Source organism: Streptomyces sp. NPDC048639 (genome assembly GCF_043199075.1).
Classification (GTDB): Bacteria; Actinomycetota; Actinomycetes; order Streptomycetales; family Streptomycetaceae; genus Streptomyces.
Genome location: NZ_JBICVP010000015.1, coordinates 1 through 57,671, shown reverse-complemented (window position 1 = coordinate 57,671; position 57,671 = coordinate 1). Strand labels below are relative to the sequence as shown.

The following is a 57,671-nucleotide window of genomic DNA, read 5'->3' as shown; positions in this document are numbered from 1 at the left end:
AAGGGCCGTATGGGCTTCTCCGCGTCCGACGCCGCGCGTTGGGCGCCCGAGGCCCGTACCCCGCAGCGTCTGCCCTGGATCGCCGTCCACCGCGACGCGGCCCGCTACCGGGGTGTCCCCGCGCTCGCCACCCCGGACCGGCTCTATGCCGAGGAGCTCTCACCCGGCATCCGCCAAGCCTTCGACCGCACGGTCGCGGAGCGCCGTCGCGATCCCGCCGACTACCTGTACCTGCCCGTGCACCCCTGGCAGTGGGACGAATGCGTCGCCACTCTCTTCGCCCCCCAGATCGCCGAAGGAACGATCATCCTGCTCCCGGAGGACGAGGATCTCCGGCTGCCGCAGCAGTCCATCCGTACGTTCCTCAACACCACTCGGCCACGCGCTCGTACCGTCAAGCTGCCGCTCTCCGTCCTCAACACCCTGGTGTGGAGGGGGCTGCCCACCGAACGCACACGGGTCGCGCCGGCCGTCACCGGATGGGTGCACGGCCTGCGGGACGCCGACCCGTTCCTGAGGGACGAGGCCCGCGTCGTACTGCTCGGCGAGACTGCCTCCGTCACGGTCGAGCACCCGCTGTACGACCGCCTGCCCGGCGTCCCGTACCAGTACCGTGAACTCCTCGGCTGCATCTGGCGCGAGCCTCTGGCCGCCCACCTCGACGCGGGCGAGCGGGCGCGCACCCTCGCCTCCCTCCTCCTGACGGACCCGCAGGGCCACTCGTTCACGGCCGAACTCGTCCGCCGTTCCGGGCTCGCACCCACCGTCTGGCTGCGCCGCCTCTTCGCCGCCCTCCTGCCGGCGCTGCTGCGCTTCCTCTACCGGTACGGCACCGTCTTCTCGCCGCACGGGGAGAACGCCATCGTCGTCTTCGACGAGCACGACGTCCCCGTCCGCCTGGCGATGAAGGACTTCGTCGACGACGTGAACATCAGCGCCGAGCCGCTTCCCGAGCTGGAGGACATGCCCGAGGACGTACGGTCGGTGCTGCTCACCGAGCCGCCCGGATTCCTCACCCAGTTCATCCACTCCGGCCTGTTCGTCGGCGTCTTCCGGTACCTCGCGCCGGTCTGCGCCGAGCACCTGGGCGTCCCCGAGACCGCGTTCTGGTCACTCGTACGGGCCGAGATCCTCGCCCATCACGCGCGCTTCCCCGAGCTGAAGGACCGCTTCGAGACCTTCGACCTCCTCACCCCCCGTATCGAGCGGCTCTGTCTCAACCGCAACCGTCTGCATCTCGACGGCTACCGCGACCGGCCCGAGCGGCCTCACGCCGCCGTCCACGGCACCGTTCCGAACCCCCTCCACCAGCCGTGACGGACGCGTTGTCAGTGCCGCCCCGTAGGGTGGTCGGGCTATGACGAAGCCCTCCCTCTCCGACCTTCTCCACGCCGCCGTCACCGCCGTCGGCGGCACCGAGCGCCCTGGTCAGGTCACCATGGCCGAAGCCGTCGCCGAGGCGATCGACGACGGGTCCCACCTGCTGGTCCAGGCCGGCACCGGCACCGGCAAGTCCCTCGGCTATCTGGTGCCCTCGCTGGCGCACGGCGAGCGCGTCATCGTGGCCACGGCCACGCTGGCGCTGCAACGCCAGCTCGTGGAGCGCGATCTGCCGCGTACTGTCGAGGCGTTGCACCCGCAGCTGCGCCGGCGACCCCAGTTCGCCATGCTCAAGGGCCGCTCCAACTACCTGTGCCTGCACCGGCTCCATGAGGGAGCGCCGCAGGACGAGGAGGAGGGCCTCTTCGACGTCTTCGAGTCCGCCGCCCCCACCAGCAAGCTCGGCCAGGACCTGCTGCGGATGCGGGACTGGGCGGACGAGACCGAGACCGGCGACCGGGACGCCCTGACCCCCGGTGTCTCGGACCGGGCCTGGGCTCAGGTGTCGGTCACGTCCCGTGAATGCCTGGGTGCGTCCAAGTGCGCCTACGGCGCGGAGTGCTTCGCCGAGGCCGCGCGTGAGCGGGCGAAGCTCGCCGACGTCGTCGTCACCAATCACGCGCTGCTCGCGATCGACGCGATCGAGGGTGCCCCCGTGCTGCCCAGCCATGAGGTTCTGGTGGTCGACGAAGCGCATGAGCTGGTCTCCCGGGTGACGGGAGCCGCCACGGGTGAGCTCACCCCGGGCGGCGTGAACCGTGCGGTCCGCCGCGCGGCGAAGCTGGTCAACGAGAAGGCGGGGGACGCCCTCCAGACCGCGGCCGAGAGCTTCGAGCGGATCATGGAACTGGCGCTCCCCGGCCGGCTCGAGGAGATCCCGGAAGACCTCGCCTACGCCCTCATGTCCCTGAGGGACGCGGCCCGCACGGTGATCACGGCGCTGGGGAACACGCGTGACAAGTCGGTGCAGGACGAGGACGCGGTGCGCAAACAGGCGCTCGCGTCCATCGAGAACGTCCACGCCGTGGCGGAGCGTGTCGCGGCCGCGTCGGAGTACGACGTCGTCTGGTACGAGCGGCACGACCGGTTCGGGGCATCGCTGCGGGTCGCCCCGCTCTCGGTGTCCGGGCTGCTGCGCGAGAAGCTCTTCGCCGATCGCAGCGTCGTCCTGACCTCGGCCACCCTGAAGCTGGGCGGCGACTTCAACGGCGTGGCGGCCTCCCTCGGACTGCCCCCGGAGTCCGCCGTGACGAACGGACTCCCGAGCCCGAGGAACCGCGCCGCACGGACCGGCGATGCATCGTCCGAGGATGCCCGGACCGACGGCGACGAGCCGACGGCCGACGATTCCAGCGCGAAGACGAGCCCGCCGTGGAAGGGCCTAGACGTCGGGTCGCCGTTCGAGTACCGCAAGCAGGGCATCCTCTACGTCGCCCGGCACCTCGCGCAGCCCGGCCGCGAGGGAAGCCGTACGGACATGCTGGACGAGCTCGCGGAGCTCGTGGAGGCCGCGGGCGGGCGCACGCTCGGCCTCTTCTCGTCCATGCGCGGCGCCCAGGCCGCGGCCGAGGCGTTGCGCGGACGCCTGGACATGCCGATTCTGCTGCAGGGCGAGGAGACCCTGGGCGAGCTGATCCGCTCGTTCTCCGACGACGCCCGGACGTGCCTGTTCGGCACGTTGTCCCTGTGGCAGGGCGTCGATGTGCCCGGTGCGAACTGCCAGTTGGTGGTCATGGACCGCATCCCCTTCCCGCGTCCCGACGACCCGCTGATGAGCGCCCGGCAGAAGGCCGTTGAGGAGGCGGGGGGCAACGGCTTCATGGCGGTCGCGGCGACGCATGCAGCCCTGTTGATGGCACAGGGCGCGGGCCGGCTCGTGCGGGCGTCGGAGGATCGCGGCGTGGTGGCGGTCCTCGACCCTCGTCTGGCCACCGCGCGCTACGGCGGGTTCCTCAAGGCGTCCATGCCCGACTTCTGGTTCACGACCGACCGCAATCAGGTACGCCGTTCCCTGGCGGCGATCGATGCCGCTGCGCCGGCGACGGGGTAGCCCGGAGTTCATGGGTTCGCGCTGATGCGTCCGCGTGGCTCGCATCGGCCGGGCTCCATGGGGGGGGGCAGGCGCCGAGGGGCCTCTTGGCCGTGCCGACGGACCAGCCTCCCGGACCGCCGTGCGGCGGGCATGCAGCGGGCCCCGGAACCGGCGCAGGGATTCCGGGGCCCGGTCGTGAGAGCGGCGTCAGACCCGCCGCAGCACCGCCACCACCTTGCCGAGGATCGTGGCCTCGTCGCCGGGGATCGGCTGGTACGCGGAGTTGTGCGGGATCAGCCAGACGTGGCCGTCCTCCCGCTTGAAGCGCTTCACGGTGGCCTCGCCGTCGAGCATCGCGGCCACGATGTCTCCGTTCTCCGCGACCGGCTGGCGGCGGACGGTGACCCAGTCGCCGTCGCAGATCGCCGCTTCGATCATCGAGTCGCCGACCACCTTCAGCACGAACAGCTCGCCGTCACCGACCAGTTGACGGGGAAGGGGGAAGACGTCCTCGACCGACTCCTCGGCGAGGATCGGACCGCCTGCCGCGATGCGGCCGACCAGCGGCACATACGACGCGGCGGGCTTGCCGGTGGTGTCCGCCGGCTGGCTCGTCGGCCCGTCGGATCCGCGGACCTCGTAAGCGCGCGGGCGGTGCGGGTCGCGGCGCAGGAAGCCCTTGCGCTCCAGGGCCATGAGCTGGTGCGCGACGGACGAGGTGCTCGAGAGGCCCACTGCCTGGCCGATCTCCCGCATCGACGGAGGGTAGCCGCGTCGCTGCACGGAGTCCCGGATGACCTCGATGACCCGGCGCTGGCGGTCCGTGAGGCCGGAGCTGTCGGCCCGGATGCCTGGAGGTCGACCGGGAAGCGAGCGTACGGGCTTCTGTCCCTCGGGGTTCGTCGTCGCGTCGTTCATCGGGTGGCTCTGCTCGTATCGGTGCTGGGAGCGGTCCTGGGCAGTGATGGTGGCGCTGTCTGCAGTGGTGGTCACGTCGGCCCCTCTCGAGATGGTTCTCCCCAGTGACACAACGGTAGTTGGTTTCGAAAGGTTGCGCCAAACACACGTTCGAGTGAAATTTCCCAGATGACCTGACGAGATCAAGCGCTGAGGTGTATATGCGGTGGCTGGATGCGCGGGGCGGGTTCCGCCCAGGCCGGGCTCGCGGGTCCGGCTGGAGTGTCGCCGGGGCCGTGATCAGTGTGACACCTGTGACCCGCGTGACGGTATACGTACGCGCTCCCGTAGTCTCCTGTTGCCGCCCCTTCGTGCGACACGCGGTCGACGCGCTTGACGGGGAACCACCAGATCTAGTGGTTAGATAAGCGGCGGTCGCCCACAAGTTGTGGTTCGCGGTCCTCAACGGCCGCAGTTATGGCCTATGATTGAGGTTGTTCCCAGGCCCCTTCGTGGGGGTCTGCGGAGCCGTGCAGCTGTGCTGTGCAGTTCGACGTTCACAGGGTTTCAGGGAGGGTGAGGATCGTTGCACTGCCCCTTCTGCAGACATCCCGACAGCCGCGTCGTGGACAGCCGCACCACCGACGACGGGACGTCGATCCGCCGGCGCCGCCAGTGCCCCGACTGCTCTCGCCGCTTCACGACAGTGGAGACGGCGTCACTCATGGTGATCAAGCGGAGCGGGGTCACCGAACCGTTCAGCCGTGACAAGGTCATCGCGGGCGTGCGCAAGGCATGCCAGGGGCGGCCCGTCACCGAGGACGCCCTCGCCAAACTCGGCCAGCGGGTCGAAGAGGCGGTGCGTGCCACCGGCAGCGCCGAGCTGTCCACCCATGACGTCGGGCTCGCGATACTCGGCCCGCTCCAGGAGCTCGACCTCGTCGCGTACCTGCGGTTCGCGTCCGTCTACCGGGCGTTCGACTCGCTGGAGGACTTCGAGGCCGCGGTCGCGGAGCTGCGCGAGCAGCGTGAGCCGGCCGACGAGGACGAGGACGGGTCCGCGGAGGAAACCGAAGCCCCCGCCCCGACCACCACCGCCGCCGGATAGCCGGCGGCGCCATCAGATCCGCTCCGGGCGCGCAGATGCGCCGGGGCACAGAACAGAAACAGTGCCTGGGGGAAGAAACAGGCACGTCAGGGCGTTATGCCCGTACAGGGAGGCGGCATGACAGAGACGACGAGCGGCCCGGCACGAAGCTCCCGTGCCAAGGGCAGCAAGGCGAGCAAGGGGCTGCGTGTGGAGCGCATTCACACCACCCCCGGCGTGCACCCGTACGACGAGGTGGTCTGGGAGCGCCGCGACGTCGTCATGACCAACTGGCGCGACGGTTCGGTCAACTTCGAGCAGCGCGGTGTCGAGTTCCCCGACTTCTGGTCGGTGAACGCGGTCAACATCGTCACGAGCAAGTACTTCCGCGGTGCCGTCGGGTCGCCCGGCCGTGAGTCCAGCCTGAAGCAGCTCATCGACCGCGTGGTCAGGACCTACCGCAAGGCCGGCGAGGACCACGGCTACTTCGCCTCGCCGGCGGACGCCGAGATCTTCGACCACGAGCTCACCTACGCCCTGCTGCACCAGGTGTTCAGCTTCAACTCCCCGGTCTGGTTCAACGTCGGCACCCAGCAGCCGCAGCAGGTCTCCGCCTGCTTCATCCTCTCCGTCGACGACTCCATGGAGTCGATCCTCGACTGGTACAAGGAAGAGGGGATGATCTTCAAGGGCGGCTCCGGCGCCGGTCTGAACCTCTCCCGCATCCGGTCGTCGAAGGAGCTGCTGTCCTCCGGTGGCAACGCCTCCGGTCCCGTCTCCTTCATGCGCGGTGCGGACGCCTCCGCCGGCACGATCAAGTCCGGTGGTGCCACCCGCCGCGCCGCCAAGATGGTCGTCCTCGACGTCGACCACCCGGACGTCGAGGCCTTCATCGAGACCAAGGTGAAGGAGGAGGAGAAGATCCGTGCCCTGCGCGACGCGGGCTTCGACATGGACCTGGGCGGCGACGACATCACCTCCGTCCAGTACCAGAACGCCAACAACTCGGTCCGGGTGAACGCGGAGTTCATGACGGCCGTCGAGTCCGGCTCGAAGTTCGGGCTGCGCGGGCGGATGACCGGTGAGGTCCTGGAGGAGGTCGATGCCAAGGGCCTCTTCAGGAAGCTGGCCGAGGCCGCCTGGGCCTGCGCCGACCCCGGCATCCAGTACGACGACACCATCAACCACTGGCACACCTCGCCGGAGACGGGCCGGATCACCGCCTCCAACCCGTGCAGCGAGTACATGCACCTGGACAACTCCTCGTGCAACCTGGCCTCGCTGAACCTCATGAAGTTCCTGCGCGACGACGACCTGGGCAACCAGACCTTCGACGCCGAGACCTTCGCGAAGGTTGTCGAGCTGGTCATCACGGCGATGGACATCTCCATCACCTTCGCCGACTTCCCGACCGAGAAGATCGGCGAGACGACGCGCGCCTTCCGCCAGTTGGGCATCGGCTATGCCAACCTCGGCGCCCTGCTGATGGCCACCGGCCACGCGTACGACTCCGACGGCGGCCGGGCGCTCGCCGGTGCCATCACCTCGCTGATGACCGGCACCTCGTACAAGCGCTCCGCCGAAATGGCCGCGGTCGTCGGCCCGTACGACGGCTACGCCCGCAACGCCGACGCTCACCAGCGCGTCATGCGCCAGCACTCCGACGCCAACGGTGCCGCCCATCGCGTGGACGACCTGGACACCCCGGTCTGGGCCGCGGCCACCGAGGCCTGGCAGGACGTCATCCGCCTCGGCGGGAAGCACGGATTCCGCAACGCCCAGGCCTCCGTGCTGGCCCCGACCGGCACCATCGGCCTGATGATGGACTGCGACACCACGGGCGTCGAGCCGGACCTGGCCCTGGTCAAGTTCAAGAAGCTCGTCGGCGGCGGCTCGATGCAGATCGTGAACAACACGGTTCCCAAGGCGCTGAAGCGTCTCGGCTACCAGCCGGAGCAGGTCGAGGCGATCGTCGCCCACATCGCCGACCACGGCAACGTGATCGACGCACCGGGACTGCGCCTCGAGCACTACGAGGTCTTCGACTGCGCCATGGGCGACCGGTCGATTTCGCCGAGGGGTCACGTCCGGATGATGGCGGCGGCCCAGCCGTTCCTGTCCGGCGCGATCTCCAAGACCGTGAACATGCCGGAGTCGGCCACCGTCGAGGAGATCGAGGAGATCTACTTCGAGGGCTGGAAGCTCGGTCTGAAGGCGCTGGCGATCTACCGCGACAACTGCAAGGTCGGCCAGCCGCTCTCCGCCAAGAAGAAGGAGGAGAAGGCCGAGGTCGCCGCGGTGCCGGAGAAGGTGGTCGAGTACCGCCCGGTCCGCAGGCGTCTGCCGAAGGGACGCCCCGGCATCACGACCTCCTTCACGGTGGGCGGCGCCGAGGGCTACATGACGGCCAACTCCTACCCGGACGACGGCCTCGGCGAGGTCTTCCTGAAGATGTCCAAGCAGGGCTCGACCCTCGCGGGCATGATGGACGCCTTCTCCATCGCCGTCTCGGTCGGTCTGCAGTACGGCGTTCCGTTGGAGACGTACGTCTCGAAGTTCACCAACATGCGGTTCGAGCCGGCCGGTATGACGGACGACCCGGACCTGCGGATGGCGCAGTCGATCGTCGACTACATCTTCCGCCGCCTGGCGCTGGACTTCCTGCCGTTCGAGACGCGGTCGGCGCTCGGCATCCACTCGGCCGAGGAGCGTCAGCGTCACCTGGAGACCGGTTCGTACGAGCCGACCGATGACGATGTCGATGTGGAGGGGCTCGCCCAGTCCGCGCCGCGCCACATCGAGATCCCGGCGAAGACCTCGCCGGAGTCGCCGAAGCCCGAGGTGACGGCTGTCGTGCCCGCCCCGAAGGAGGCGCACAGCTCCACGGAACTCGTCGAGATGCAGCTCGGCCTGAACGCGGACGCCCCGCTCTGCTTCTCGTGCGGCACCAAGATGCGCCGGGCCGGGAGCTGCTACCTGTGCGAGGGGTGCGGCTCGACCAGCGGTTGCAGTTGACCGCTGAGGCCGCGGGCCTTGAACGGGCGAGTCTCACCCCCTGACGGCACGGAGTCCCGGGAGGGGGTGACGACCTGACGGTCGTCACCCCCTCCGTCGTTGTGCGGTTCGCGCTGGATCGGCAAGTGGGATCCGGCCACCGCCACCGCCCACTACGATGGCGCGGTGCTGGTCAAGTGGATTAGCTGCACTGTGGTTGACCGCCGAGGCTTCGCGCGGGGGCAGCGTAAATGGGCGGGGCTGCTCGGTGAACCCGGGTTCCGGGGGCAGGGCGGCGGATGGAGCCGGGCGCGGCCCGATGTCGCGCATCTCTTCGCCTTCTGGGAGAGCCGGGCCTTGTACGACTCCTTCATGGCGCGCTCGCACGACCGGCTCGCCGCCGCCCAGTCCGGCACGTTCAAGGACAGCAGGGTCCGGCTCTTCGAGCACCGCTTCGATGTCAAGGTCGGATTTCGGCCGGTCTTCTCCGATGCGGATGTGGTGCGCGTGGCCCACTGCCGGGTGCGTGAGGAGCGGGTGGAGCACTTCACCTTGATGCAGGAGAAGGTGTGGAACCCGGCGATGGCAGGATCGCCAGGCATGCTGCGCGGGGTGTTCGGGGAGGCGCCCGGCAACGAGTTCCTGGTGCTCTCGCTCTGGGACTCGGCGGCCGAGCACGGGAAGTACCGCCAGGAGCGCGTGGAGCGGCTGGCCCTGCGGACCCAGATCGATGCCGATGTGTCCGGGCTGGCGGGAGATGTCGTTGCTCTTGAGCCCACCTGGTCCGTGTGAGCCGGTCCGATTCGGGTGAGTCCCTGTGATGACGCGGCGGGTTCCGCACCGCCGAACTAGGGTGGCGTCATGGCACGGCCTCGCCGCATCGTCCTCCTCCGGCACGGAGAGTCGGAGGGCAACGCCGATGACACGGTCTACGAACGCGTTCCCGATCATGCCCTGTACCTGACCGAGAAGGGCCGGCGGCAGGCGAAGGAAGCCGGGGGCCAGTTGCGGGCCATGTTCGGTGAGGAGCAGGTCAGCGCATACGTCTCCCCGTACCGGCGGACGCACCAGACCTTCAAAGCCCTGGACCTCGATCCCGGGCGCGTGCGGATGCGCGAGGAGCCGCGGCTGCGCGAGCAGGACTGGGGCAACTGGCAGGATGCCCAGGATGTGCGGAAGCAGAAGGTCAACCGCGACGCGTACGGGCACTTCTTCTACCGGCTGGCACAGGGGGAGTCCGGCGCGGACGTCTACGACCGGGTCGGCGCGTTCCTGGAGAGCCTTTACCGGAGCTTCGAGGACCCGGACCACCCGCGCAATGTGCTGCTGGTCACGCACGGCCTGACCATGCGGCTCTTCTGCATGAGGTGGTTCCACTGGTCGGTGGCCGAATTCGAGTCCCTCTCGAATCCAGGGAACGGGGAGTTCCGGACCCTGCTCCTGGAACCCGGGGGCAAGTACCGCCTGGACAGGCCATTCGAGCGCTGGTGCACCCCGGAGTCGTACGACGCCACCGGCTAGAGTGTCCGTGCGATGACCGCTGATCCCCCTCTTACGCAACGCCGCGACCGTGCCCTCGCGAGCTTGCGCGGGCTTGCCGTGGGCGATGCCCTGGGCTCCCAGTTCTTCGTTCCCTCGAACTATCCGGCGCTGAAGCGGCACGAGCTGCCGCCGGGCGTCTGGCAGTGGACCGACGACACCGAGATGGCTTGTTCCGTACTGGCCGTCCTCGTCGAGCACGGCCGGATCGACCAGGATGCGCTGGCCCGGGCCTTTGCCGACCACCACGACGTCGACCGTGGCTACGGCCCCGCCGTCAACCGGATGCTGCGGCTGATCCGCGAGGGCGGGGACTGGCGCGAACTGGCCTCCGAGCTCTTCAACGGACAGGGGTCGTGGGGCAACGGCGCCGCCATGCGGATCGCGCCACTCGGCGCCTGGTACGGGGGTGACGCGGAGCAGGCCACGCACCAGGCGGAGATCTCCTCCTACACCACGCACCAGCATCGCGAGGCCGTCGCGGGGACCATGGCTGTGGCCGCGGCCGCGGCGCTGGTCGCGGATCCGGCGGGTACCCCCACTCCGGAGGCGCTGCTCGACGGTGTGATCGAACTCGTACCGCGCAGCGCGGTGCAGGCGGGTCTGCGGCGCGCCCGCGACATGCTCGACTACGGCGACGCCGGTACGGTCGCGGCCGTCCTGGGCTCCGGGCGGCGCACGAGCGCGCATGACACGGTGCCCTTCACGCTGTGGGCCGCGGCCCGTCACCTCGGCGACTTCGACGGGGCCTTCTGGACCACGGTCCAGGTGGGCGGCGACATGGACACCACGTGCGCGATCGTGGGCGGCATCCTCGCGTCCGCGGAGGCCGGGGCGCCGCCGGCCGACTGGCAGGAACGCACCGAGCCGCTCCCGGTCTGGGCGCCGGTGGTCTCCGCCTGACGCGCTCGCACGACGGCCGAAGCGTTGCCTTCGACGGCTGCGGTGCCGCTTTCCGAACGAAGCCCTCCGTCGGTCGCTCCGCCGCCCGTCCGCCCTTCATGGGTCGGAAGATGCCCGCCTGCCGTACCGCTGCCCGGGCGGCGTAATCTAAGGGACGCCATGCCGTACGAACCGCCTACTCACCGCGTCGAGCGTTCACTCCGCGCCACCACCGACGCCCGTGTCGTCGCCGGCATCGACGAGGTCGGGCGGGGCGCCTGGGCCGGACCGGTCACGGTATGCGCCGCCATCACCGGTCTGCGGCGCGCGCCCGAGGGGCTGACGGACTCCAAGCTGCTCACCCCGAAGCGGCGCACCGCGCTGGCCGGCGTGCTGGAGAAGTGGGTGACGGCGCATGCGCTGGGCCACGCCTCGCCGCACGAGATCGACGAGTTGGGGATGACGGCGGCGCTGCGCCTCGCAGCCGTACGGGCCCTCTCCGCCCTGCCGGTCCAGCCCGACGCCGTGATCCTCGACGGCAAGCACAACTACCTCGGCGAGCCCTGGCGGGTTCGTACGGTCATCAAGGGCGACCAGTCGTGCGTCTCCGTCGCAGCCGCATCGGTGATCGCGAAGGTGCGGCGGGACGCGATGATGGCCGAACTGGGCCAGGAATGCCCGGACTTCGCCTTCACGGCGAACGCCGGATATCCCTCTCCGGTGCACCGTGCGGCACTGGAGGAGCTGGGGCCCACAGCCCACCACCGGATGTCCTGGGCCTACTGGGACGCGCTGCCCCGCTGGCAGCATCTCCGCCTCAAGCGGAGCTTGGCGGGGGATCCGGAGCTCGAGTCCGGAGGGCAGCTCGGCTCCGACTTCTGAGCGGCCGCCCCATTTCTACCCCGCCCCGCCGATGCGAACCGCACCGGTGTTTGATAGACATCAGATCATGCCTCTCATCCCCGAGGAGCCTCAGATTCACGAGAGCGTCCCGGGTCCCCGCGTCTCTCCGGCCGCCGGCCGGACCGCGCCGACCCCCCGTCCTGTCCCCGCTCCCGGACCCCGGCCTGCTCCCAAGCGGCCAGGCCCGCCCGGTCCGCAGCGTGGCCCCGCCGCACCACCGGCCCAGTGTGGCCCGCGTGACGCGGCCAATTCCCCGGCGCCTGCCGCGGTTCCGCAGATCCAGCTCATTTCGGCCTCCGCGGACGGAGCCCTGGATGCGGCCGAGGAGGCCGTGGACCTTCTGCTGGACTCCGGTCGCGCGCCGCAGGAGATCCTCGTACTGACCACGGGCGAACAGCACCCGTGGGCGGCCCACGAGTTGTCCTTCGGTGAAGCTTCCTACTGGGCGCAGCACGACGCCGGCGAGGACGTCTTCTACGCGGACGCCTCCGTCGCCGAGCGGGCGGGGAGCCGCCCCGTGGTGGTCGTGGCGGTGAACGGCGGTGCGGACGACGCGGCTGCCCGTGCGCTGCCCACGGCCATGGCCAGGGCGGGAGTGCTGCTGATCGTCTGCGGTGACCCGCAGCGGATCAACTCCCTCATCGGCGCCGGAGTCTGAGCTCCCGGGTGCTTCCGCACCCGGAGCAGTAGTGCCCCGGGCGCGGTGCGGGCGTGACGACCTGCGCGGGTATGCCACGCGCTACGAGCACCGACGCCGTGCGCGAAACCAGGTCGTACGGCGTCGTAACACCATGCCGTACGACCCCGGGGCGTGCGTCACGCGGCAGCGGTGCGTCGTATGCCGATGATGTTCGGGCCGTCGCGCCGTACGCCATGCTGCACACCGGTCGGTGCTCCGGGGCCGGGCGGTCACCGTCGGACGGTGCCCGTCCCCGGCTCCACGGTCCTCCCTGTCCTCCGTTACGTCAGCGCGCGGCCGTGCGCCGCGGCTTCTCCGGATCGTTCTCCTGCGGGGGCTGCCCGGGTGAGCGGAGTACCGGGAGTGCGGGGGAGTTCACGGGGCGCGGGCCCATGGCAGGGGACGTCTCCCACGGCTCATCGGCCTTGTGGTCCTCCGCCGGTTTGGAGAACGCGTGGGGGCGGCGGCCTCCCCGTCCTTCGCCGAACACCTGCCATCCCTCCCGCGTCAGCGTGACGTACGCGCCACAGCGCAGGCCGTGCAGTGTGCAGGCGTCACGCAGTCCCCACATCCAAGCTCCGTCCTCCTCGGTCCACTGCCCGTCGCCCTCCCGGCAGTAGAGAAGCACCGCCGTGCGCACGGGCACACGGCGTCGCAGGTCGTGCGGAATGATCCGGCGTAGTTGAGTCAGCAGGGCGTTCCGGAACACCCAGCCGTCGGCCACGCTCCCCAGGTGGCCGAACGACGCGCTGGCGGCGACTCTCTCGTCCGCGTCGAGCACAGCGACCACGGTGGTGGCCGGCGTCGGCTGGTGGCGGCTGTGCAGACCGGTGACGATCTCACGGGGATTGCGCAGCAGAGGAATTCCGGCGTCGGCCCATTCCGAGGGCTGCAGCATCCTGCCGAGCTGGGACGGGGAACCGGTTGCGGCGGAGAAGGACATTGCGGACGACGGAGGAAAGCCGGGGGTCACGGTCCTCCTTCGGTCTGCTCACCCGTGAGCCGGGCAGGCGCTGGTCGGGCACGCCGCGACGCACCCTGCCGGGAATCAGCAGCCGGCGCGGGGACACCTCCAATTCTCGCCGTCACCACCGCGGGCGGCAATGAGACGTTTGCGCAAGCGACCGGTATCAGCCGAAGCGCGGCCTATTTTCTTCCGATTCGCCGCCCTCCCTGCCTCCCGCTTCAGCCCTGCACAGCGAGGACCAGTGGAAACACAGCCTGCGCACCGGCTTTGATGAGCAGACGCGCCGCCACAGCGAGCGTCCATCCGGTGTCGGCCAGGTCATCCACCAACAGCACCGGGCCGGGGGTGGCGCGCAGCTGCTCGGAGAGATCGGAGGGCACGGTCAACGCACCGTCCAGCGCCCGGAGCCGCTGTGCGCTGTTGGTGCGGGGCACCCGGGTGTCCGTCGTCTCGTCGGCATACGCGACCGATCCGAGAAGAGGCATCTTGCCGACCGCCGCGATGTGTTCGCCGAGGGAGTGGATGAGCTGTGGACGGGTGCGGGACGCCAGGGTGACCACGCCCACCGGTCTGCTGGGGGCATCAGGAGCACCCGATGCCCAACCTCCGGGTCCCTTGGCCCAGTCGGCGAGCACGGTCACGACCGCGTCGGCCGCATCGCGCGGAACCGGGCCGTCTTCGCTCTGCGCGGACAGCATCGGCCGCAACCGGTTTCCCCATCCGATGTCGGAGAGACGTCCCAGTGCCCGGCCGGGGGAGGCCTGTTCGCTCGCGGGGATGCGTCCCTTGAGGTTCATGCCCACCGCCGCCAGCCCGGTCGGCCACATCCGGCGTGGCTCCACCTCGACACCTGGTCGGCCGAGCTCGCCGCGGGCGGCCTCCAGCGTGTCCGTGGAGAGGTCGGTGGTGAAGCGCGTCCCGGCGCAGTTGTCGCAGCGTCCGCACGAGGAGGCGCCCTCGTCGTCCAACTGCCGCCGCAGGAACTCCATCCGGCACGCGCTCGCGGCGGCGTAGTCGCGCATCGCCTGCTGCTCGGCCTCGCGCTGCCGGGCCACCCACGCATAGCGGTCCGCGTCGTACACCCATGGTTCGCCCGTCGAGGTCCAGCCGCCGCGCACACGGCGCACGGCACCGTCCACGTCGAGCACCTTGAGCATTGTCTCCAGCCGTGAGCGCCGCAGGTCGACCTGGGGCTCGAGGGCCGGCAGGGACACGGGTCGGCCCGCCTGGGCGAGGACGTCCAGTGTTCGCCGGACCTGCTCCTCGGCCGGAAAGGCCAGGGAGGCGAAGTACCGCCAGATCGCCTCGTCCTCCTGGCCAGGGAGCAGGAGGACCTCGGCGTGCTTCACGCCGCGTCCCGCCCGCCCCACCTGCTGGTAGTACGCGATGGGCGACGAGGGCGAACCCAGGTGCACGACGAAGCCTAGGTCCGGCTTGTCGAAGCCCATACCGAGCGCCGAGGTGGCGACCAGGGCCTTCACCCGGTTCCCCAGGAGATCGGCCTCCGCCGTCCTCCGGTCGGCGTCCTCGGTCTTCCCTGAGTACGAGGCAACCGCATGGCCGCGGTGCCGGAGGAATGCCGTCACCTCTTCCGCCGCCGCCACGGTCAGGGTGTAGATGATCCCCGAGCCCGGGAGATCGTCGAGATGGTCGGCGAGCCAGGCCAGCCGGTGGGCGGCGTCCGGCAGCCGCAGGACGCCGAGACTGAGGCTCTCCCTGTCCAGCGGGCCGCGCAGAACCAGGGCTTCGGCGGTCGTCCCGCCGGTGCCGAGCTGTTCGGCGACGTCGGCAGTGACTCGCGCATTGGCCGTGGCCGTGGTGGCCAGGACGGGAACGCCGGGTGGCAGGTCGGTGAGCATGGTGCGCAGTCGCCGGTAGTCCGGCCGGAAGTCATGCCCCCAGTCCGAGATGCAATGCGCCTCGTCGACGACGAGCAGCCCCGTGCTCGCGGCGAGCTTCGGCAGCACCTGGTCACGGAAGTCGGGGTTGTTCAGCCGCTCCGGGCTCACCAGGAGCACGTCGACTTCGCCGGCCGCCACTTCCGCCTGGACGGTGTCCCACTCATCGGTGTTCGCGGAGTTGATGGTGCGCGCGCGGATGCCGGCTCGCTCGGCGGCTTCGATCTGGTTCCGCATGAGCGCGAGAAGAGGGGAGACGATCACCGTGGGGCCGCTGCCGCGAGCCCGCAGCAGCGCGGTGGCGACGAAGTACACCGCCGACTTGCCCCAGCCCGTGCGCTGGACGACGAGGGCTCGGCGGCGATCGGCGACCAGCGCCTCGATCGCGCGCCACTGGTCCTCGCGCAGCCGGGCGGTTCCGCCCGGGTCGCCGACGAGGCGGGCGAGTACGGCATCGGCCGACGAACGCAGGTCTTCGTTGCTCATGCCCCCATGCAACCGGATGGCACGGACATTGCGCGAACGAGGCCGCTGACCTGTGGACAACCTCCGTCCACAAGTTTCGTAGGACAATATTCGAGAGTTATCCACAGGGCTTTCGGCGCAGAGCGGTGGGACGGCACGGTCTCCGCATGACGCGACACATCGACCCCTCGCAACCGTCCGCCCTCGACCAGATCACCCTGCGCAGCCCCGCGGAACTCGCCGATGCCCTCCCATATCTCATGGGGTTCCATCCCGACGACAGCATCGTCCTGGCCGCCCTGCACGGCGATCACGGCAGGTTCGGCGGCCGCCTGCGGCTCGGCATTCCGGTCAGCCCGGGGGAGTGGCCGTATGTGGCGGACCAGCTCGCCGACTGTCTCGTGTCGGGCAGCGAGAAGCGGGCGTCACGGCCCGACGGCATCATCGTCTTCCTCTGCCAGGATCCGACGGCTGGAGAGAAGGCGCGGGACGTGATGGAGCGGTTGCGGCCGTTGGCGCAGCGCCTGCGCACGGCGTGCGGCGAGCTGGATGTGCCGGTGCTGGAGGCCCTCTGCATCTCGGACGGCCGCTTCTGGTCGTACTGCTGTCCCGACACGCGCTGCTGCCCCATGGACGGCACCCCGCTCGCCCTGCCCGGGACATCCGTCATGGCGGCGGCCGCCACGTTCGCCGGAATCCAGGTCCGTGGCTCACTGCGGGAGATGGAGGCGAGGCTCGCGCCGCTGACGGCACCTGCGTCCGCCGTCAGGGCACAGGAGGAGGCGCTGGATGCCGCAACCGCGGAGCTGGTTCCCAGGATCCTCGGGGGAGTGGACCGCGGAACGGTCCGCACGGAGACGCTTGTGCTCGTCCAGGGACTGGTGGAGAGGTTCGGAGGTGCCCAGGCGGCAGGAAGTCCCACTGAAGCCGACGCTGCCGACGACGGGCTCGTCTCCGACGAGGAAGCGGCCGCGATCATCCTCGGGCTGCAGGACCGTACGACACGTGATCGGGCCGCCGAGTGGATGGAAGGCCCGGAGACCGAAGCGGCGCTCCGGGTGTGGCGGGCGATTGCGCGGCGCTGCGTCGGGGTGTTCGGCGATCATGCCGCCGCGCCGCTCACTCTCGCCGGCTGGGTGGCCATGTCCACCGGCGACGAGCCGGCCGCCAGGGTCGCGCTCGGTATGGCACTGCGCGTCGACCCGGACTATCTCTTCGCGAAGCTCCTGCACCAAGGCGCCAACGAGGGCCTCGATCCTGAGCTGTTGCGCGAGTGCCTGAGGCAGGAGCGGGACACCCGCGCGACCCGAAGGCCGGCGCGGATGACCGCACACCCGCCCTCCGGGCGTCCGCGCGGCCGTACCCGGCCGGGCGGCCACGCGAGCCGTGGACGGGTGCGTGTACGGCGCCGCGCCGGGCAGCGCCGTGCCTGATGGCTGTCGTCGGCCGCGTTGCGAGTTCAGCTTGGTGGGGCCCTCGGACCGCGACGTGCGTGCGGGCATCGACGGTGTGATGTGACGCGCGTGGACCGATCCGCCGCGTGCGAGGGACCTGGCCCCGGAACCACCTGTTTATCGTCAAGGAGACGACTATGATCGCCGCATGTCGCCCTACGACCCGTCGGCCTTTCCTCCTTTCGCTGTCACTGTCGACCTGGTCGTGCTCACGGTGCGCAGGCACGCGCTGTGTGCGCTGGCCGTACGCCGCGGTGAGCCGCCGTATCAAGGGCGGTGGGCGCTGCCCGGTGGATTCGTCAGGTCCGACGAGGACCTCGCCGCAGCGGCGGCGCGCGAGCTCGCCGAGGAGACGGGTCTGCTGGCTCACGACCCCACGGGGCCGTCCGCGGTCAACGGAGCGCACCTGGAACAGCTCGCCACGTACGGCGACCCCAAGCGAGACCCTCGGATGCGGGTCGTTAGCGTGGCTCATCTCGTCCTTGCTCCCGACCTTCCCGCTCCTCGCCCGGGCGGGGACGCGCACAGCGCGCGCTGGGCGCCCGTGGAGGACCTGCTGGGCCAGGACGGGGGCTTCGGCCGGGAAGGCGAGCAGAGCGCCCCGCTCGCCTTCGATCATGCGCAGATCCTTGCGGACGGCGTGGAGCGCGCTCGGTCGAAGATCGAATACTCCTCTCTGGCCACGGCGTTCTGCCCGCAGGAGTTCACCGTCGGCGAGCTGCGCAGGGTCTACGAGGCGGTGTGGGGAGTCGTGCTGGATCCACGCAACTTCCATCGCAAGGTCACTGGTACGCCAGGCTTCCTGGTGCCCACGGGCGGTACGACGACCCGTCAGGGCGGGCGGCCTGCCCAGCTGTTCCGTGCCGGCGGGGCGACGTTGCTCAACCCCCCGATGCTGCGCCCCGAGGTCTGAGACCGGCGCTCCGAGCCGACTTCGGTCCCGTGGGCGTCAACTGGAGTCCCGTGAACTTGCGCCTGGAGGCGCCCGGCCACACGCTCCACACCGCGCGGCGATCCAAAAAGTAGGACAAATCGCGTTATCTTGCTCCGGTGCCTGCGGCGCTCCCGCAGGTGCCGAGCAACCTCCTGCCTCCGCGAGGGAAGCGATGATCCAAGCCCTTGGACTGACCGGCACCCTCCGCCGCGCCCCCCGGCCTGCCGTCGACGAGCCGACCTTCAGCGCTCGTCCGAGACGCGGCACCGTCCTCCTCGGTACCCCTGGGGCTGGCACGTCGACGGCTTGGCGTCTTGGGTTGGTCTGCGAGGCTGGGCGCGGTGCGGGCCTGTTCCGAGGCTGTCCACTGGACCGCCCTCTGCGTCCGTTCCATGGGGTCGGATCGGGGTGCGGAGGCGTCCCCGGACGCCCTGCTCGCACAGCCTTCGGTCATCAGCGCATGCCGGCGGCCGTGCTCAGGGTTGCCGCTCAACGCGCCCACGCCGTGCTGGATCTCGCCGGGCCGAGTGACATCGCCGACCGGCGGCTCGGATCGTTCTCACGCGGCTTGAACCGCGGGCTCGGACTGGTCGCGGCCCCGACCGCCGGCCCGCACGCGTTCCTGCTCGACCAACCAGCACACGGATTACCGCCGGAGGAGGCGGCGTGGATGCGTTCCATGCTGCGCGAACGCACGGCGAAGGGCGACGCGTCTCCGTCATCGGCCAGAACCTCCGGGGAGGTGGCCTTGTCGCCGGCAGGTCCTTTCCGTCCGCCGCGGCCGGATCGGCGCTGATCGGGAAGCGGCTGCCTTCGCACGCGCCAGGCCTCGCCCCTGTGTTGCGGTGGGGTTTCCGCACGCCGCCGGGCCGAGCGCCTTCGTCGCCGGCCAGGCACGGGCCGACGGACCCTTGGAGGGTGTGTCAGAGGGTGGGACCCACTGCTGCGTCCACGCCAGCGCCATCGTCGGCGATGTTTGCTGTCAGCCGCGGCGTCCTTGTGCATCAACTCGCGCACGAGAGTGGCGACATGAAGCCGGCGCGCGGGCCGCCCTTGGATCCTGCCGACCTTCTCCGCCGGCCGCGGTGTGCCCGACGGTCGGCTGTCCGGAGTGCTGCGTCTCGGTGCCCAACCCGCCGGTCAGGCGCTGGCGTTGTCGCTCTCCGCGCCCCTCGGCGCTTACCTGATCGCGGTGTTGCGTGGCAAGGCAGGTTGGTGGCCGCTGTTGAGGCGGGTTCCGAGCGAACTGCCCACAACCCAACGGAGATAGCCCATTTCCGTCCGATTAGGCGTCAATTATGAGGTGATGGGCGATCACCCTTTCGTGTGCTTTTCACCAAAGACCTCAAGGCGGCCCGGAGCGCCGCCGACAAAGGATGCGTGAGTACCCTTGCGCACACCATGATGACCGCGGCTCGTCCCGTCGACTCCGGACTCTCCGGCCCGGGCGAGCTTGACCGCTACCCCTACGGCGAAGCTCACGGCGCCGAGCCTGCCGGAGGCCCCACCTGGGGCGCGCCCGACACGGAGATGGGCCGAGTCGGCCGCCGGGCCGCCGGCAGCCGTGGCCGAGGGCTGCACGGCCAACTCGTCCAGCAGCTCGGCCAGATGATCGTCTCCGGCGACCTCGGCGCCGACCGCCCGCTCGTCCCCGAGGAGATCGGCCAGCGCTTCGAGGTCTCCCGGACCGTTGTACGGGAGTCGTTGCGCGTCCTCGAGGCCAAGGGCCTCGTCAGCGCCCGGCCCAACGTCGGCACCCGTGTCCGTCCGGTCAGCGACTGGAACCTCCTGGACCCGGACATCATCGAGTGGAGGGCATTCGGACCGCAGCGCGAGGATCAGCGCCGGGAACTGTGCGAACTCCGCTGGACCATCGAGCCGCTCGCGGCGCGCCTCGCGGCGGGCCACGGCCGGGAGGACGTCCAGCAGCGTCTCACCGACATGGTCGAGATCATGGGGCACGCCCTCGCGCAGGGCGACGCCCTGACGTTCTCGCGCGCCGACACCGAGTACCACGCCCTGCTGCTCCAGCTCAGCGGCAACCGCATGCTGGAGCACCTCTCAGGAATCGTTTCCTCGGCGCTTCACGTCTCCGGCGGTCCGGCGACCGGCTGCGACCGGCCGACCGAGGCCAGCATCGGTCTCCACGCACGCATCGTGGAGGCCATCGGCTCGGCGGACGCCCCCGATGCGGAGGCGGCCATGCGCCAGCTTCTGACCGCCCAGCCGGAGGTGGAGCGTGTCGTGCCCGCCCCGCGCGAGCACTGACGCTCACGCGAGAACGGGCATCCGCCGCGACATCGGCTCCTGCCCCGCCCGGGCGGAGTAGGAGCCGATAGGCGAGCCAATCGTCACGATGTGCCCGATTACGTTCGGTTCATACCTGCTGCGAGGTGTGACTCGGGCCACGTGAATTGGGCGTAACACTCTTCGGGAGAGCGCGATGACTTAAGAGGTGACAGTCGCTGAGGGAATACGGATGTCGTTCGCGACGCTGTGTTGCTCTGTGATTGCGCCCGCGCCGTCGGTCCATCCCCGCCGGCGGTCGGCGGCTCCGGTCCATCATGGACGGGGTCGGAAGCCATTTCCATCGTTCCGAGAGGTTGTTCGTGTCGGCCAGCACATCCCGTACGCTCCCGCCGGAGATCGCCGAGTCCGAGTCTGTCATGGCGCTCATCGAGCGGGGAAAGGCTGATGGGCAGATCGCCGGCGACGACGTGCGTCGGGCCTTCGAGGCTGACCAGATTCCGCCAACCCAGTGGAAGAATGTTCTGCGCAGCCTCAACCAGGTCCTCGACGAGGAGGGTGTGACGCTGATGGTCAGTGCGGCAGAGGCGCCCAAACGCACCCGCAAGAGCGTCGCAGCGAAGAGCCCGGCGAAGCGCACCGCCACCAAGACCGTCGCCGCCAAGGCGCCCGCGGCCAAGAAGGCGACCGCCCCCGCCGAGCCCGCCCCCGTCGCAGAAGAGTCGGCCGAGGGTGTCGCCGACGAAGCGGTGGCAGCGCCTGCCAAGAAGACCGCGAAGAAGACCGCGGCCAAGAAGACGGCGAAGAAGGCCCCGGCCAAGAAGGCGGCGGCGAAGAAGACGGCCGCCACCAAGGGCGAAGCCGACGAGCCGCTCGAGGGCGACGAGATCGCCGAGGAGCCCGCCGCCGCCGGCAAGCCCGGTGCGGAAGGCACCGAGGGCACCGGTCCTGAGAACGAGGGCTTCGTCCTGTCCGACGAGGACGAGGACGACGCTCCCGCGCAGCAGGTCGCCGCGGCCGGCGCCACCGCCGACCCGGTCAAGGACTACCTGAAGCAGATCGGAAAGGTCCCCCTCCTCAACGCCGAGCAGGAGGTGGAACTCGCCAAGCGCATCGAGGCCGGCCTCTTCGCCGAGGACAAGCTGTCGAACGCCGATAAGCTTGCCCCCAAGCTCAAGCGCGAGCTGGAGATCATCGCCGAGGACGGCCGCCGGGCCAAGAACCACCTGCTGGAGGCCAACCTCCGTCTCGTGGTCTCCCTGGCCAAGCGCTACACCGGTCGCGGCATGCTCTTCCTGGACCTCATCCAGGAGGGCAACCTCGGTCTGATCCGTGCGGTCGAGAAGTTCGACTACACCAAGGGCTACAAGTTCTCGACCTATGCCACGTGGTGGATCCGTCAGGCGATCACCCGCGCCATGGCCGACCAGGCCCGCACCATCCGTATCCCGGTGCACATGGTCGAGGTCATCAACAAGCTCGCGCGCGTCCAGCGCCAGATGCTCCAGGACCTGGGCCGCGAGCCCACCCCGGAGGAGCTGGCCAAGGAGCTCGACATGACCCCCGAGAAGGTCATCGAGGTCCAGAAGTACGGCCGGGAGCCGATCTCGCTGCACACTCCGCTGGGTGAAGACGGCGACAGCGAGTTCGGTGACCTCATCGAGGACTCCGAGGCGGTCGTTCCGGCCGACGCGGTCAGCTTCACGCTCCTGCAGGAGCAGCTGCACTCGGTTCTCGACACGCTCTCCGAGCGTGAAGCGGGCGTGGTGTCCATGCGCTTCGGTCTGACCGACGGCCAGCCGAAGACGCTCGACGAGATCGGCAAGGTCTACGGCGTGACGCGTGAGCGCATCCGGCAGATCGAGTCGAAGACGATGTCGAAGCTGCGTCACCCGTCCCGCTCGCAGGTGCTGCGCGACTACCTCGACTGAGGTCGGCCGCCGCGTCGCTTCTCGGCCCGGAATCCCCTTGGGGGTTCCGGGCCGACTGCTGTTCGGATGCGTCAGCCGTCCGTGTGCGTTCTCCGCCCGTTTGGGTCACTCTGGGTGTGCAGATAGCACCAGAGAGTCAGGAGACAGCATGCGTTCCATCTCCCGTGCACTCATCGGCGCGCTGGCGCTGACGTCCGCCGGTGTGGCCCTGCCGCTCGCGGCGCCCGCACCCGCCGCCGCGGACGGCGTGATCATAGGTGGCCGCCCGGTTCCGGTCTCGGAGAGCCCGTGGGCCGTGGCGCTGGGCAGCCGCCAGCAGTTCGGCAGCGGCAGATCGGGCCAGTTCTGCGGCGCGGTCGTCGTCGCGCCGACGAAGGTCCTGACGGCGGCGCACTGCATGAGCCGGGATGTGCTGGGGACGGACCGGAGCGCTGTGCGTGACCTCAGGGTCATCGCCGACCGCGACAACCTCGCGGACCAGAACGGCCGGGAGGTCGCTGTGAACGACATCTGGGTCAACCCGCAGTACGACGCCGTCACCAACGCCGGTGACGTCGCGGTGCTCACCCTGTCGCAGCCCCTCTCGAAGAACCATGTCATCCCCATGGCGCAGGCCGGTGACTCCGCGTACAAGGCGGAGACCAGCGCCACGGTCTACGGCTGGGGCGATACGACGGGCCGGGCCACGTACACCACCAGGCTGCACGCGGCTCAGGTGCGGGTGCTGGAGGACTCCGTCTGCGAGCGGGCCTATCCCGGGACGCTGGACGGCCGCTACGAGGCGAACACGATGGTCTGCGCCGGGCAGTCCGGCGGCGGGCGGGACGCCTGCCAGGGCGACAGCGGAGGGCCTCTGGTGGCCCGTGGGCGGCTGATCGGCCTGGTCTCGTGGGGCAGCGGCTGCGGTGAGGCCGAGAGCCCCGGGGTCTACACGCGGGTCTCGGCGGTGTCCGGGCTGCGCGCGCTGGAGGGCTGACGCCTCCGAGGCGTGGTATTCACGACGAATGTGGCGCCGGGCGACAGGGCGGACACGTGCGCCGACACGAAAGCGGGCGGCCACCCTGAGTCACAAGGTGACCGCCCACCGGCCGGCCCACGGCCGACACTGGCTCGTCGGTTGTACCGCGTCAGCGTTCGTCTTCGGACGATGACGCAGGAATCGTGGTGAGGCGCTCCGTCTCGTCCTGTATCTCCGCGGCGATCTTCTTGAGTTCAGGCTCGAACTTGCGACCGTGGTGGGCGCAGAAGAGCAGTTCACCGCCGCTCATCAGGACGACGCGAAGGTACGCCTGGGCGCCGCAGCGGTCGCACCTGTCGGCGGCCGTCAACGGAGTCGCGGGTGTCAGAACAGTAGTCACGTCGCCTCTTCTCTAGCTCGACGAGCTGTCGTACCAGGGTCAACATCCAACCAGCCCCAAAACGTTCCCGCTCGGGCCTTTCCTCGAAAGTTTCCTTCCGCTGAGGCTGAATGCTGCCGGTTGGCGGCGAATGAGCCGATTCCTCGGCTCACGTATGCATCGCGCTGGTCAAGGTTGCTTTACGTTGTCCCCCCGGCTGGATTGCCGGTTGTGATTGAGGACGTGCCCGGAGCCTAAATGGTTCATGCCTCGAAGGGAACGTGATGTTCGCGTCACCCCCACGGGATATCGAACGTACGAGCGACGCTGGACTAGCATGGGCCTCCTCACGGGTGGCGGCACAAAGGCTCTATCAAGCCTCGGTACCCTCTGACGGGCGACCCAGTCATCACTGTGGCCGCACCCGGCCCATACAGAAATTCAGCGAGGAGCGAACCGCGTGACCGCCGAGACGTCCGTGCCGTCCACTGCGCTGCTGACGGGAGCAGACCGAGACGGCTCCAATTACACAGCGCGGCACCTGCTCGTACTCGAAGGTCTGGAGGCGGTCCGCAAGCGCCCCGGCATGTACATCGGCTCGACCGACAGCCGCGGCCTCATGCACTGCCTCTGGGAGATCATCGACAACTCCGTGGACGAAGCCCTCGGCGGGCACTGCACGAAGATCGATGTCGTGCTCCACGAGGACGGCTCGGTCGAGGTCCGCGACGACGGCCGCGGCATCCCCGTCGACGTCGAGCCGAAGACCGGGCTGTCCGGTGTCGAGGTCGTGATGACCAAGCTGCACGCGGGCGGCAAGTTCGGCGGCGGCTCGTACGCGGCCTCCGGCGGTCTGCACGGCGTCGGCGCGTCCGTCGTCAACGCCCTGTCCTCGCGGCTGGACGTCGAGGTCGACCGCGGTGCCCGCACCCACGCGATCAGCTTCCGGCGCGGGGTTCCGGGGATCTTCACCGAATCCGGTCCGGACGCGCCGTTCGACCCCTCCAGTGGCCTGCTCAAGGGCAAGAAGGTGCCCAAGGCCCGTACGGGCACCCGGGTGCGCTTCTGGGCGGACCGCCAGATCTTCCTGAAGGACGCCAAGCTCAACCTGGAGACGCTGCACGCGCGTGCCCGGCAGACGGCCTTCCTCGTGCCGGGCCTGACGATCGTCGTCAGGGACGAGCGGTTGATCGAGTCGGAGGCGCCGGTCGAGGACGTCTTCCGGTACGACGGCGGCATCAGCGAGTTCTGCGAGTACCTGGCGCAGGACAAGGGCGTGTGCGACGTGCTGCGGCTGACCGGGCAGGGCACCTTCAAGGAGACCGTCCCGGTCCTGGACAACCGCGGACACATGACGCCGACCGAGGTCACCCGTGAGCTCGGCGTCGACGTCGCGTTGCGCTGGGGCGCCGGCTACGACACGACGGCCAAGTCCTTCGTCAACATCATCGCCACCCCCAAGGGCGGTACCCACGTCACGGGCTTCGAGCGGGCGATCACCCGCACGGTCAACGAGGTGCTGCGCTCCACCAAGGTCCTCCGCGTCGCCGAGGACGATGTCGTCAAGGACGACGCCATGGAGGGGCTCACGGCGGTCGTGACGGTGCGGCTGGCCGAGCCGCAGTTCGAGGGCCAGACCAAGGAGGTGCTGGGCACCTCGGCCGCATCGCGGATCGTCTCGGCCGTGGTGGCGAAGGAGCTGAAGGCCTTCCTGACCTCCTCCAAGCGCGACGCCAAGGCGCAGGCCAGGGCCGTGCTGGAGAAGGTCGCCGCGGCGGCCCGTACGCGGATCGCGGCGCGGCAGCACAAGGAGGCCCAGCGCCGGAAGACCGCGCTGGAGTCCTCCTCGCTGCCCGCGAAGCTCGCGGACTGCCGCAGTGACGACGTCGACCGCAGCGAACTGTTCATCGTCGAGGGCGACTCGGCGCTCGGCACGGCCAAGCTCGCGCGGAACTCCGAGTTCCAGGCGCTGCTGCCGATCCGCGGCAAGATCCTCAACGTTCAGAAGTCGTCGGTCTCGGACATGCTCAAGAATGTCGAGTGCGGTGCGATCATCCAGGTCATAGGAGCCGGGTCCGGCCGGACCTTCGACATCGACCAGGCCCGCTACGGCAAGGTGATCTTCCTCGCCGACGCCGATGTCGACGGCGCGCACATCCGCTGCCTGCTGCTCACGCTGTTCCAGCGCTACATGCGCCCGATGGTCGAGCAGGGCCGGGTCTTCTCGGCCGTACCGCCGCTGCACCGGATCGAGCTGATCAACCCCAAGAAGGGCCAGGACAAGTACATCTACACGTACTCGGACAACGAGTTGCGCGAGAAGCTCCTGGAACTCCAGGCCAAGAACGTCCGGTTCAAGGACAGCATCCAGCGCTACAAGGGCCTCGGCGAGATGGACGCGGACCAGCTCGCGGAGACCACGATGGACCCGCGGCACCGCACGCTGCGCCGGGTCAACATCAGCGATCTGGAGACGGCGGAGGCGGCGTTCGACCTGCTCATGGGCAATGAGGTGGCGCCGCGCAAGGAGTTCATCACCAACTCCGCGGCCACGCTCGATCGTTCGCGCATCGACACCTGACGGCGTGGGCGCCGCGTATGCGCGGTGCCCGCGTTCTTCACTTGATGGGGTGAATGTCCGGGGCTGAAGAGTCCCGGATCTTCCCGCTCTGTCCATTCTTGCTCCGCGGCCATGCCGCTGTCCGCGAGCAAGGAGAGTCCGGATGGAGAAGCACGACGGGACCGATGCCGGTTCGATCCGGCTCGACGACCCCTGGTACGACGCGATCGCCTCGGGCTGGTGCGAGCCCGCCCATGAGTTCCCGCCGGGGGGAGCGGAAGCCGCGCCCGCCCGCCCCCCACGGCCCGAGTCCGCCGCCGACGTCTATCTGGCCGTGCAGCACAGTCCGGCCTTCCGCGAAGTGCGCAGCCGTTACCGCCGCTTCGTCATCCCTGCCTCCGTCGCCTTTCTGACCTGGTACTTCGCGTATGTGATCGCGGCGACCACCGCGCCCGGCCTCATGGCCCGCCCGGTCGCGGGAGGGCCGCTGAACGTGGCCATGGTCGCGGGGCTCGCCCAGTTCGCCACGACGTTCCTGCTGACCTTCGCCTACGCCCGCCACGCGCGGCTGCGCCGGGACCGGGCGGCGCTCGACCTGCGCTGGGAGACGCAGGAGATGACGCGGGACCGGATGCGGGAGCAGGAGCATTGAACGGCTCCACCGCGACCGTGCAGCACCAGACCCTCACACTCGTGCTGTTCGGCGTCTTCGTCGCCGCGACGCTGGCGATCACGACCTGGGTGAGCCGCAGACGACGCGCCTCGGCCGTGGAGTTCTACGCGGGCGGGCGCCTGTACTCGCCCATGGAGAACGGCTTCGCGCTCTCCGGGGACTACATGTCGGCCGCGTCCTTCCTCGGCATCTCCGGACTGATCGCGCTCTACGGCTACGACGGCATGCTCTACTCCGTCGGCTTCCTCGTCGCCTGGCTGGTGGTCCTGCTGCTGGTGGCCGAACTGGTCCGCAACTGCGGCCGGTTCACCCTCGGCGATGTCGTCGCCGCCCGGATGCGGGAGCGTCCCGTACGCATCGCCGCCGGTGTCTCCTGCGTCACGGTGTCCCTGCTCTACCTCGTGGCCCAGATGGTCGGCGCCGGCAGCCTGGTCACCGTGCTGCTCGGAGATGCACGGACCTTGTCCTCCGGCCCCTGGGCTCTGGCCGACCCCGGCACCTGGACCGTGGTCGGGGTCGGCGCGCTGATGGTGGTCTACGTCGCCTTCGGCGGTATGCGGGCCACCACCTGGATCCAGATCGTGAAGGCCGTGCTGCTGATGGGGGGAGCCGTCGCCCTGACGGTCTTCGTCCTGGTGCGCTTCCGCGGCGACCTGGCCGCGCTGCTGACCACCGCGTCCGAACGAAGCGGCCACGGAAGGGATTTCCTCGCCCCCGGGCTGGCATACGGCGAGGACTGGACCGCCCGGCTGGACTTCATCAGCCTCGGCCTCGCTCTCGTCCTCGGCACCGCCGGGCTGCCGCACATCCTGTCGCGCTTCTGCACCGTGCCCACCGCCCGCGCCGCCCGCCGCTCCGCGGTCTGGGCCATCGGCCTCATCGGCGGCTTCTACCTCATGACCATCGTGCTGGGATTCGGTGCGGCCGCCGTCGTCGGCACCGACGCCGTACGGGCCTCGAGTCCCGCCGGGAACACGGCCGTTCCGCTGCTCGCCCTCGACCTCGGCGGAGGCGCGGGCACCACGGGCGGTGCGGTGCTCTTCGCGGTGGTCGCCGCCGTCGCGTTCGCCACCATCCTCGCCGTCGTCGCGGGCGTCACCCTCGCTTCGTCCGCGTCCGCCGCCCACGATCTCTACGCCTCGCTGCGCCGCCGCGGAACGACGCAGCGCGGGGAGGTCCGGGTGGCGCGGGCGTCCGCCGTGGTGATCGGGGCGGTGGCCATCGGACTCGGGCTGCTGGCGCGGGAGATGAACGTCGCGTTCCTGGTCGGCCTGGCCTTCGCCGTCGCCGCCTCGGCCAACCTCCCCGTGCTGCTCTACGCCCTGTTCTGGCGCCGCTTCACCACCCGCGGAGCGCTCTGGGCGGTCTACGGTGGGCTGGTTCCGGCCGTCGTGCTGGTGGCGCTGTCGCCTGTGGTGTCCGGAAACCCTCAATCGCTCGTGCCCGGCGCGGACTTCGCGCTCTTCCCGCTTCAGAACCCGGGGATCGTCTCCGTTCCCCTCGGCTTCCTGGCGGGGTGGCTGGGCACCGTGACCTCCCGCGAGAGCGCGGACCCGGCGACGTACGCGGAGACGGAGGTCAGGGCGCTGACGGGCGCGGGGGCGGCCTGAGCGGACGGCCGGGCGGACGACTGGGGTGTTCGGCGGGGTGGTTCGGTGCCCTGCGGACAGGGGACTACGCCCGGTCCCACACGTAGCGGTGCTCCGGGCGGCCCGTCTCGCCGTAGCGCAGGCTCATCCGGACCCGGCCCGCGCGCTCCAGGAGCTTCAGATAGCGCTGGGCGGTCTGCCGGCTGAGCCCGGAGCGGTCCGCGACCTCCTGGGCGGACAGCGGGCCCTCCGCGCTCCTGAGGACCTCCCGTACGAGGTCGGCGGTGAGCGCCGAGTGGCCCTTGGGCAGGTCGGGCCGGCCGGGCGCGACGGTGCCGAAGGCCCCGAAGATCCGGTCCACCTGGGCCTGTTCGGCCTCGCCGCCGGTGCCGAGGGCGCGGCGCAGGGCGGCGTAGCCTTCGAGCTTGGTCCGCAGCCCGGCGAAGGTGAAGGGCTTGACCAGGTACTGGAGTGCGCCGTGGCGCATGGCGGCCTGCACGGTGGCGATGTCCCGGGCGGCGGTGACCATGATGACGTCGGTGTGTTGGCCGAGCTGCCGCAGCCGGGCGACGAGTTCGAGCCCGGTCTCGTCGGGCAGGTAGTGATCGAGCAGCACCAGGTCGACCGCGGTGGCCCGCAGGAAGTCCAGGGCCTCGGTGGCGGTGTGCGCCGTGCCCGCGAGGGCGAAGCCGGGGACCTTGGCGACGTATGCCGCGTTGATGCCGGCGACCCGTACGTCGTCGTCCACGACCAGGACCTGGATCATCGGGTCTCGCTCGTCTCCGCCGGGGCCGCCTGCCCCGGGAGTTCGGGGCGCGGTGTCGTCTCGGCCGACACCACCGTGCCCGCCCCGGCCGGGGGCCGCTCCGCGGCCAGTTCCTCGGACAGTGCCTCCGGCAGGACGACCGTGAACTCCGCGCCGCCGTTCGGCCCCGCCCCCACCCGGGCGCTCCCGCCCTGGCGCTCGGCCAGCCGCCGCACCAGGGCCAGACCGATACCGCGCTGCCCGTGCGACGGGGCCTTCTTGGTGGACCAGCCCTCGGTGAAGATCAGGTCGCGCTGTTCGGGCGGGACGCCGGGCCCGGAGTCGCCGACCCGCACCAGGGCCGTACGGCCTTCCGCCCGCAGAGTGACCTCGACCCGTGGATCGGTCGTACCCGTGGCCGCGTCGAGTGCGTTGTCGACCAGGTTGCCCAGGACGGTCACCAGGCCGCGCGGGTCGACCACCCGGTCCGGCAGCAGGGTGTCCTCGGAGATCCGCAGGCCCACCCCCCGCTCCGCGGCGACCGCGGCCTTGCCGACGAGCAGGGCGGCCAGCAGCGGGTCGTGCACCCGCTCGGCGACCTGCTCGGCCGTCGCCCGGTGGACGCCGATGACCTCGGTCACGAACTCCACGGCCTCCTCGTAGAGCCCGAGCTCGAGCAGGCCGAGGAGGGTGTGCATCCGGTTGGCGTGCTCGTGGTCCTGGGCGCGGAGGGCGTCGATGAGACCGCGGGTGCCGTCCAGCTCGCGCCCGAGGCGTTCCAGCTCGGTCCGGTCGCGCACCGTGGCCACGGCGCCACCGTCGTCGGTCGGCATCCGGTTGGCGACGAGCACGCGGTTGCCGCTCACCGTCAGCAGATCCTGGCCGGTCGCACGGCCCGCGAGCACGTCGGTCGTACGGCCGGGGCCCAGCACGTCGTCCAGCGGGCGCCCCGTGTCCGCGGGGCCGATGCCGAGCAGCCGCTGCGCCTCGTCGTTCACCAGCCGCACCCTGCCGCGCGCGTCGAGTGCGACCACGCCCTCGCGGATGCCGTGCAGCATCGCTTCGCGCTCGGCGAGCAGGGCGGAGATGTCGGAGAAGGCCAGGTCGTGGGTGCGGCGCTGGAGCCTGCGGGAGACGATGTACGCGGCGAGTGCGCCGACGGCCAGGGCGCCGCCCGCGTACGCCAGCAGCCCCGGTACGGCGGAGACGAGCCGGTCGCGCACGCTCTCGTAGGCGATGCCCACCGACACCGCGCCGACGATGTCGCCCGCCGCGTCCCGCAGGGGGACCTTGCCGCGGGCCGACCGCCCCAGTGTGCCGTTGTCGATCTGCATCACCTCGCGGCCGGCGAGAGCGGCGCTGGGGTCGGTCGAGACATGGCGGCCGATCCGCTCCGGGGAGGTGTGGGACCAGCGGACGCCGCGCTCGTCCATGATCACGACGTATTCGGCGCCGGTGGAGAGCCGGATGCGTTCGGCCTCGGCCTGCAGGGGGCCGTCGGGGGAGGGCGGGGTCCGCCGGAGGTCCTCGGCGAGGCCGGGGCGCGCGGCGGTCGTCTGTGCGATCGACAGTGCCCGGCGCATGGCCTGGTCGTCGAGCTGGTCGCCGAGCGGCTGGAGGAACAGCCCGGTGGCCAGCGCGGTGACGCCGGTGGCGATCGCGAGCTGCATGAGCAGCACCTGTGCGAAGACGCGGCGGGGCCATCCGATACGCATGCGTCCGCCTCCGTCTCGCCGCTCACCGCTCCCATCCGGAGCGCCCTCTTCCGCTTCGGTCATGGGAACGAAGCGTAGAGGGCGAGCCCGGCGAACGTGGTCCGGCGATTGTTGTAGCGCGAGCACAACGCGCACAACAGGGGCGTGACCGAATTGCGCCCTACTTCAGGGCACCGGCCTGCATACCGGAGACGAAGTGACGCTGCCCGAGGAGGTAGATCACCAGGACCGGGACCAGGGACAGCACGGACGCGGCGAACACCAGACCCCAGCTGCTGGCGTGCTGGCCCTGGAACTGCGCGATGGCCAGCGGCAGGGTCTGCTTCGCCGGGTCGTTGATGATCGTCAGAGCCCAGGGGTACTCGTCCCAGGTGGCGAGGAAGGCCAGTACCGCGGACGTGGCGAGGGCGGGCCGGGCCAGCGGCAGATACAGCATCGTGAACCGGCGCACGGTGCCCGCACCGTCGATCATCATCGCCTCGTCCAGCTCGTGCGGCACCTGCTCGAAGAACCCCCTCAGGAGGAACGTGTTGAACGCCATGCCGGTGCCGATGTAGAAGACGACCAGCCCCGAGAGGGTGTCGGTGAGCTGCAGCGTGCGGGCCACCGTGAACTGCGGGATCAGCAGCATTACGCCGGGCACCATCAGCCCCAGCATCATCGTCCAGAACAGCAGGGCGCGCCCGGGGAAGCGGAAGCGGGCGAAGGCGTACGCGGCCAGCGCGGCCAGGATCGTCGTGCAGAAGGTGCTGACCGTCGCCACGATGAGGGAGTTGGAGAAGAACCGGGCGAAGTCGTTCGCCGTCCAGGCGGTCGCGTAGTTGTCCACCGTCGGATCGGAGGGGACGAACTCGGGCGGGAGGTCGAAGACCGCGGTGTCGTGCTTGAACGACGTCGAGAGCATGTAGAGGAACGGCGCGGTCACGACGAGCGCGCCCAGCGTCAGCAGCACGAAGCGGATGTGGCGCGTCATTTCTCCACCTGGTTCACGAACAGGGTCTGCACGATCGACAGCATCAGCACGAGCACGGTCATGATCAGGGCGAGTGCCGAGCCGTAGCCGAAGTCCAGGAACTCGAAGGCCTGTTGGTAGACATAGGTCAGCGGCACCTCGGTCTGCCCCGCGGGACCGCGAGAGGTCATCAGCAGCACCGAGATGAAGACCTGGAAGCTGCCGATGACCAGCAGCACGGTCACGAACAGCAGATTGCGTCGCAGCCCGGGCAGGGTGATGTGCCACAGGCGGCGCAGCCGGCCGGCGCCGTCCAGGGAGGCCGCTTCGTGCAGGTCCTCGCTGATGCCCTGCAGGCCGGCGAGCAGGATGACGGCGGTCCAGCCGATGCCCTTCCAGATGCCGAGCGCGCAGAGGGACGCCAGGGCGGTCCAGCGGTTGTCCAGCCAGGCGACGTCGGTGCCCAGTGCCCAGTTGACCAGCCCGCCGTCGGTGGTGAACAGATACCGGAACAGCAGGGACACCACGACCCAGCTCGTCACCACGGGCAGATAGAACAGCACGCGGAAGACGGCGCGACCGGGCAGCTTGCGGTTGAGCAGGAGCGCGACGAACAGGCCGATGACGACCTGGCCGGGCACGGTGACCAGCAGGTAGACGGCGACGTTCACCATGCTCAGCCAGAAGTGCCCGTCGTGCAGGGCCCGGGTGTAGTTGTCGAGCCCGACAAAGGTCTGCACGGCGCCCGGCAGCGGACTCCACTTGTAGAGGCTGATCTGGGCGGTGATGAGGATGGGGTAGAGCACCGCCAGGGCGAAGAGGGCGTACGCCGGGAGCAGGAAGGCGTACGGGACGAGGCGGCCGGCGCCCCCGGTCCGCCTCACGGAGCGCGAGGCGGCCGGGGTGGGGGAGGCCGCCTCGGGGGCGGGGGCGGCCGGGGTGGGGGTGCGGGTTTTCACGGTGCGGGCCGCCTCAGCCCTCGGCCAGCAGCGCGTCGATCTCCGCCGCAGCCTCGTCGAGGGCCTTCTTGACGTTCCCGTGGTTGGTGAAGGTGGTCTGCAGCTTCTTCTTCAACAGGTCGTCGATCTTGGGCCAGTTGGGCACGGGCGTACGCGGGCGGGCCGTCTTGAGCTGGGCGGCGTAGCTCTTGTAGACCGGGTCGATCGCGGCCATGTCGACGTCCTTCAGCACGGACATCTGGCCGACCTCGGCCATCGCCTTCTGGGCCTTCGGGCTGAGCAGGTAGCGGGTGAACTCGGCCGCGAGCTGCTTGTTCTCGGAGGACTTGGTGACGACGACGTTCTCGCCGCCGACGACGCTGACGCTGCCGCCGGGACCCGCGGGCACCTGCGCGGCCTTCATCGCGAAGTCGGGGTACTGCTTCTTGATCACCGGGTAGAGCCACGGGCCGTCCATCAGGCTCGCGTAGTGGCCCTTGGCCAGGCCCTGGGGGAGGGCCTTGCTGCCGCGGCTGCCGACGATCAGCTGCGGTATCTGCTTCTTGTCGTAGAGGTCCTGGAGCAGTTCGACGCCCCTGACGGAGGCGGGGCTGTTGAGGTACCCGGTGGCCTTCTTGTAGTCCTTGTCGGTGAGCTCACCGCCGGCCGACCAGATCCACGGCGCGACGTTCCAGCCGGTCAGGTCGTTGTCGGCGAAGAGCTTGACGCCCTTGGCGGAGAGCTTGTCGGCGTAGGAGCGCATGTCCTTGAAGGTCTTGGGCGGCGTCTTCAGGCCCGCCGTCGCCAGCGCGTCGCTGTTGTAGAGCAGCACCCGGGTGTTGGTGTCCAGCGGAACGCCCCAGTACGTGTCCCGGAACTTGTTCGTCTCCAGGGGGCCCGGGTACGTCTTCGCGGCGATCTTGTCGAAGTCGGGAAGCAGCGCCTTCATGTCCTCGAGCAGGCCCAGCTTGGCGAATTCGGGCACCCACACGATGTCCGAGCGCAGCACGTCCGGCAGGGTGCCGCCGGCCGCGGAGGTGATCACCTTCTGGTGGAGCTGCTCGTAGGGGATCGAGACGTCCTTGACCGTCGCGCGCGGGTGCTGCGCCTCGAAGCCCGGTATGACCTTCTCGCGGAGCGTCTTCACCTCGGGGGAGTCGGCGCTGTAGGAGTGCCAGAACGTGATGGTGCCCTCGGCCTTGCCGGTCGACCCGGAGCTGTCGGGGCTGGTGACGCAGCCGGCCGCGAGCACCGCGCACGTGGCCACCAGGGCGAGCGGGAGCGCTCTGCGCATCGGAGTTCCCTTCTCTGGATGGGCGGCACGCGCCGTCGCGCACCGCCGTCGCACCCGGCAGGCCTCGGCCGCCGACAGATGTCGGGCGGCCCTCTTCTGGGAGGGAGGAACGTGTGCTGCGGAGAGCGGCATCCGCGCCAGGGGCGAGCCGTGGACGGGATCGTGGCACGCCGACTTTTCTTCGTCAAGAAACTCTGCCTGCTCAAATTTGGCGCATGTGCGCCCATGTCTGGCGCCTCAGTGGTGATCTATAGAACATTTGACGGATGGAGGCTTCCGTCGTAGAACTAAGCGGCGCCTGTCCGCTCCGCCAGCCCCGCGGGCAGGCGCCCCGCATCCCAGGAGAGGTTCCACCTGTGACCAGCAGCGCACACGTCCGCACCGGCGACGCCGATCCGAACCCGAACGCGCTGCCTCACGCCCGGGACCACCGGACCAGGTGGTGGGAGGACGCGGTGGTCTACCAGATCTATCCGCGCAGCTTCGCCGACTCGGACGGCGACGGCATCGGAGATCTGCGCGGCATCATCGGCCGGCTCGACTACCTCGCCGGCCTGGGCATCGACGTGCTGTGGCTCTCCCCGGTCTACCCCTCGCCGCAGGACGACAACGGCTACGACATCAGCGACTACCAGGACATCGACCCCGTCTTCGGCACCCTCGCCGACTTCGACGACCTGCTCGCCGGCGTCCACGCACGCGGCATGAAGCTCGTCATGGACCTGGTGGTCAACCACACCTCCGACGAGCACCCCTGGTTCACCGAGTCGCGGAGCTCGCCGGACAGTCCCAAGCGCGACTGGTACTGGTGGCGCCCCGCCCGCCCCGGCTCGGTCCCCGGCGAGCCCGGCGCCGAGCCCACCAACTGGGGCTCGTTCTTCAGCGGTCCGGCCTGGACCCACGACCCGGCGAGCGACGCGTACTACCTCCATCTGTTCTCGCCGAAGCAGCCCGACCTCAACTGGGAGAACCCCGAGGTCAGGCAGGCGGTCTACGCGATGATGCGGTGGTGGCTCGACCGCGGCGTGGACGGCTTCCGGATGGACGTGATCAACCTCGTCTCCAAGGACCCGGCGCTGCCCGACGGCCCCGTGAGCGACGGCAGTCCGTACGGGGACGGGTCGGCGGCCTACATCTGCGGCCCGCGGATCCACGAGTTCCTGCAGGAGATGCACCGTCAGGTGTTCGCCGGACGCTCGGACCGGCTGCTCACGGTCGGCGAGATGCCCGGGGTCACCATCGAGGACGCCAGGCGCTTCACCGACCCCGCACGCGCCGAACTCGACATGGTCTTCCAGTTCGAGCACGTCGGACTCGACCACGGCGACGGCAAGTTCGACGTCCGGCCGCTGCGGCTCACCGACCTCAAGGCGACGCTGGGGCGCTGGCAGAAGGGGCTCAACTCCACCGGCTGGAACAGCCTCTACTGGAACAACCACGACCAGCCGCGCGTCGTCTCCCGCTTCGGCGACGACAGCGAGGAGTACCGGGTCCGGTCGGCGACCATGCTCGCCACCGTCCTGCATCTGCACCGCGGCACGCCGTACGTCTACCAGGGCGAGGAACTCGGCATGACCAATGCGCCGTTCTCCTCGCTCGAGGACTTCCGCGACATCGAGTCCCTCAACCACCACGCCCAGGCCGTCGCCGCGGGCGGCGACGGGGAGGCGGTGCTCGACGCCCTGCGCGCCATGAGCCGGGACAACGCCCGTACGCCCATGCAGTGGGAGGCCGGTGAGCACGCCGGTTTCACCACCGGCACGCCCTGGATCCCGGTGAACCCCAACCACCGGGACATCAACGCCGAGGCCGCTGTGCTCGACCCGCGCTCGGTCTACCACCACTACCGGCGGCTGATCGCCCTCCGGCACATCGAACCGGCCGTCTCCCACGGCGACTTCACCATGCTGCTCGGCGACGACGAGCGGATCTACGCCTTCACGCGCCGCTTCCGGTCCACCGAGCTGCTCGTCGTCGGAAACTTCAGCGCCGAGACCCTGCCCGTACCGGTGCCCGGCGCCTCCGCCTGGGCGCGGGCGGACCTGCTCGTCGCCAACTACGCCTATCCGTCGCCCGACGTCGCGGGCATCCCGGACGAGTCGCTCGTGGTGCGTCCCTGGGAGGCGTACGTGCTGCGGCGCACCGTCGGCTGACCGCATCCGCCCCGTGGCCTGCTCACTCCGCGGCTGTGCTCTCCTCGGCGGCGCCGCTGAGCACGTAGTCCTGGACCGCCGTCGCGGCCGCTCCCCGCGCCCACTGCGAGAAGTCGACGGCCTGTACTTCGAGTGACAGCGGTACCGCCCGCGGGCTGCGGTCCTGGCGCAGTGCCTCGTCGAGGGCGGGCCGGGCGACCTCGGCCAGGCGGATGCCCTCGCCGGTGAGGATCACCAGAGGCGTCATGGTGAGGTTGGCGACGGCCGCGACGAGCCGGCCGAGCGCCCGTGCGGACGCCGTGATGACGGGCCCCGCGACCGGGTGCCCGGCGGCGGCCAGGTCGAGGCACTCCTCGTACGTCACCGGGCGCTGCAGCCCCACGGCCACGGTCGCGCAGACGCTCGGCATCGCCAGCATCGCGCTCGCGCAACCCCGGTGGCCCTCGGGGCACATGGGGCCGAACGGGTCGAGCGGGAAGTGCCCGACCAGGCCCACCCCGGCGTCCGGGCTGTCGACGACCGCGCCGTGCACGACCAGGCCGTAGCCCACACTCACGCCGGTGGTCAGGACCGCGAAGCGGTCGTGGTCGCGGGCGGCTCCGAACCAGTGCTCCGCGCGCGTGAGGGCGAGCAGGTCGTTCTCCACGACGGTGGGCAGCCCGGTGGCGTCCTCCAGCAGGGCTCCCAGCGCCACGTCCTCGGTCCACTCCAGGAACGGGGCGGCCACGACCGTGCGGTGGTCGGGCACCTGCCCGCCGAGGCTCAGGCCCAGCGCGGTCACGTGCGGGGCGGCCGAGGCCAGTTCGGCGACCAGTCCTGCGACCGTGGCGACGACCGACTCGGGGTCCTTGCCCGTGAGATCGGACCGGCGGGAGGCGATGACCTCTGCGCGCAGCGTGGTCAGGACCGCGTGCGCGTCCTCGCCGGTCACCTTGACGCCGATGAAGTGGTGGGAGGAGGGCGCGATGTCCAGGGGCCGGGTCGGGCGGCCGGTACGGGACTGCTGGCTCGGTCCCTCCTCCACCAGCAGGCCGCTGTCCAGGAGGGGCTTGGCCAGCCGTGTGACGCTGGCCGCCGACAGGCCCAGCCGCCGGGCGAGTTCGCTGCGGGGGAGCGGGCCGCGCAGCAGGACCTCGAGCGCGATGGCGTGGGCGGTGCCGGTGAGCCGCGTCCATGGCGGCGGGATCGCGGTCACCGCAAGAACCTCCAACTGACGTGGCCGGCCGCGGTGGGCGGCGGGCGGCCGGAATCCCCGGGTCGTACTTACTTGAAGGGAGAAAGTAACCAGAGCGTCCCACTATGGCAAGGCGGGGGGCGGCGCGGGACCCGTCGGCGTGAGGCGGGCTGAGGACCACCCCTCCCACCATCCGCTTGCGCGACCCTGCGCTAATCTTGCGGATATGACGCGACGACTTGCCGAGGTGGCGCAGAAGGTCGGGGTCAGCGAGGCCACCGTCAGCCGTGTTCTCAACGGCAAGCCCGGGGTCTCCGAGGGGACCCGGCAGGCCGTGCTCAGTGCACTGGACGTGCTCGGCTACGAGCGTCCGACCCAGCTCCGCGGCGAGCGCGCCCGGCTCGTCGGACTGGTCCTGCCCGAGCTGCAGAACCCCATCTTCCCGGCCTTCGCCGAGGTCGTCGGCGGGGCGCTCGGCCGGCTCGGGCTGACCCCCGTGCTCTGCACCCAGACCAAGGGCGGTGTCTCCGAGGCCGACTACGTGGACCTGCTGCTCCAGCAGCAGGTGTCGGGCGTGGTCTTCGCCGGCGGTCACTACGCGCTGGCCGACGCCCCGCACGAGCACTACCGGCAGCTCGCCGACCGCAGGATTCCCGTCGTACTGATCAACGGCGCTCTCGGGCACCTCGGCTTCCCCGGCGTCTCGTGCGACGACGCGGTCGCCGTCGAGCAGGCCTGGCGCCACCTCGCCTCGCTCGGCCACGAGCGGATCGGGCTGGTGCTCGGGTCGTCCGACCACGTGCCCTCGCAGCGCAAGCTGGCCGCCGCGCGTGCTCTGGCGGGGACCCACGGGGGAGGGCTGCCGGACGAGCACGTGGCCCGCACCATGTTCTCGCTGGAGGGCGGGCAGGCCGCCGCCGCACGCCTTCTCGACGCGGGCGTGACGGGATTCGTCTGCGCCAGCGATCCGATGGCGCTGGGCGTGGTCCGTGGTGCCCGCCGCCGGGGCCTCTCGGTGCCGGGTGACGTGTCCGTCGTGGGCTATGACGACTCGGCCTTCATGAACTGCACCGAGCCCCCGCTGACCACGGTGCGCCAGCCCATCGACGCCATGGGCCGGGCCGCCGTCGAGCTGCTCTCCGCGCAGATCGGGGGCCACCTCGTGTCACGCGACGAGCTGCTCTTTGAACCGGAGCTGGTGGTCAGGGGGTCCACCGCGCAGGCGCCCCGAGGCGCGGCGCGGTAGAGGACGGACTGTCCGTTCCTTGCGTGAAATGCGCCCCATCTTGCGGAGTGCCTGGTGCTGCCCGTGCGGCGGGAGTTCCTTTCGCGCTCATCGGGTTCAACGGGCTCATCGTGCCTACGGGAGGGGCTGGGGCGGGCGCGGGCCGCGGTAGCGACCGCTGGGCCGCATCCGCAACGGCGGCTCCGCGTACTCCTCCAGCGCGTGGGCGATCCAGCCCGCCGTGCGCGCCACGGCGAAGACCGTCTCGCCCGCCCCGCGCGCCATCCCCGCGGACACCGACAGCACGGCGAGCGCCAGATCGACATTGGCGTGCAGACTCGCGTGCCGCGCCGTCGTCGCCTCCACCTCGCGGGCCGCCTCCAGCGCCGGCGCCGCCCGCTTCACCTTCTCCAGGCGCGCGAACAGCGCCTGGGCGCGCGGGTCTTGGCCCGGATACAGCCGGTGCCCGAGCCCCGGCACGCGCCGGCCCGCCCGTAGATGGTCGGCGACGACCGCGGCCGCGCTGCCCCGCTCCAGGACCTCCGCGAGCATCCGGTGCGCCAGCGCGCCGGCGGCGCCGTGCAGCGGACCCTCCAGGGCGCCGAGCCCGGCCCCCACCACCGCGTACGGGTGGGCGCGGGCGGAGGCGGCGACGCGGGCGGCGAAGGTGGAGGCGGCCAGATCGTGATCGATCAGCAGGACGAGCGCCGCTTCCAGGGCGCGCAGAGACGCCTCGTCGGGCGCGGTGGCCGTGAGCCGGGGCCACAGGCGCCGGGCGAGAGTGGCGCGGGAGCCCGGCTCGCGCCCGGCGAGCGGCAGGGCGTCGACCAGGGTCGGGATCAGGCTGCGCGCGGTGGCAAGGACCGTGGTCCCGGACAGATCGAAGCGGAGCGGGTCGGCGGCGCCCGCCGCGACGGCGGCCACCCGCAGCCGGTCCACCGGGCCGCTGTGCGCGGGCAGCGCGCCAACGGCCCTGCGGGCGGCGGCCAGCGCCTCCTCGGGGGCGGTGAAGCGGATGCCGGGTGTCATCGTGCCCGTCCACAGCCACTCGGCGACCTCTTCGCAGCCGTACCGCTCGGCCAGCGCGACCGCGTCCACGCCCCGGTAGAAGTAGCGGTCCTCGCCGATCAAGGTGATCCCCGTGGCGATGGCCGGGGCGCCGCCCGCATCGCCCGTGACACCCCCGGCGGCCGGCTGGTCCCTGCGGCCGTGCCGGGCGAGCGCGTCGACCTCCTCCGGGTCGAAGGTGCTGCCGCGCCCCCCGGGCGTACGGCGGCTGGTCAGTATCCCGCGGCTGACGTACGCGTAGACCGTCTCGGGTTTCACGCCCAGGCGCTCAGCCGTCTCCCGGGTGCTGAGCCGCCGTCCGTCCGCCGCGGATTCCGCGTCCTGCGCCATGGCTCGACCGCACTCCCATGTTGATTGAATCAATATTGACATCAATTCAATCAAGGATGGACAGTTGAATCAATACTTCTGGGAGGAACACGATGGAGACCATCCCACCCGAGGCCGCCGCCGCTGTGCCGCGTGGACTCAAGGGAGTCGTCGTCACCGACACCGCGCTCGGTGACGTCAGGGGGAGCGAAGGCTTCTACCACTACCGGCAGTACTCGGCCGTCGAACTCGCCCGCACGCGCACGTTCGAGGACGTCTGGTACCTGATGTTCCACGGCGCACTCCCCGGCCCCGCCGCCCGCGCCGCCTTCGCGCGGCGGACCGCGGCCCTGCGCCATCTGCCCGCGGACGTCGCCGCCGTACTGCCCGCGATCGCGCGCGCCGGCGCGGCCTCGGGGCCGCTCGCCGGTCTGCGCACCGCGCTGTCCCTGCTGGGCGCCGCGTCCGGCTTCCGGCCGCTGTACGACACCGGGCCCGACGGCCGGCGTCACGACGCGCTCGCCGCCTGCGCCGCCGTCCCCACACTGCTCACCGCACTGCGCCGGCTCGGCAGGGGCGAGGAGCCCGTCGCACCACGGGACGACCTGCCGTACGCCGCCAACTACCTCTACATGCTGGACGGTTCCGAGCCCGATCCGATCCGCGTCCGCGCCGTCGAGCGCTACCTCATCTCCACGGTGGACCACGGTTTCAACGCCTCCACCTTCACCGCACGCGTCATCGCCTCGACCGGCGCCGACCTGGCCGCCTGCCTGGTGGGCGCGGTCGGTGCCCTGTCAGGACCGCTCCACGGCGGCGCGCCGAGCCGCGCCCTGGACACACTCGACGCCATCGGGACGCCCGAGCGGATCGACTCGTGGATCCGGGAACGGGTGCTGGCGGGGGACCGCATCATGGGGTTCGGGCACCCGGTGTACCGCACAGAGGACCCCCGTTCGCGGATGCTGCGCTCCATCGCGGAGGAATTCGGCGGCCCCCTGGTGGAGTTCGCGGTCCAGGTCGAGGCGCGGGTCGAGGCGATCCTCGCCGAACTCAAGCCGGGCCGCGAACTGCACACCAACGTGGAGTTCTACGCGGGCGTGGTGATGGAACTCTGCGGCATCCCGCGGGAGATGTTCACCCCGACCTTCGCCGCGGCACGCGCCGTCGGCTGGAGCGCCAACATCCTGGAGCAGGCCGAGGACAGCAAGATCATCCGTCCGGCGGCACGCTACGTCGGCCCGCCCCCGGCCCAGCCGGTCCCGGCGGTCTGACGCTCCCCGGGGCCCGGCTACGATCGAGCGGTGGTCACCCAGCAGATCCCGGTCATCGTCCTCGCAGGATTCCTGGGATCGGGCAAGACCACCTTGCTCAACCATCTGTTGCGGCACAGCAGAGGCAGCCGTGTCGGGGCGATCGTCAACGACTTCGGCAGCATCGAGATCGATGCCATGACCGTGGCGGGACAGGTCGACTCGATGCTCTCGCTGGGCAACGGCTGCCTGTGCTGCGCCGTCGACACCACCGACATGGACGAGATGCTGGAGCGGCTCACCCGTCCCTCGGCGCGTATCGACGTCATCGTCATCGAGGCCAGCGGCCTGGCCGAGCCGGAGGAGATGATCCGGCTGATCCTCTCCAGCGAGAACCGGCGGATCGTGTACGGCGGACTGGTCGAGGTCGTCGACGCCGCGGAGTTCGCGGCGACCCGGGAGCGGCACCCCGAACTCGACCGCCACCTCCGCGTCGCCGACCTCGTCGTCCTCAACAAGGCCGACCGCGTGGGGGAGGACGACCGGTCCGGCCTCCTCGGGCTCCTGGGGACGCTCAGCCCGGGACGGCCCGTGGTCCACGCCTCGTACGGACGGGTGGACCCGGAGCTGTTCTTCGACCGGAGGGAGCGCGAGGACGACGGGGCGGGGGTGCGGCAGCTCTCGTTCGAGGACGTCTACGCGGAGATCCTGGCCGCCGAAGAGGACGCTCACGGCCACGCCGGCAACGTCCACGGGCACCCGGACCACGCCGCCCGAGGCGACCACGACGCGCACCTCCACACCGCCTACGAGAGCGTCTCCTTCACCTGCGACGACCCCCTGGACCCGCGCCGTTTCATGGAGTTCCTCGACGCCCGGCCCGAAGGGCTGTACCGCATCAAGGGGTTCGTCCACTTCGGCGTGGACGGGCACCGGCAGAAGTTCGCCGTGCACACCGTGGGCGACTTCCTCCGCTTCTATCCCTCGCCCTGGGCGCGGGATGAGGAGCGCACCAACCAGCTCGTCATGATCGGCACCGGCATCGACGCCGGTGCTCTGCAGGACCGGCTCATCACATGCGTCGGGACCGGCCAGGAGCCGGCCGGTCCCGAAAGCATCTGGGGTGTGCTGCGCTACGCGCAGGATCAGCCGCCGGTCACACCGGCCCCGCCACTACCGTGATCGCCTTGGCCAGCGGCACGCCCGAACCGTCGCGGCGCGGATCGGTCTCGGGCAGCTCCGCCGGAGTACCCGCCGCCGTCGCCGCACGGGCCGGAACGGCCCCGGCCCAGGCGAGGACCAGGACGTCCTCGCCCTTGAGGAAGCGGTGGCAGCGCACACCGCCGGTCGCCCGGCCCTTGCGCGGATACTGGTCGAACGGGGTCAGCTTCGCGGTGCCCTGAGCAGTGCCGTCGAGGGTGTCCTGCGCGCCTGCGACCGTGAACACCATGGCGTCGGACGCCGGATCGACCGCGGTGAACGAGATCACCTTCGCGCCGGCGCCCAGCTTGATGCCCGCCATGCCGCCGGCGGCGCGTCCCTGCGGCCGCACATGCGAGGCCTGATAGCGCAGCATCTGGGCGTCGTCGGTGATGAAGACCAGGTCCTCCTCGCCCGTGCGCAGCTCGACCGCGCCGACGATCCGGTCGTCGTCCTTGAGGGAGATGACCTCCAACTCGTCCTTGTGGGACGGGTAGTCGGGCACCACGCGCTTGACCACACCCTGCTCGGTGCCGATCGCCAGGCCCGGCGAGGACTCGTCCAGCGTGGTCAGGCAGATCACCGTCTCGTCCGGCTCCAGGCTGACGAACTCGGCGAGCGGCGCACCGCCCGCGAGATTCGGCGTCGTGACCGTCTCGGGGAGCATCGGAAGGTCCACCACGGACAGCCGGAGCAGACGTCCCTGCGAAGTCACCACGCCGACCTCCCCGCGGGCCGTCGCCGGCACCGCCGAGAGGATCACGTCGTGCTTGGCGCGCTTGGTCTCCTCCGCGCCGAACGGCTCGCCGTTGGCGGTACGGGCCAGCAGGCCCGTAGAGGACAGCAGGATCCGGCACGGGTCGTCAGCGACCTGCAGCGGCACCGCGGTGACCGGGGCGTTCGAGGACTCCAGCAGGACCGTGCGCCGCGGGGTCGCGAACTTCTTGGCCACCTGCGCCAGTTCGCCCGACACCATCTTGCGCAGCTCCTGGTCGGAGTCCAGGATCCGGGTCAGCTCCTCGATCTCCTCGCCCAGCCGGTCGCGCTCCGCCTCCAGCTCCAGCCGGTCGAACTTCGTGAGCCGGCGCAGCGGGGTGTCGAGGATGTACTGCGTCTGGATCTCGCTCAGCGAGAAGCGCGCCATCAGGCTCTGCTTCGCCTCCGCGGAGTTCTCACTCGACCGGATGATTCTGATGACCTCGTCGATGTCGATCAGCGCGATCAGCAGGCCCTCGACCAGGTGCAGCCGGTCGCGCCGCTTGGTGCGGCGGAACTCGCTGCGCCGGCGGACCACGGTGAACCGGTGGTCCAGATAGACCTCGAGCAGTTCCTTCAGGCCCAGGGTGAGCGGCTGGCCGTCCACCAGCGCCACGTTGTTGATGCCGAAGGACTCCTCCATCGGCGTCAGTTTGTAGAGCTGCTCGAGCACGGCCTCGGGGACGAAGCCGTTCTTGATCTCGATGACCAGGCGCAGTCCGTGCGCGCGGTCGGTGAGGTCCTTGACGTCCGCGATGCCCTGCAGCTTCTTCGAGTTGACCAGGTCCTTGATCTTGGAGATGACCTTCTCGGGGCCCACCGCGAAGGGGAGTTCGGTCACCACCAGGCCCTTGCGGCGGGGGGTCACGCTCTCCACGGCCACCGTGGCGCGGATCTTGAAGCTGCCGCGCCCGGTCTCGTAGGCGTCGCGGATCCCGCTCAGGCCCGTGATCCGTCCGCCCGTGGGCAGGTCCGGACCGGGCACATGCTTCATGAGGGTCTCGAGGTCGGCGTTCGGATACCGGATCAGATGGCGGGCCGCGGCGATGACCTCGCCGAGGTTGTGCGGCGCCATGTTGGTCGCCATGCCCACGGCGATGCCGGACGCTCCGTTGACCAGGAGGTTGGGGTACGCGGCCGGGAGGGCGACCGGTTCGCGCTCCTGTCCGTCGTAGTTGGGCGCGAAGTCGACCGTGTTCTCGTCGATGGACTCGGTCATCAGGGAAGTGGCCGAAGCCATCCGGCACTCGGTGTACCGCATCGCGGCGGGCGGGTCGTCGTTGCCCAGCGAGCCGAAGTTGCCGTGCCCGTCCACCAGAGGCAGCCGCATCGAGAACGGCTGCGCCATACGGACCAGCGCGTCGTAGATGGAGGCGTCGCCGTGCGGGTGCAGCTTTCCCATCACCTCGCCGACGACGCGTGCGCACTTCACGTAGCCGCGGTCGGGGCGCAGGCCCATCTCGTTCATCTGGTAGACGATGCGGCGGTGCACCGGCTTCATGCCGTCGCGGGCGTCGGGCAGCGCGCGCGAGTAGATGACCGAGTAGGCGTACTCGAGGAAGGAGCCCTGCATCTCGTCGACGACGTCGATGTCGAGGATGCGCTCCTCGAAGTCGTCCGGCGGCGGGGTCTTCGTACTACGGCGGGCCATCGCGGCTACTGCTCCTTAGAACTGCCTGAGCGGGGTGTTCCGACGATCCTGACGCCGACCATTGTGGACCCACCCGCCGACAGCGCCGCCCACGACCCGGTCGAGGGCGGCGCGCACTGCCGGGACCGGTCTTCGGCGAGGGGTCTCCGACGGCCGGTACCGCCGGGAAGCGCCCGATTATGCCGCAGTCGCCGGAGCGCGGACCGGCCGGCGGGCACGAGGGGACCAATGGTGGCATCCTTCCCGGGCACGGGGTGCGGGAACGCCGGGCTTCGGGCCCGCCGTTCCGGAACTTCGCCAGGTGGCGGCGTGCTTGCATACAGTGGCAGGGGAGGCTCACCACCTTCACTCACACGCGATCGAAGGGACGTACATGCCCATGGGTCACACGGCCACGCAACAGGCCGGCTCCGGCGGCCTGACAGCGACAGAGCACCGCCTGGCGAACGGCCTGCGCGTGGTGCTCTCCGAGGACCACTTGACCCCGGTCGCCGCGGTCTGCCTCTGGTACGACGTCGGCTCGCGCCACGAGGTCGAGGGCCGCACCGGCCTGGCCCACCTCTTCGAGCACCTGATGTTCCAGGGCTCCGGCCAGGTCAAGGGCAACGGCCACTTCGAGCTCGTCCAGGGCGCGGGCGGCTCCCTGAACGGCACCACCAGCTTCGAGCGCACCAACTACTTCGAGACCATGCCCGCCCACCAGCTCGAGCTCGCGCTCTGGCTGGAGGCCGACCGCATGGGCAGCCTGCTCTCCGCGCTCGACGAGGAGGGGATGGAGAACCAGCGGGACGTCGTGAAGAACGAGCGCCGCCAGCGCTACGACAACGTCCCCTACGGCACCGCCTTCGAGAAGCTCACGGCGATGGTCTACCCCGAGGGCCACCCGTACCACCACACCCCGATCGGCTCGATGGCCGACCTGGACGCCGCCTCGCTGGAGGACGCGCGCGCCTTCTTCCGCACGTACTACGCGCCCAACAACGCGGTGCTGTCTATCGTCGGCGACATCGACCCGGACCAGACCCTGGCCTGGGTCGAGAAGTACTTCGGCACCGTCCCGGGCCATGACGGCAAGCCGGCTCCGCGCGACGGCTCCCTCCCCGAGACCATCGGCGAGCAGCTCCGCGAGGTCGTCGAGGAGGAGGTCCCGGCCCGCGCCCTGATGTCGGCCTACCGCCTTCCGCACGACGGCACCCGTGAGGCCGACGCCGCCGACATCGCCCTCACCGTCATCGGAGGCGGGGAGTCCTCCCGCCTCCACAACCGCCTGGTGCGCCGCGACCGTACGGCCGTGGCCGCGGGCTTCGGCCTGCTGAGGCTGGCAGGTGCGCCCTCCCTCGGCTGGCTGGACGTGAAGACCTCCGGCGGCGTCGAGGTCCCGGACATCGAGGCAGCTGTCGACCAGGAGCTGGCCCGCTTCGCCGAGGAAGGGCCGACGCCGGAGGAGATGGAGCGCGCCCAGGCGCAGCTCGAGCGCGAGTGGCTGGACCAGCTCGCCACGGTCGGCGGCCGCGCCGACCAGCTCTGCCGCTACGCGGTCCTGTTCGGTGACCCCAAGCTGGCGCTGACCGCCGTCGACCGGCTGCTGGAGATCACCCCCGAGGAGGTCAAGGCCGTGGCCGCCGCGCGACTGCGCCCCGACAACCGCGCGGTCCTGGTCTACGAGCCGACCGGACCCGCCGCGGGCGGCGGGGACGCCGCCGACGCATCCGCCGACAGCCAGGCCGCCGACGACAACGCAGGACAGGAGGCGGCTCAGTGAGCGACGCCACCCCCGCCATGACCTTCCATCCGCAGCCCCAGGGCGGCACCGCCAAGCCGTGGGCCTTCCCGGCCCCCGAGCGCGCAACGCTCCCCAACGGCCTGACCGTGCTGCACTGTCACCGTCCCGGCCAGCAGGTCGTCGCGGTGGACATGAACCTCGACGCGCCGCTGGACGCCGAGCCCACCGGACTGGACGGCGTCGCCACGATCATGGCGCGGGCGCTGTCCGAGGGCACCGACAAGCACACCGCGGAGGACTTCGCCGCGGAGCTCGAGCGCTGCGGCGCCACCCTCGACGCCCACGCCGACCACCCGGGCGTCCGCGTCTCCCTGGAGGTCCCCGCCTCCCGGCTGGAGAAGGCCCTCGGGCTGCTGGCCGACGCCCTGCGCGCCCCGGCGTTCCCCGACGGCGAGATCGAGCGGCTGGTCCGCAACCGGCTCGACGAGATCCCGCACGAGCAGGCCAACCCGGCTCGCCGCGCGGCCAAGGAGCTCTCCAAGGAGCTGTTCCCGTCCGCGTCCCGGATGTCCCGTCCGCGGCAGGGCACCGAGGAGACGGTCGAGCGCGTCGACGCCGCGGCCGTACGCGCCTTCTACGAGGCCCATGTTCGCCCCGCCACCGCCACCGCCGTGGTCGTCGGCGACCTGACCGGGATCGACCTCGCTGCCGTCCTCGGGGACACCCTCGGCGCCTGGACCGGCAACACCGCCTCTGCCCGGCCCGTCCCCCCGGTGACCGCCGACGACGCAGGCCGTGTCGTCATCGTGGACCGCCCCGGCGCGGTGCAGACCCAGCTGCTGATCGGGCGGATCGGATCCGACCGGCACGACCGCGTGTGGCCCGCCCAGGTCCTCGGCGTCTACTGCCTCGGGGGCACGCTCACCTCCCGGCTCGACCGGGTGCTGCGCGAGGAGAAGGGATACACCTACGGCGTACGGGCGTTCGGCCAGGTGTTGCGCTCCGCCCCCGACGGCACGGGCGCCTCGCTGCTGGCCATCAGCGGCTCGGTGGACACCGCCTCCACCGGACCGGCGCTGGAGGACACCTGGAAGGTGTTGCGCACGTTGGCCGCGGAGGGGCTCACCGACGCGGAGCGGGACACCGCCGTGCAGAACCTCGTCGGTGTCGCCCCGCTCAAGTACGAGACGGCGGCCGCGGTCGCGGGCACCTTCGCCGACCAGGTCGAGCAGCACCTCCCGGACGACTACCAGGCGCAGTTGTACGCCCAGCTCGCCGACACCGGCACGGTCGAGGCCACGGCGGCGGCCGTCAGCGCCTTCCCGTCGGACCGCCTGGTGACGATCCTCGTCGGCGACGCCTCCGAGATCGAGGAGCCCGTACGTGCTCTGGGCATCGGCGAGGTGAAGGTGGTCAGCGGCTGACGCCCTGAACAGCGGCTGCCCCTGAACGCATCGGCGGACGGCGTCCCTGACAGCGGCTGATGCCCCGTCAGGCCCGACCGCGTACAGCATCGGTACCCCGGAGCCCGGAGTGGCTCCGGGGTACCGATGTATGTCCGGTTTGTTATTGAGTCTGCCGTTTCCTTTGTGGTGTCGACTACAAACGCCCTGATTTCTTTGGCGATTGACAGATGTCCCGTTTAGCGTCGGTCCGGCTGTCCGGCCGGTACACCTGCCGCACCCGCGGCTCCGGGCAGTCATCGCCGAGTCCCCGTACGGCGCGAGCCAGGGGAGCCGGGGACCCACCTTGCTCGTCGCGCGCCGCACCGGCGCGGGAGGGCGCGCAGTCCCTGGGGTGAATCGGGCGCCTCCCGCGAGGGGCCCGTAGGAGACCTTCCTGCTCCGAACCCGTCAGCTAACCCGGTAGGCGAGAAGGAAGGAAAGGAGCACCGCCGCCGCATGGCGTCGTTCACCCGTGCCACCGGGAAGCACCGTTATCGCCGCCCCAGCCGTCTCGCCCGTTCCGGCGCGAGCCTTGCGGGCATAGCCACCCTCGCCACCACCGGGATCGTGACCTCACTGGCCGCCGGTCCCGCGTCCGCAGCCGCGCCGGGCCACGCGCCCGATGCCGAACAGACCGGTCTGCGCCAGGCGATCGTCATGGACGACTCGCTCGCCCGCACCGTGGATGCCCAGGCCGAGGCACAGCAGGACGCGGCCGATGCGGCCGCGGCCCGTGCCAAGGCCGAGGCCGCCGCGAAGAAGCGGGCGGCGGAGGTCAAGGCCGAGAAGAAGCGCGCGGCCCGCGAGGCCGAGCGCAAGCGCCTCAACGCCTTTGTCCTGCCCGTCGAAGGCAGCTACGTCTCCACCTCGTACGGATCCGCCGGTGGCGCCTGGTCCTCCGGCAGCCACACCGGTGTGGACTTCCACGCCTCGTCGGGGACGACCGTGCGCTCGGTGGGCGCCGGCACCGTCGTCGAGGCCGGCTGGGGCGGCAGTTACGGCAACAACATCGTGATCAAGATGAAGGACGGCACGTACACGCAGTACGGCCACCTCTCCGCGGTCCATGTCTCCGTCGGCCGGACCGTCACCCCGGGCGAGAAGATCGGCCTCTCGGGCAGTACCGGGAACACCACGGGCCCGCATCTGCACTTCGAGGCCCGCACATCCCCCGACTACGGCTCCGACATCGACCCGGTGGCCTACCTGCGCTCGCACGGCCTGAGCCTGTGAGCCTCTGACGCGGACCCTCCTGCCGTCCCGCCGGCGGCAGGAGGGAACGGGGACCGCGCAACGGACCGAGCCGGGGACCGCGCAAAGGCCAAAAGATATCCATGTCCGGGTCCCGCCCGATGGAAATTCCTCCGTTGTGCCATACAGTTCTTGAATGAACGCGGTCGAACGTGTTTCCCGGGAATTGCAGCGGAGGTCCGGCCATGCGGGATCGGATGTGAGCGGCGAGACACCGGCAGCCGGCCGTATTCCGGCGCGTGCGGTGTGCCGGGCGATTCGCGACGACATCGTCGCCGGAATCCATCCGCCCGGCAGCAGGCTGACCGAGGAGGTCCTCGCGCGACGCTACGGCGTCTCCCGCGTCCCCGTCCGCGAGGCCCTGCGCACCCTGGAGTCCGAAGGGTTCGTGACCACCCGCAGACACGCCGGGGCCTGCGTCGCCGAGCCCTCCGAGCAGGAGGCCGCCGACCTGCTCGACATCCGCGCGCTGCTGGAGCCGCTGGGCGCCGCGCGCGCCGCACAGCGCCGTACGGACGCCCACCTCAAGGTGTTGCGCGGTCTCGTACGGCTGGGCCAGGAGCGGGCGCGGCACGGACAGGTGGCGGATCTGCGGTCGCTGGAAGGCTGGTTCCACGAGACGCTGGCCCAGGCCTCCGGCAGCCCCAGCCTCGCGGCGCTGCTCACCCAGGTCCGCCGCAAGATCGCGTGGATGTACGCGCCCGCGCCGGTGGGCGCGACGAACTCCTGGGACGAGCACGCCGCGATCGCCGACGCGGTGGCGCGCGGAGAAGCGGACCGGGCCCGGGCGCTCATGGCGGTGCACACCGAGCGCTCGCTGGCGGTCCACCGGATGCGCCGCCCGGTGTGTGTGAGCACCGCGAAACACGCCGTCAACACAATGAGTGCGCAGAATTAACAGGGCTGCCGTATACAGGTGCGGGGAATTCCGCACCGAATTCGGAACGGCCGGCGGAAAATGCTCGCTGACGAAAGAAGCGCGGGGACCGTAAGGGTCCACCGCGGTTCTTCGAGCCGGTTTACTCCGAAGCTTCCCGCATTTCGGGGGCGGCTCCGGGACGCGCTGTCAGACGGTCTCGGGGAGCTCTTCGAGACCCTCGGAGACGAGCTTGGCCAGGCGGTCGAGCGCGATGTCGGCGCCGTCGGCGTCGGAGGCGAGCACGATCTCGTCGCCACCCTGGGCGCCGAGGCCGAGCACCGCCAGCATCGAGGCGGCGTTGACCGGGTTGCCGTCGGCCTTGGCGATCGTCACGGGAACACCCGCGGCCGTCGCCGCACGGACGAAGATCGAAGCAGGCCGGGCGTGCAGGCCCTCGGCCCAGCCGACGGTGACGCGGCGCTCAACCATGGTGTTGCCCTTCGGGTCGTGACAGGTGTGTCCGACGGGGTTGTCTAGACCAGCTTGCGCTCAGTCTCTCATGGCACACGGAGTGCCCCGCTCCGCCCCTCGCCCGTACGCTGGCCCCATGGGGACGACGCCGGAACACGCCTACCCGGCCCACTGGGAAGCAGACGTCGTGCTGCGCGACGGGGGCACCGCGCAGATCCGGCCCATCACCCCGGACGACGCTCAGCGGTTGGTCAGCTACTACGAGCAGGTCTCGGACGAGTCGAAGTACTACCGCTTCTTTGCACCGTACCCTCGCCTCTCCGATCGCGACGTGCACCGGTTCACGCACCACGACTACGTGGACCGGGTCGGCCTTGCGGCCATCGTCGGCGGAGAGTTCATCGCCACCGTGCGCTACGACCGCATCGACGCCGACGGGCGGCCCGCCTCTTCCCCCGCGGACGAGGCCGAGGTCGCCTTCCTCGTCCAGGACGCGCACCAGGGCAGAGGCGTGGCCTCGGCTCTCCTGGAACACATCGCCGCGGTGGCCCGTGAGCGCGGCATCCGCCGCTTCGCCGCCGAAGTGCTGCCCGCCAACAGCAAGATGATCAAGGTGTTCACGGACGCCGGGTACACCCAGCAGCGCAGCTTCGAGGACGGGGTGGTGCGCCTGGAGTTCGATCTCGAACCGACCGACCGGTCCCTGGCCGTCCAGCGCGGCCGCGAGCAGCGCGCCGAGGCCCGCTCCGTCAAGCGGCTGCTCGCCCCCCGCTCGGTCGCCGTCATCGGCACCAGCCGCAGTCCCGGCGGCGTGGGCCGCCAGGTGCTGCGCAATCTGGTCGAGGGGGGCTTCACCGGGCGCGTGTACGCCGTCAACCACGCGTTCCCCGACGACGCGAGCACACTGGACGCCCCCGAACTCGGCGAACCCGCAGTCCCCGCCCGCCGCTTCGTGCACGAGATCGACGAGCCGGTGGACCTCGCCGTCGTGGCCGTACCGGCGCAGGCCGTGCCCGCCGTCGTCGCCGACTGCGGCGAACACGGGGTCCAGGGGCTGGTGGTGCTCGCCTCCGGCTACGCGGAGAGCGGTCCCGGAGGGCGCGAGCGCCAGCGCGAACTCGTCCGGCAGGCCCGCTCGTTCGGCATGCGGATCATCGGGCCGAACGCCTTCGGCCTCCTCAACACCGCCCCCGACGTACGGCTCAACGCCTCGCTCTCGCCCGAACTGCCGGTCCCCGGCCGCCTCGGGCTCTTCACGCAGTCCGGCGCCATCGGCATCGCACTGCTCTCCGGACTCCAGCGGCGCGGCGCCGGGCGGATCGGCCTGTCCAGCTTCGTCTCCGCGGGCAACCGCGCGGACGTCTCCGGCAACGACTTCCTGCAGTACTGGCACGACGACCCCGACACCGACGTCGTGCTGATGTACCTCGAATCCATCGGCAACCCGCGGAAGTTCACCCGGCTCGCCCGCCGCACCGCCGCCGTCAAGCCCGTCGTGGTCGTCAAGGGCGCCCGGCACACCGGCAGCGCCCCGACCGGGCACACCGTCCCCACCACCCGTATCCCCGACGCCACCGTGTCCGCGCTCCTGCGCCAGGCCGGCGTGATCCGCGTCGGCACGGTTACCGAGCTCGCGGACGCCGGACTGCTGCTCGCCGGGCAGCCGCTGCCCGTCGGCCCGCGTGTGGCCGTCCTCGGCAACTCCGAGTCCCTCGGCCTGCTCACCTACGACGCCGCCCTCACCGAGCGCCTGCGCCCGCTGCGGCCCCGCGACCTCACGACCGCCGCCACCCCCGATGACTACCGCGACGCGCTCGCCGCGGCGCTGGCCGACGACCTGTGCGACGCGGTCGTGGTCAACGCGATCCCCTGGGTCGGCGACGACACGTCCCCGGAACCCGACCGCGCGGCGGAGGGCCGCGCGCTGGCCGCCGCGGTGCTGGAGGCGGTGGAGACGAGCGGCGCGGCCAAGCCCGTGACCGTCGTCCATCTGGAGATCGAGGGACTCACGGAGGCCCTTGCTGCCGGCGGCATCCCCGTCTACCCCGCCGCCGAACGCGCCGTACGGGCCCTGGCCGAGGCCGTCCGGTACGCGCAGTGGCGGCGGCAGGCGGCAGAGCCGGGGCGGGTGCCCGAGTACGAGGACATCCAGGAGGCGGCCGCCGGGTCGGACATCGACGCGCTCCTCGGCGGCGACGCGAACGGCGACACCCGGGCCGCGGACGAACCGGGCAGCGGGCCCGTGCCGCGCACCAGCCCGCTCGACGCCGACGCCACGGCCCGCCTGCTCGCCCGCTACGGAATCGCCGTACGCCCCACGCTCCCCGCGCCGGACCCGGACGAGGCGGCCCGGGCCGCGGAGCTGCTGGGCTATCCGGTGGCCCTGAAGACGACAGCGCCCCACCTGCGGCACCGCGCGGACCTCGGCGGAGTCCGGCTCGACCTCACGAACGAGTCCGAGCTGCGCCGCGCCCACCAGGAGTTCACCGACCACCTGGGCAAGGCGGACGAGCTGCGGCCGGTCGTCCAGGCCATGGCGCCGAGGGGCGTGGACACCGTCGTACGGGCCGCGATCGATCCGGCGGCCGGCGCGGTCCTCTCCTTCGGTCTCGCCGGGGCACCGTCCGAACTGCTCGGTGACACGGCGCACCGGCTCGTTCCCGTCACCGACCGTGACGCCGCCGAGCTGATCCGGTCGATCAGGACCGCACCGCTGCTCTTCGGCTGGCGCGGCTCGCAACCGGTCGACACCGACGCCCTGGAGGAACTGCTGCTGCGCGTCTCGCGGCTCGTGGACGACCATCCCGAGGTCGTCCATGTCGAGCTGGAACCCGTCGTCGTGGCCCCGCAGGGGCTCACCGTGCTCGGCGCCTCGGTGCGCCTCGCCCCCAGCCCCGCCCCTGCGGACCTCGGGCCCCGGCGCCTGCCGGAGTACTGAGCGGAGCGCTCCGCGGGCCCGCCCCCGGGCCGGAACCCGCCGCGGGTCGTGCCCATGGGAGTTTCGGGGGGCCGCGGGCCCCGTAAGATGGGGCGCATGGCGAAGACCGGTACGACGACTCAGGGTCTGCGCTCGGCCATCGAGCGCAGCGGCTACTACCCGGCCCTCGTGGCCGAGGCGGTGGAGGCCGCCGTGGGCGGTGAGCCGGTCTCGTCCTACCTGGTTCACCAGGAGACCACCTTCGACGCGAACGAGGTCCGGCGCCATGTCACCGTGCTCGTCCTCACGGGCACGCGCTTCATCGTCAGCCACACGGACGAGCAGGCCGCCGACGACTCGTCCCCCTCCCCGTACGCCACGACCTCCACGGAGTCCGTGAAGGTGGAGCGGATCTCCTCGGTGGTGGTGAGCCGCGTGGTGGCCAACCCCGAGTCGTACACGCCCGGCACCCTGCCCCGCGAGGTCGTCCTCACGATCGGCTGGGGCGCCGTCAACCGTCTCGACCTCGAACCCGCCGCCTGCGGCGACCCCAACTGCGAGGCGGATCACGGCTACACCGGATCCTCCACGGCTGACGACCTGTCACTCCGGGTCAGCGAGGCGGGTGACGGCCCCGACTCCGTCCGCCAGACCCTGGCCTTCGCGCAGGCGCTCTCCGAGGCCACCGTGGCCTCCTCGACCGGTCGCTGATGATCCAGCCCACCACCGCAGGCTCCGGTCGGCACGAGCCCGCGCTTCTCGATCCGCGGAGCGCTCCGCTGCCGGCGTACGGCTCGGGCTCGCTCGCGGATCTGCTGCCGGCCGTGGCCGCCGGGCAGGGCGTCCCGGGCCTGACCGCGGACCTCGGCCTCGAACCGGCCGATCGCGTCTGCGTGTTCCTCGTCGACGGCCTCGGCTGGGAGCTGCTGAAGGCGCACCCCGGCGAAGCGCCGTTCCTCACCGGCCTGCTGGGCAGTTCGTACGGCGGCACCGGCACGCCGATAACCGCCGGCTTCCCGTCGACGACCGCGACCTCCCTCGCCTCCGTCGGCACGGGACTTCCGCCCGGCGCGCACGGCCTGCCCGGCTACACGGTCATGGACCCCGCCACCGGCGCGCTGATGAACCAGCTCCGCTGGAAGCCGTGGACGGACCCGCACGTCTGGCAGCCGTATCCCACGGTGTTCCAACGCGCCGACGCCGCAGGGGTCCACACCTGCCAGGTCACCTCGCCCGACTTCCAGCACACCCCGCTGACCCGCGTCGCGCTGAGCGGCGGCACTTTCCACGGTCGGCTCTCCGGCGAGGAGCGGATGGACTTCGCTGCCGAGCAACTGGCCGCCGGTGACCGCTCGCTGGTCTACACGTACTACAGCGAGGTGGACGGCAAGGGCCACCGCTTCGGTGTGGACTCCGACGCATGGCGCGGCCAACTCGCGTACGTGGACCGGCTCGCCGAGCGCCTGGCCGAGCAACTGCCGCCCCGCTCCGCGCTCTACGTCACCGCCGACCACGGCATGATCGACATCCCCTTCGACCCGGAGTCGCGCATCGACTTCGACGAGGACTGGGAACTGCGGGCCGGCGTCGCGGTCCTGGGCGGCGAGGGCCGAGCCAGGCACGTGTACGCGGTCCCCGGCGCCGCGGGCGACGTGGCCGCGGTCTGGCACGAGGTGCTGGGGGACCGGATGTGGGTGGCGACGCGTGACGAGGCGATCGAGGCGGGCTGGTTCGGGCCGCCGGGGGCAGGGGTGGATGAGCGCGTGTACGGCAGGATCGGCGATGTGGTGGCCGCTGCCTGCGACGACGTCGCGATCGTCGCCCTGGAGACCGAGCCGCACGAGTCCGCGATGGTCGGCCTGCACGGCTCGATGACCGCCGTCGAACAACTCGTCCCGCTTCTCGAAGTCCGCACCTGATCCGTGCCGTTCACCCCCTGACCCCGTACGCCCCTGACCCCGTACGCGCCGTCCGGCCCCGCGCGCGCCCCGGCGCCCACGGGGGCCCGCCCGAGGAAAGGCCCTCATCTCCATGCCCGAGCTGGTGTTCTTCAGCGGCACTATGGATTGCGGGAAGAGCACTCTGGCGCTCCAAATCGGGCACAACCGCTCGGCCCGGGGCCTGCAGGGCGTGATCTTCACCCGGGACGACCGGGCGGGGGAGGGGAAGCTGTCCTCACGGTTGGGCCTGGTCGCAGAGGCTGTGGAGGCCGCCGAGGGTATGGACATGTACGGGTATCTGGTCGACCAGTTGTCCAAGGGCGGCAAGGCCGACTACGTGATCGTCGACGAGGCGCAGTTCCTCGCTCCGGAGCAGATCGACCAGCTGGCGCGGGTCGTGGACGACCTCGGGCTCGACGTCTTCGCCTTCGGTATCACCACCGACTTCCGCACCAAGCTCTTTCCCGGCTCGCAGCGACTGATCGAGCTGGCCGACCGGATCGAGGCCCTCCAGGTGGAGGCACTGTGCTGGTGCGGCGCCCGGGCAACGCACAACGCCCGTACGGTCGGCGGGGAGATGGTGGTCGAGGGTGCTCAGGTGGTCGTGGGGGACGTCAACCGCCCGGTGGAGGAGATCGGTTACGAGGTCCTGTGCCGCCGCCACCATCTCCGCCGGATGACCAGCGCGTCTGCCCATGCGGGCGCGCTGTCCCCCGATGTCCTGCCGGTTTCACCAGCTTGACGACGTGGTTCCTCCCCCGGCGTGGGCTCGGGTCGCATCATCGGCCTGATGGATGCTGTCATCGCGATTGTTGATCGTGATGCGGCAGCCGATGCGCCCGGAAATCCTCGACCGCTCGTTCACCCGCCGGGCGGGGCGGGTTCGAGTGCGGCGAGCACGGTGTCGGGTCCCACCACCAGGGATGCCGGACCCGCCGGGTTGAGCGTCATCGGCGTACCGGACGGGGCGAGCCTGTGGGCCAGTTCGGCGGCCGGGACGGTGTCATGGGTGAGGCTGCCGGCGAAGGCCTGGTGTGCGGCCGAGCTGAACACGGGGACCGTCGGCATACCGTTCGGCCCGCACACCAGCAGCGGACCTCCGTCCGGTGCCCTCAGCACGGTGATCTCGGCCGTGCCGAGGGCCGCGATCGCCTGCGCCTCCGGCGCGTAACCGGTGACGGCGAGCTGGACGGCGGCGTCCACGGGATCGGCCGGCTCGGGCCAGCCGAGCGCTGCCGGCGAAGGCCGGTAGTCCTCGTTGGGCTGCCACTCCTCCACCTCTCCCGACTCCCCGGAGCGCCATTCGCCGATCACGGCCCAGGGCGGGGGCGTTCCCTCACCCCGCCAGCCCGGATCGACGACGCCGATCCAGTGGTCGGGGGCACTCCGGGCCGCTTCGCGGACGTCTTCCGGAACCGGGGGAAGCTGCTGCTCCCTGGACGTCTCTTTGGTGGTCACACACCGCTCCTGTCTGCTTCGTGAGCCTGTCCAGGGGTATCGGCACCGGCACCAGTGCCGGTCCGATGCCCGATCCTGCGGAAGAGCTCCTCAAGGTCCGCAGGGCCGAGCCGCAGCTCCCGCACCTGAAAGACGGCTTCCGGGTTCAAGGCCCACGCACTGGCCGCTTCGGTCCCGAACGCGAGACCGGTCGCATCGGCGTGCGTGAGCTCCAGGCCGAGGAACTCCGGGCCGAGGAACTCCGGGCCCTGCTGCGCGTCTTCGGCGGACAGCGAGGGGCTGGGCGCGTGGGCCTGCCCGCCCTCGGACACGGCGCCGGTGGCCGGGGTCTCCATCTCTGCCCCCGTCTCCGTCACTGCCCCCGTCTCGGGTACGAGGTAGTCGGCGATCTTCGTGATGTCGGCTGGGGCGAATCCCTTGGTGTACGCAGGGTTGAGGGGTTTGGTGTCTTTGCGCTCGTTGGTGCGGCCGGGTACCCAGGCGGGGTGTTCGAAGGCGTGGGTGAGGTTGTTGATGAGGTCCTTGTGTTCCGCCAGGGTGCCGGCGTTCTTGTACTCCTCATGCGTGCGGTCGCGCAGGTTTCTGGCCTCGACGGTGAACTTTCCCGAGCGGGTGGGTGGATGGGTGATCTGGATGCGTTCGTAGCCGGTGGCCTGCCAGTCGGTTTTGGTTCTGGCTGTGTTGGATCTGCTGGCGGCGTGCCATTTCTCCATGCGTTGCGCGCCG

General features: G+C 70.7%; 44 protein-coding genes and 1 riboswitch (1 of these 45 running past the window's edge). Of the genes, 29 read left to right on the top strand and 15 right to left on the bottom strand.

Features of this window, described 5'->3' with window-relative positions:
- Positions 1-1,317: the 3' portion of an IucA/IucC family protein gene (locus ACGFNH_RS31255; RefSeq protein ID WP_393659524.1), read on the top strand. Its footprint begins 441 nt before the window's first position; only the last 1,317 of its 1,758 coding nucleotides appear in the window; its start codon lies beyond the left edge, outside the window; it ends in the stop codon at positions 1,315-1,317.
- A 40-nt stretch (positions 1,318-1,357) separates the two neighbouring features.
- Positions 1,358-3,430, top strand: coding sequence for an ATP-dependent DNA helicase (locus ACGFNH_RS31250; protein ID WP_393659522.1), 2,073 nt, complete (start codon positions 1,358-1,360; stop codon positions 3,428-3,430).
- A gap of 189 nt (positions 3,431-3,619) precedes the next feature.
- Here ACGFNH_RS31250 and lexA read toward each other — a convergent pair whose 3' ends face one another.
- Positions 3,620-4,405: a transcriptional repressor LexA gene (lexA, locus tag ACGFNH_RS31245; RefSeq protein ID WP_393659520.1), complete on the bottom strand. Its 786-nt coding sequence runs from the start codon at positions 4,403-4,405 to the stop codon at positions 3,620-3,622.
- A gap of 490 nt (positions 4,406-4,895) precedes the next feature.
- Between lexA and nrdR the strand changes: the two genes are divergently transcribed.
- From nrdR to ACGFNH_RS31210, 7 genes are all read left to right on the top strand, one after another.
- Positions 4,896-5,417 (top strand): transcriptional regulator NrdR, encoded by a 522-nt coding sequence (nrdR, locus tag ACGFNH_RS31240; RefSeq protein ID WP_393659518.1) that lies wholly within the window; start codon positions 4,896-4,898, stop codon positions 5,415-5,417.
- 117 nt (positions 5,418-5,534) lie between these two features.
- Positions 5,535-8,411, top strand: coding sequence for a vitamin B12-dependent ribonucleotide reductase (locus ACGFNH_RS31235; RefSeq protein WP_393659516.1), 2,877 nt, complete (start codon positions 5,535-5,537; stop codon positions 8,409-8,411).
- Positions 8,412-8,576: 165 nt separating this feature from the next.
- Positions 8,577-9,182: a YdbC family protein gene (locus tag ACGFNH_RS31230; RefSeq protein ID WP_393659514.1), complete on the top strand. Its 606-nt coding sequence runs from the start codon at positions 8,577-8,579 to the stop codon at positions 9,180-9,182.
- Between the two features lie 69 nt (positions 9,183-9,251).
- Positions 9,252-9,911 (top strand): histidine phosphatase family protein, encoded by a 660-nt coding sequence (locus tag ACGFNH_RS31225; RefSeq protein ID WP_393659512.1) that lies wholly within the window; start codon positions 9,252-9,254, stop codon positions 9,909-9,911.
- Between the two features lie 12 nt (positions 9,912-9,923).
- The gene (locus ACGFNH_RS31220) at positions 9,924-10,832 is read left to right on the top strand and encodes an ADP-ribosylglycohydrolase family protein (RefSeq protein ID WP_393659510.1); all 909 of its coding nucleotides are present in this window, start codon (positions 9,924-9,926) and stop codon (positions 10,830-10,832) included.
- A gap of 159 nt (positions 10,833-10,991) precedes the next feature.
- The gene (locus ACGFNH_RS31215) at positions 10,992-11,693 is read left to right on the top strand and encodes a ribonuclease HII (protein ID WP_393659508.1); all 702 of its coding nucleotides are present in this window, start codon (positions 10,992-10,994) and stop codon (positions 11,691-11,693) included.
- A gap of 67 nt (positions 11,694-11,760) precedes the next feature.
- Positions 11,761-12,372, top strand: coding sequence for a hypothetical protein (locus tag ACGFNH_RS31210; protein WP_393659506.1), 612 nt, complete (start codon positions 11,761-11,763; stop codon positions 12,370-12,372).
- A gap of 307 nt (positions 12,373-12,679) precedes the next feature.
- On the opposite strand, the gene ACGFNH_RS31205 is transcribed toward ACGFNH_RS31210, so the two are convergent.
- Positions 12,680-13,366, bottom strand: a complete 687-nt coding sequence (locus ACGFNH_RS31205) for a hypothetical protein (RefSeq protein WP_393659505.1) — start codon at positions 13,364-13,366, stop codon at positions 12,680-12,682.
- Between the two features lie 212 nt (positions 13,367-13,578).
- Positions 13,579-15,744 (bottom strand): RecQ family ATP-dependent DNA helicase, encoded by a 2,166-nt coding sequence (locus ACGFNH_RS31200; RefSeq protein WP_393659503.1) that lies wholly within the window; start codon positions 15,742-15,744, stop codon positions 13,579-13,581.
- A 146-nt stretch (positions 15,745-15,890) separates the two neighbouring features.
- On the opposite strand from ACGFNH_RS31200, the gene ACGFNH_RS31195 reads away from it, so the two are divergent.
- The 5 genes from ACGFNH_RS31195 to ACGFNH_RS31175 all read left to right on the top strand — a co-directional run bounded on the left by ACGFNH_RS31195 (position 15,891) and on the right by ACGFNH_RS31175 (position 23,265).
- On the top strand, positions 15,891-17,156 hold the full coding sequence (locus tag ACGFNH_RS31195) for a DUF4192 domain-containing protein (protein ID WP_393659501.1): 1,266 nt from the start codon (positions 15,891-15,893) through the stop codon (positions 17,154-17,156).
- Positions 17,157-17,325: 169 nt separating this feature from the next.
- On the top strand, positions 17,326-18,090 hold the full coding sequence (locus ACGFNH_RS31190) for an NUDIX domain-containing protein (RefSeq protein WP_393659499.1): 765 nt from the start codon (positions 17,326-17,328) through the stop codon (positions 18,088-18,090).
- A 1,347-nt stretch (positions 18,091-19,437) separates the two neighbouring features.
- The gene (locus tag ACGFNH_RS31185) at positions 19,438-20,379 is read left to right on the top strand and encodes a FadR/GntR family transcriptional regulator (RefSeq protein WP_393659497.1); all 942 of its coding nucleotides are present in this window, start codon (positions 19,438-19,440) and stop codon (positions 20,377-20,379) included.
- Positions 20,380-20,720: 341 nt separating this feature from the next.
- Positions 20,721-22,289, top strand: a complete 1,569-nt coding sequence (locus ACGFNH_RS31180; protein ID WP_393659495.1) for an RNA polymerase sigma factor — start codon at positions 20,721-20,723, stop codon at positions 22,287-22,289.
- Positions 22,290-22,437: 148 nt separating this feature from the next.
- The gene (locus ACGFNH_RS31175; RefSeq protein ID WP_393659493.1) at positions 22,438-23,265 is read left to right on the top strand and encodes a S1 family peptidase; all 828 of its coding nucleotides are present in this window, start codon (positions 22,438-22,440) and stop codon (positions 23,263-23,265) included.
- A gap of 151 nt (positions 23,266-23,416) precedes the next feature.
- Here the strand turns inward: ACGFNH_RS31175 and ACGFNH_RS31170 are convergent, their stop codons facing one another.
- Entirely contained in the window at positions 23,417-23,647 is a 231-nt protein-coding gene (locus ACGFNH_RS31170; RefSeq protein WP_393659491.1) for a hypothetical protein, read from the bottom strand.
- 439 nt (positions 23,648-24,086) lie between these two features.
- Between ACGFNH_RS31170 and ACGFNH_RS31165 the strand changes: the two genes are divergently transcribed.
- The 3 genes from ACGFNH_RS31165 to ACGFNH_RS31155 all read left to right on the top strand — a co-directional run bounded on the left by ACGFNH_RS31165 (position 24,087) and on the right by ACGFNH_RS31155 (position 28,469).
- Positions 24,087-26,207, top strand: coding sequence for a type IIA DNA topoisomerase subunit B (locus tag ACGFNH_RS31165; protein ID WP_393659489.1), 2,121 nt, complete (start codon positions 24,087-24,089; stop codon positions 26,205-26,207).
- A gap of 142 nt (positions 26,208-26,349) precedes the next feature.
- Entirely contained in the window at positions 26,350-26,838 is a 489-nt protein-coding gene (locus ACGFNH_RS31160) for a DUF485 domain-containing protein (RefSeq protein WP_393659488.1), read from the top strand.
- The gene (locus tag ACGFNH_RS31155) at positions 26,835-28,469 is read left to right on the top strand and encodes a cation acetate symporter (protein ID WP_393659486.1); all 1,635 of its coding nucleotides are present in this window, start codon (positions 26,835-26,837) and stop codon (positions 28,467-28,469) included. The genes ACGFNH_RS31160 and ACGFNH_RS31155 overlap by 4 nt, the downstream gene beginning before the upstream one ends.
- Before the next feature lie 64 nt (positions 28,470-28,533).
- On the opposite strand, the gene ACGFNH_RS31150 is transcribed toward ACGFNH_RS31155, so the two are convergent.
- The 5 genes from ACGFNH_RS31150 to ACGFNH_RS31130 form a co-directional block, all read right to left on the bottom strand.
- Positions 28,534-29,214: a response regulator gene (locus tag ACGFNH_RS31150; RefSeq protein WP_393659484.1), complete on the bottom strand. Its 681-nt coding sequence runs from the start codon at positions 29,212-29,214 to the stop codon at positions 28,534-28,536.
- A complete protein-coding gene (locus ACGFNH_RS31145; protein WP_393659482.1) occupies positions 29,211-30,908 on the bottom strand; it encodes an ATP-binding protein in 1,698 nt (565 codons plus the stop codon). The genes ACGFNH_RS31150 and ACGFNH_RS31145 overlap by 4 nt, the downstream gene beginning before the upstream one ends.
- 160 nt (positions 30,909-31,068) lie before the next feature.
- Positions 31,069-31,881, bottom strand: coding sequence for a carbohydrate ABC transporter permease (locus ACGFNH_RS31140; RefSeq protein WP_393659480.1), 813 nt, complete (start codon positions 31,879-31,881; stop codon positions 31,069-31,071).
- A complete protein-coding gene (locus ACGFNH_RS31135) occupies positions 31,878-32,819 on the bottom strand; it encodes a carbohydrate ABC transporter permease (RefSeq protein WP_393659478.1) in 942 nt (313 codons plus the stop codon). The genes ACGFNH_RS31140 and ACGFNH_RS31135 overlap by 4 nt, the downstream gene beginning before the upstream one ends.
- A gap of 13 nt (positions 32,820-32,832) precedes the next feature.
- Positions 32,833-34,092: an extracellular solute-binding protein gene (locus ACGFNH_RS31130; RefSeq protein WP_393659476.1), complete on the bottom strand. Its 1,260-nt coding sequence runs from the start codon at positions 34,090-34,092 to the stop codon at positions 32,833-32,835.
- A 356-nt stretch (positions 34,093-34,448) separates the two neighbouring features.
- On the opposite strand from ACGFNH_RS31130, the gene ACGFNH_RS31125 reads away from it, so the two are divergent.
- Positions 34,449-36,245 (top strand): alpha-glucosidase, encoded by a 1,797-nt coding sequence (locus tag ACGFNH_RS31125; RefSeq protein WP_393659474.1) that lies wholly within the window; start codon positions 34,449-34,451, stop codon positions 36,243-36,245.
- Positions 36,246-36,267: 22 nt separating this feature from the next.
- On the opposite strand, the gene ACGFNH_RS31120 is transcribed toward ACGFNH_RS31125, so the two are convergent.
- On the bottom strand, positions 36,268-37,440 hold the full coding sequence (locus tag ACGFNH_RS31120) for an ROK family protein (protein WP_393659473.1): 1,173 nt from the start codon (positions 37,438-37,440) through the stop codon (positions 36,268-36,270).
- A 205-nt stretch (positions 37,441-37,645) separates the two neighbouring features.
- Here ACGFNH_RS31120 and ACGFNH_RS31115 point away from each other — a divergent pair, with 205 nt between their 5' ends.
- Positions 37,646-38,665 carry a LacI family DNA-binding transcriptional regulator gene (locus tag ACGFNH_RS31115; protein ID WP_393659471.1) on the top strand — a complete coding sequence of 340 codons (1,020 nt, stop codon included), beginning with the start codon at positions 37,646-37,648 and terminating at the stop codon, positions 38,663-38,665.
- A gap of 114 nt (positions 38,666-38,779) precedes the next feature.
- On the opposite strand, the gene ACGFNH_RS31110 is transcribed toward ACGFNH_RS31115, so the two are convergent.
- Positions 38,780-40,042 (bottom strand): citrate/2-methylcitrate synthase, encoded by a 1,263-nt coding sequence (locus tag ACGFNH_RS31110; protein ID WP_393659469.1) that lies wholly within the window; start codon positions 40,040-40,042, stop codon positions 38,780-38,782.
- Positions 40,043-40,134: 92 nt separating this feature from the next.
- Between ACGFNH_RS31110 and ACGFNH_RS31105 the strand changes: the two genes are divergently transcribed.
- Together ACGFNH_RS31105 and ACGFNH_RS31100 are read left to right on the top strand one after the other, a co-directional pair.
- The gene (locus ACGFNH_RS31105; RefSeq protein ID WP_393659467.1) at positions 40,135-41,295 is read left to right on the top strand and encodes a citrate synthase; all 1,161 of its coding nucleotides are present in this window, start codon (positions 40,135-40,137) and stop codon (positions 41,293-41,295) included.
- Between the two features lie 30 nt (positions 41,296-41,325).
- The gene (locus ACGFNH_RS31100) at positions 41,326-42,456 is read left to right on the top strand and encodes a CobW family GTP-binding protein (protein WP_393659465.1); all 1,131 of its coding nucleotides are present in this window, start codon (positions 41,326-41,328) and stop codon (positions 42,454-42,456) included.
- On the opposite strand, the gene ACGFNH_RS31095 is transcribed toward ACGFNH_RS31100, so the two are convergent.
- Entirely contained in the window at positions 42,431-44,881 is a 2,451-nt protein-coding gene (locus ACGFNH_RS31095; RefSeq protein ID WP_393659463.1) for a DNA topoisomerase (ATP-hydrolyzing) subunit A, read from the bottom strand. The genes ACGFNH_RS31100 and ACGFNH_RS31095 overlap by 26 nt on opposite strands.
- Before the next feature lie 373 nt (positions 44,882-45,254).
- Between ACGFNH_RS31095 and ACGFNH_RS31090 the strand changes: the two genes are divergently transcribed.
- The 4 genes from ACGFNH_RS31090 to ACGFNH_RS31075 all read left to right on the top strand — a co-directional run bounded on the left by ACGFNH_RS31090 (position 45,255) and on the right by ACGFNH_RS31075 (position 50,198).
- A complete protein-coding gene (locus ACGFNH_RS31090) occupies positions 45,255-46,643 on the top strand; it encodes a M16 family metallopeptidase (RefSeq protein ID WP_393659461.1) in 1,389 nt (462 codons plus the stop codon).
- Positions 46,644-46,660: 17 nt separating this feature from the next.
- Positions 46,661-48,028, top strand: coding sequence for a M16 family metallopeptidase (locus ACGFNH_RS31085; protein ID WP_393659631.1), 1,368 nt, complete (start codon positions 46,661-46,663; stop codon positions 48,026-48,028).
- Between the two features lie 269 nt (positions 48,029-48,297).
- A riboswitch (cyclic di-AMP (ydaO/yuaA leader) is annotated at positions 48,298-48,490 on the top strand.
- 15 nt (positions 48,491-48,505) lie between these two features.
- Entirely contained in the window at positions 48,506-49,282 is a 777-nt protein-coding gene (locus ACGFNH_RS31080; protein WP_393659459.1) for a M23 family metallopeptidase, read from the top strand.
- A 217-nt stretch (positions 49,283-49,499) separates the two neighbouring features.
- A complete protein-coding gene (locus ACGFNH_RS31075) occupies positions 49,500-50,198 on the top strand; it encodes a GntR family transcriptional regulator (RefSeq protein ID WP_393659457.1) in 699 nt (232 codons plus the stop codon).
- 168 nt (positions 50,199-50,366) lie between these two features.
- Here the strand turns inward: ACGFNH_RS31075 and ACGFNH_RS31070 are convergent, their stop codons facing one another.
- The gene (locus tag ACGFNH_RS31070) at positions 50,367-50,648 is read right to left on the bottom strand and encodes an HPr family phosphocarrier protein (protein ID WP_393659455.1); all 282 of its coding nucleotides are present in this window, start codon (positions 50,646-50,648) and stop codon (positions 50,367-50,369) included.
- Between the two features lie 118 nt (positions 50,649-50,766).
- Between ACGFNH_RS31070 and ACGFNH_RS31065 the strand changes: the two genes are divergently transcribed.
- From ACGFNH_RS31065 to ACGFNH_RS31050, 4 genes are all read left to right on the top strand, one after another.
- Entirely contained in the window at positions 50,767-53,568 is a 2,802-nt protein-coding gene (locus ACGFNH_RS31065) for a GNAT family N-acetyltransferase (protein WP_393659454.1), read from the top strand.
- A 96-nt stretch (positions 53,569-53,664) separates the two neighbouring features.
- Positions 53,665-54,258, top strand: coding sequence for a DUF5998 family protein (locus tag ACGFNH_RS31060; RefSeq protein ID WP_393659452.1), 594 nt, complete (start codon positions 53,665-53,667; stop codon positions 54,256-54,258).
- Complete coding sequence (locus tag ACGFNH_RS31055; RefSeq protein WP_393659450.1) at positions 54,258-55,466, top strand: alkaline phosphatase family protein; 1,209 nt, start codon at positions 54,258-54,260, stop codon at positions 55,464-55,466. The genes ACGFNH_RS31060 and ACGFNH_RS31055 overlap by 1 nt, the downstream gene beginning before the upstream one ends.
- Before the next feature lie 112 nt (positions 55,467-55,578).
- Positions 55,579-56,229, top strand: coding sequence for a thymidine kinase (locus ACGFNH_RS31050; protein WP_393659448.1), 651 nt, complete (start codon positions 55,579-55,581; stop codon positions 56,227-56,229).
- A 119-nt stretch (positions 56,230-56,348) separates the two neighbouring features.
- Here ACGFNH_RS31050 and ACGFNH_RS31045 read toward each other — a convergent pair whose 3' ends face one another.
- A complete protein-coding gene (locus ACGFNH_RS31045; RefSeq protein WP_393659446.1) occupies positions 56,349-56,945 on the bottom strand; it encodes a type VII secretion system-associated protein in 597 nt (198 codons plus the stop codon).
- Positions 56,942-57,671, bottom strand: a 730-nt coding sequence (locus ACGFNH_RS31040) for a hypothetical protein (protein WP_393659444.1), incomplete at its 5' end; no start/stop codon positions are given. The genes ACGFNH_RS31040 and ACGFNH_RS31045, both read right to left, overlap by 4 nt.

What these genes read in the sequence shown, in the direction of transcription:
- ACGFNH_RS31065 (WP_393659454.1), top strand. Translation starts at nt 50,767, where the DNA reads ATGGGGACGACGCCGGAACACGCCTACCCGGCCCACTGGGAAGCAGAC.
- ACGFNH_RS31070 (WP_393659455.1), bottom strand. Translation starts at nt 50,648, where the DNA reads ATGGTTGAGCGCCGCGTCACCGTCGGCTGGGCCGAGGGCCTGCACGCC.
- ACGFNH_RS31050 (WP_393659448.1), top strand. Translation starts at nt 55,579, where the DNA reads ATGCCCGAGCTGGTGTTCTTCAGCGGCACTATGGATTGCGGGAAGAGC.
- ACGFNH_RS31225 (WP_393659512.1), top strand. Translation starts at nt 9,252, where the DNA reads ATGGCACGGCCTCGCCGCATCGTCCTCCTCCGGCACGGAGAGTCGGAG.
- ACGFNH_RS31195 (WP_393659501.1), top strand. Translation starts at nt 15,891, where the DNA reads ATGACGCGACACATCGACCCCTCGCAACCGTCCGCCCTCGACCAGATC.
- ACGFNH_RS31190 (WP_393659499.1), top strand. Translation starts at nt 17,326, where the DNA reads ATGTCGCCCTACGACCCGTCGGCCTTTCCTCCTTTCGCTGTCACTGTC.
- ACGFNH_RS31150 (WP_393659484.1), bottom strand. Translation starts at nt 29,214, where the DNA reads ATGATCCAGGTCCTGGTCGTGGACGACGACGTACGGGTCGCCGGCATC.
- ACGFNH_RS31110 (WP_393659469.1), bottom strand. Translation starts at nt 40,042, where the DNA reads ATGGCGCAGGACGCGGAATCCGCGGCGGACGGACGGCGGCTCAGCACC.
- ACGFNH_RS31210 (WP_393659506.1), top strand. Translation starts at nt 11,761, where the DNA reads ATGCCTCTCATCCCCGAGGAGCCTCAGATTCACGAGAGCGTCCCGGGT.
- ACGFNH_RS31055 (WP_393659450.1), top strand. Translation starts at nt 54,258, where the DNA reads ATGATCCAGCCCACCACCGCAGGCTCCGGTCGGCACGAGCCCGCGCTT.
- ACGFNH_RS31235 (WP_393659516.1), top strand. Translation starts at nt 5,535, where the DNA reads ATGACAGAGACGACGAGCGGCCCGGCACGAAGCTCCCGTGCCAAGGGC.
- ACGFNH_RS31175 (WP_393659493.1), top strand. Translation starts at nt 22,438, where the DNA reads ATGCGTTCCATCTCCCGTGCACTCATCGGCGCGCTGGCGCTGACGTCC.
- ACGFNH_RS31250 (WP_393659522.1), top strand. Translation starts at nt 1,358, where the DNA reads ATGACGAAGCCCTCCCTCTCCGACCTTCTCCACGCCGCCGTCACCGCC.
- ACGFNH_RS31105 (WP_393659467.1), top strand. Translation starts at nt 40,135, where the DNA reads ATGGAGACCATCCCACCCGAGGCCGCCGCCGCTGTGCCGCGTGGACTC.
- ACGFNH_RS31215 (WP_393659508.1), top strand. Translation starts at nt 10,992, where the DNA reads ATGCCGTACGAACCGCCTACTCACCGCGTCGAGCGTTCACTCCGCGCC.
- ACGFNH_RS31220 (WP_393659510.1), top strand. Translation starts at nt 9,924, where the DNA reads ATGACCGCTGATCCCCCTCTTACGCAACGCCGCGACCGTGCCCTCGCG.
- ACGFNH_RS31080 (WP_393659459.1), top strand. Translation starts at nt 48,506, where the DNA reads ATGGCGTCGTTCACCCGTGCCACCGGGAAGCACCGTTATCGCCGCCCC.
- ACGFNH_RS31115 (WP_393659471.1), top strand. Translation starts at nt 37,646, where the DNA reads ATGACGCGACGACTTGCCGAGGTGGCGCAGAAGGTCGGGGTCAGCGAG.
- ACGFNH_RS31095 (WP_393659463.1), bottom strand. Translation starts at nt 44,881, where the DNA reads ATGGCCCGCCGTAGTACGAAGACCCCGCCGCCGGACGACTTCGAGGAG.
- ACGFNH_RS31085 (WP_393659631.1), top strand. Translation starts at nt 46,661, where the DNA reads ATGACCTTCCATCCGCAGCCCCAGGGCGGCACCGCCAAGCCGTGGGCC.
- ACGFNH_RS31140 (WP_393659480.1), bottom strand. Translation starts at nt 31,881, where the DNA reads ATGACGCGCCACATCCGCTTCGTGCTGCTGACGCTGGGCGCGCTCGTC.
- ACGFNH_RS31090 (WP_393659461.1), top strand. Translation starts at nt 45,255, where the DNA reads ATGCCCATGGGTCACACGGCCACGCAACAGGCCGGCTCCGGCGGCCTG.
- ACGFNH_RS31160 (WP_393659488.1), top strand. Translation starts at nt 26,350, where the DNA reads ATGGAGAAGCACGACGGGACCGATGCCGGTTCGATCCGGCTCGACGAC.
- ACGFNH_RS31130 (WP_393659476.1), bottom strand. Translation starts at nt 34,092, where the DNA reads ATGCGCAGAGCGCTCCCGCTCGCCCTGGTGGCCACGTGCGCGGTGCTC.
- ACGFNH_RS31060 (WP_393659452.1), top strand. Translation starts at nt 53,665, where the DNA reads ATGGCGAAGACCGGTACGACGACTCAGGGTCTGCGCTCGGCCATCGAG.
- ACGFNH_RS31145 (WP_393659482.1), bottom strand. Translation starts at nt 30,908, where the DNA reads ATGCGTATCGGATGGCCCCGCCGCGTCTTCGCACAGGTGCTGCTCATG.
- ACGFNH_RS31200 (WP_393659503.1), bottom strand. Translation starts at nt 15,744, where the DNA reads ATGAGCAACGAAGACCTGCGTTCGTCGGCCGATGCCGTACTCGCCCGC.